At 71.8% G+C, this 49,344-nt stretch carries 49 protein-coding genes and 1 rRNA gene (1 of these 50 only partly in view); 20 read left to right on the forward strand and 30 right to left on the reverse strand.

Going from position 1 to position 49,344, the window contains the following annotated elements; all coding sequences use genetic code 11:
- Positions 1–1,263: the 3' portion of an FtsX-like permease family protein gene (locus tag ABZ873_RS09545; protein ID WP_360867771.1), read on the forward strand. The gene continues 1,107 nt to the left of window position 1, outside the view; only the last 1,263 of its 2,370 coding nucleotides appear in the window; its start codon lies beyond the left edge, outside the window; it ends in the stop codon at positions 1,261–1,263.
- Positions 1,264–1,311: 48 nt separating this feature from the next.
- Here the strand turns inward: ABZ873_RS09545 and ABZ873_RS09550 are convergent, their stop codons facing one another.
- A complete protein-coding gene (locus tag ABZ873_RS09550) occupies positions 1,312–2,259 on the reverse strand; it encodes a hydrogen peroxide-inducible genes activator (protein ID WP_360867774.1) in 948 nt (315 codons plus the stop codon).
- 134 nt (positions 2,260–2,393) lie between these two features.
- Between ABZ873_RS09550 and ABZ873_RS09555 the strand changes: the two genes are divergently transcribed.
- Both ABZ873_RS09555 and ABZ873_RS09560 read left to right on the forward strand, forming a co-directional pair.
- Positions 2,394–2,948 (forward strand): peroxiredoxin, encoded by a 555-nt coding sequence (locus ABZ873_RS09555; protein ID WP_360867776.1) that lies wholly within the window; start codon positions 2,394–2,396, stop codon positions 2,946–2,948.
- Positions 2,949–2,951: 3 nt separating this feature from the next.
- Positions 2,952–3,488: an alkyl hydroperoxide reductase gene (locus tag ABZ873_RS09560; protein WP_360867779.1), complete on the forward strand. Its 537-nt coding sequence runs from the start codon at positions 2,952–2,954 to the stop codon at positions 3,486–3,488.
- Positions 3,489–3,543: 55 nt separating this feature from the next.
- Here ABZ873_RS09560 and ABZ873_RS09565 read toward each other — a convergent pair whose 3' ends face one another.
- From ABZ873_RS09565 to ABZ873_RS09585, 5 genes are all read right to left on the reverse strand, one after another.
- Entirely contained in the window at positions 3,544–4,218 is a 675-nt protein-coding gene (locus ABZ873_RS09565) for a hypothetical protein (protein ID WP_360867782.1), read from the reverse strand.
- 42 nt (positions 4,219–4,260) lie between these two features.
- On the reverse strand, positions 4,261–5,628 hold the full coding sequence (locus tag ABZ873_RS09570) for an AI-2E family transporter (protein WP_360867785.1): 1,368 nt from the start codon (positions 5,626–5,628) through the stop codon (positions 4,261–4,263).
- 133 nt (positions 5,629–5,761) lie between these two features.
- On the reverse strand, positions 5,762–6,463 hold the full coding sequence (locus tag ABZ873_RS09575; RefSeq protein WP_360867788.1) for a transglycosylase SLT domain-containing protein: 702 nt from the start codon (positions 6,461–6,463) through the stop codon (positions 5,762–5,764).
- Positions 6,464–6,886: 423 nt separating this feature from the next.
- On the reverse strand, positions 6,887–8,203 hold the full coding sequence (locus tag ABZ873_RS09580) for a PhoH family protein (RefSeq protein ID WP_360867790.1): 1,317 nt from the start codon (positions 8,201–8,203) through the stop codon (positions 6,887–6,889).
- Between the two features lie 293 nt (positions 8,204–8,496).
- On the reverse strand, positions 8,497–9,258 hold the full coding sequence (locus ABZ873_RS09585; RefSeq protein WP_360867793.1) for an isoprenyl transferase: 762 nt from the start codon (positions 9,256–9,258) through the stop codon (positions 8,497–8,499).
- Between the two features lie 125 nt (positions 9,259–9,383).
- Between ABZ873_RS09585 and mgrA the strand changes: the two genes are divergently transcribed.
- Positions 9,384–10,421, forward strand: coding sequence for an L-glyceraldehyde 3-phosphate reductase (mgrA, locus tag ABZ873_RS09590; protein ID WP_360867796.1), 1,038 nt, complete (start codon positions 9,384–9,386; stop codon positions 10,419–10,421).
- Between the two features lie 142 nt (positions 10,422–10,563).
- On the opposite strand, the gene ABZ873_RS09595 is transcribed toward mgrA, so the two are convergent.
- Positions 10,564–11,301 carry an A24 family peptidase gene (locus ABZ873_RS09595; RefSeq protein ID WP_360867799.1) on the reverse strand — a complete coding sequence of 246 codons (738 nt, stop codon included), beginning with the start codon at positions 11,299–11,301 and terminating at the stop codon, positions 10,564–10,566.
- A gap of 35 nt (positions 11,302–11,336) precedes the next feature.
- Between ABZ873_RS09595 and ABZ873_RS09600 the strand changes: the two genes are divergently transcribed.
- From ABZ873_RS09600 to ABZ873_RS09610, 3 genes are all read left to right on the forward strand, one after another.
- On the forward strand, positions 11,337–11,759 hold the full coding sequence (locus ABZ873_RS09600) for a DUF192 domain-containing protein (protein ID WP_360867802.1): 423 nt from the start codon (positions 11,337–11,339) through the stop codon (positions 11,757–11,759).
- 59 nt (positions 11,760–11,818) lie between these two features.
- Positions 11,819–12,436, forward strand: coding sequence for an SMI1/KNR4 family protein (locus ABZ873_RS09605; RefSeq protein ID WP_360867804.1), 618 nt, complete (start codon positions 11,819–11,821; stop codon positions 12,434–12,436).
- A gap of 264 nt (positions 12,437–12,700) precedes the next feature.
- The gene (locus ABZ873_RS09610) at positions 12,701–13,987 is read left to right on the forward strand and encodes an extracellular solute-binding protein (protein WP_360867807.1); all 1,287 of its coding nucleotides are present in this window, start codon (positions 12,701–12,703) and stop codon (positions 13,985–13,987) included.
- Positions 13,988–14,158: 171 nt separating this feature from the next.
- On the opposite strand, the gene ABZ873_RS09615 is transcribed toward ABZ873_RS09610, so the two are convergent.
- The 4 genes from ABZ873_RS09615 to ABZ873_RS09630 form a co-directional block, all read right to left on the reverse strand.
- On the reverse strand, positions 14,159–14,794 hold the full coding sequence (locus tag ABZ873_RS09615) for a hypothetical protein (RefSeq protein ID WP_360867810.1): 636 nt from the start codon (positions 14,792–14,794) through the stop codon (positions 14,159–14,161).
- Positions 14,795–14,871: 77 nt separating this feature from the next.
- Entirely contained in the window at positions 14,872–15,201 is a 330-nt protein-coding gene (locus tag ABZ873_RS09620; protein ID WP_360867812.1) for a nuclear transport factor 2 family protein, read from the reverse strand.
- A gap of 110 nt (positions 15,202–15,311) precedes the next feature.
- The gene (locus ABZ873_RS09625; RefSeq protein WP_360867924.1) at positions 15,312–16,049 is read right to left on the reverse strand and encodes a polysaccharide deacetylase family protein; all 738 of its coding nucleotides are present in this window, start codon (positions 16,047–16,049) and stop codon (positions 15,312–15,314) included.
- Between the two features lie 367 nt (positions 16,050–16,416).
- Positions 16,417–18,021, reverse strand: a complete 1,605-nt coding sequence (locus ABZ873_RS09630) for an MDR family MFS transporter (RefSeq protein ID WP_360867815.1) — start codon at positions 18,019–18,021, stop codon at positions 16,417–16,419.
- Positions 18,022–18,143: 122 nt separating this feature from the next.
- On the opposite strand from ABZ873_RS09630, the gene ABZ873_RS09635 reads away from it, so the two are divergent.
- Positions 18,144–18,722 carry a helix-turn-helix domain-containing protein gene (locus ABZ873_RS09635; RefSeq protein ID WP_360867817.1) on the forward strand — a complete coding sequence of 193 codons (579 nt, stop codon included), beginning with the start codon at positions 18,144–18,146 and terminating at the stop codon, positions 18,720–18,722.
- 38 nt (positions 18,723–18,760) lie between these two features.
- Here the strand turns inward: ABZ873_RS09635 and ABZ873_RS09640 are convergent, their stop codons facing one another.
- From ABZ873_RS09640 to ABZ873_RS09700, 13 genes are all read right to left on the reverse strand, one after another.
- Positions 18,761–19,402: an OmpA family protein gene (locus ABZ873_RS09640; protein ID WP_360867819.1), complete on the reverse strand. Its 642-nt coding sequence runs from the start codon at positions 19,400–19,402 to the stop codon at positions 18,761–18,763.
- 4 nt (positions 19,403–19,406) lie between these two features.
- Positions 19,407–19,997 carry a hypothetical protein gene (locus ABZ873_RS09645; protein WP_360867821.1) on the reverse strand — a complete coding sequence of 197 codons (591 nt, stop codon included), beginning with the start codon at positions 19,995–19,997 and terminating at the stop codon, positions 19,407–19,409.
- A 30-nt stretch (positions 19,998–20,027) separates the two neighbouring features.
- Complete coding sequence (locus tag ABZ873_RS09650; protein ID WP_360867824.1) at positions 20,028–20,693, reverse strand: pilus assembly protein TadG-related protein; 666 nt, start codon at positions 20,691–20,693, stop codon at positions 20,028–20,030.
- A gap of 5 nt (positions 20,694–20,698) precedes the next feature.
- Positions 20,699–20,920, reverse strand: coding sequence for a hypothetical protein (locus ABZ873_RS09655; RefSeq protein ID WP_360867827.1), 222 nt, complete (start codon positions 20,918–20,920; stop codon positions 20,699–20,701).
- A gap of 110 nt (positions 20,921–21,030) precedes the next feature.
- Positions 21,031–21,759, reverse strand: coding sequence for a response regulator transcription factor (locus ABZ873_RS09660; protein ID WP_360867830.1), 729 nt, complete (start codon positions 21,757–21,759; stop codon positions 21,031–21,033).
- 26 nt (positions 21,760–21,785) lie between these two features.
- Positions 21,786–22,679 carry a DUF5936 domain-containing protein gene (locus ABZ873_RS09665; protein WP_360867833.1) on the reverse strand — a complete coding sequence of 298 codons (894 nt, stop codon included), beginning with the start codon at positions 22,677–22,679 and terminating at the stop codon, positions 21,786–21,788.
- 10 nt (positions 22,680–22,689) lie between these two features.
- Positions 22,690–23,628: a type II secretion system F family protein gene (locus ABZ873_RS09670; RefSeq protein ID WP_360867836.1), complete on the reverse strand. Its 939-nt coding sequence runs from the start codon at positions 23,626–23,628 to the stop codon at positions 22,690–22,692.
- Positions 23,625–24,971: a CpaF family protein gene (locus ABZ873_RS09675; protein ID WP_360867839.1), complete on the reverse strand. Its 1,347-nt coding sequence runs from the start codon at positions 24,969–24,971 to the stop codon at positions 23,625–23,627. Before ABZ873_RS09675 ends, ABZ873_RS09670 begins: the two co-directional genes overlap by 4 nt.
- Positions 24,968–25,417, reverse strand: coding sequence for a TadE/TadG family type IV pilus assembly protein (locus tag ABZ873_RS09680; protein WP_360867842.1), 450 nt, complete (start codon positions 25,415–25,417; stop codon positions 24,968–24,970). The genes ABZ873_RS09675 and ABZ873_RS09680 overlap by 4 nt, the downstream gene beginning before the upstream one ends.
- 1 nt (position 25,418) lies before the next feature.
- Entirely contained in the window at positions 25,419–25,742 is a 324-nt protein-coding gene (locus ABZ873_RS09685) for a TadE family protein (RefSeq protein ID WP_360867845.1), read from the reverse strand.
- Positions 25,743–25,793: 51 nt separating this feature from the next.
- Positions 25,794–27,056, reverse strand: a complete 1,263-nt coding sequence (locus tag ABZ873_RS09690) for an AAA family ATPase (RefSeq protein ID WP_360867848.1) — start codon at positions 27,054–27,056, stop codon at positions 25,794–25,796.
- A gap of 7 nt (positions 27,057–27,063) precedes the next feature.
- The gene (gene cpaB / locus ABZ873_RS09695; protein WP_360867851.1) at positions 27,064–27,765 is read right to left on the reverse strand and encodes a Flp pilus assembly protein CpaB; all 702 of its coding nucleotides are present in this window, start codon (positions 27,763–27,765) and stop codon (positions 27,064–27,066) included.
- A 48-nt stretch (positions 27,766–27,813) separates the two neighbouring features.
- Complete coding sequence (locus ABZ873_RS09700) at positions 27,814–28,695, reverse strand: hypothetical protein (protein WP_360867854.1); 882 nt, start codon at positions 28,693–28,695, stop codon at positions 27,814–27,816.
- A gap of 417 nt (positions 28,696–29,112) precedes the next feature.
- On the opposite strand from ABZ873_RS09700, the gene ABZ873_RS09705 reads away from it, so the two are divergent.
- Positions 29,113–30,804 (forward strand): glycoside hydrolase family 18 protein, encoded by a 1,692-nt coding sequence (locus ABZ873_RS09705; protein WP_360867857.1) that lies wholly within the window; start codon positions 29,113–29,115, stop codon positions 30,802–30,804.
- Positions 30,805–30,930: 126 nt separating this feature from the next.
- Entirely contained in the window at positions 30,931–32,262 is a 1,332-nt protein-coding gene (locus tag ABZ873_RS09710) for a M14 family metallopeptidase (protein WP_360867860.1), read from the forward strand.
- Positions 32,263–32,317: 55 nt separating this feature from the next.
- On the opposite strand, the gene ABZ873_RS09715 is transcribed toward ABZ873_RS09710, so the two are convergent.
- A complete protein-coding gene (locus ABZ873_RS09715) occupies positions 32,318–32,728 on the reverse strand; it encodes a RidA family protein (protein WP_360867864.1) in 411 nt (136 codons plus the stop codon).
- Positions 32,725–33,477 (reverse strand): IclR family transcriptional regulator, encoded by a 753-nt coding sequence (locus ABZ873_RS09720; RefSeq protein ID WP_360867867.1) that lies wholly within the window; start codon positions 33,475–33,477, stop codon positions 32,725–32,727. Before ABZ873_RS09720 ends, ABZ873_RS09715 begins: the two co-directional genes overlap by 4 nt.
- A 138-nt stretch (positions 33,478–33,615) precedes the next feature.
- Here ABZ873_RS09720 and ABZ873_RS09725 point away from each other — a divergent pair, with 138 nt between their 5' ends.
- Genes ABZ873_RS09725 through ABZ873_RS09735 form a run of 3 tightly spaced genes read left to right on the forward strand, consistent with a single transcriptional unit; the run spans position 33,616 to position 37,529 of the window.
- A complete protein-coding gene (locus ABZ873_RS09725) occupies positions 33,616–34,899 on the forward strand; it encodes an amino acid deaminase (protein ID WP_360867869.1) in 1,284 nt (427 codons plus the stop codon).
- 10 nt (positions 34,900–34,909) lie between these two features.
- Complete coding sequence (locus ABZ873_RS09730; protein ID WP_360867872.1) at positions 34,910–36,490, forward strand: D-aminoacylase; 1,581 nt, start codon at positions 34,910–34,912, stop codon at positions 36,488–36,490.
- Positions 36,491–36,536: 46 nt separating this feature from the next.
- Positions 36,537–37,529: a YdcF family protein gene (locus ABZ873_RS09735; protein ID WP_360867927.1), complete on the forward strand. Its 993-nt coding sequence runs from the start codon at positions 36,537–36,539 to the stop codon at positions 37,527–37,529.
- Between the two features lie 75 nt (positions 37,530–37,604).
- On the opposite strand, the gene ABZ873_RS09740 is transcribed toward ABZ873_RS09735, so the two are convergent.
- Entirely contained in the window at positions 37,605–38,960 is a 1,356-nt protein-coding gene (locus ABZ873_RS09740; RefSeq protein WP_360867875.1) for a carbohydrate-binding protein, read from the reverse strand.
- Between the two features lie 170 nt (positions 38,961–39,130).
- Here ABZ873_RS09740 and ABZ873_RS09745 point away from each other — a divergent pair, with 170 nt between their 5' ends.
- Positions 39,131–39,316, forward strand: a complete 186-nt coding sequence (locus tag ABZ873_RS09745) for a hypothetical protein (protein ID WP_360867878.1) — start codon at positions 39,131–39,133, stop codon at positions 39,314–39,316.
- Positions 39,317–39,639: 323 nt separating this feature from the next.
- Here ABZ873_RS09745 and ABZ873_RS09750 read toward each other — a convergent pair whose 3' ends face one another.
- The gene (locus ABZ873_RS09750; protein WP_360867881.1) at positions 39,640–40,791 is read right to left on the reverse strand and encodes an alpha/beta hydrolase; all 1,152 of its coding nucleotides are present in this window, start codon (positions 40,789–40,791) and stop codon (positions 39,640–39,642) included.
- A gap of 349 nt (positions 40,792–41,140) precedes the next feature.
- Between ABZ873_RS09750 and ABZ873_RS09755 the strand changes: the two genes are divergently transcribed.
- From ABZ873_RS09755 to ABZ873_RS09780, 6 genes are all read left to right on the forward strand, one after another.
- Positions 41,141–41,449 (forward strand): hypothetical protein, encoded by a 309-nt coding sequence (locus ABZ873_RS09755; protein WP_008742356.1) that lies wholly within the window; start codon positions 41,141–41,143, stop codon positions 41,447–41,449.
- A 112-nt stretch (positions 41,450–41,561) separates the two neighbouring features.
- Positions 41,562–42,392, forward strand: coding sequence for a hypothetical protein (locus ABZ873_RS09760; protein ID WP_360867885.1), 831 nt, complete (start codon positions 41,562–41,564; stop codon positions 42,390–42,392).
- Positions 42,382–43,710 carry a hypothetical protein gene (locus ABZ873_RS09765; protein ID WP_360867888.1) on the forward strand — a complete coding sequence of 443 codons (1,329 nt, stop codon included), beginning with the start codon at positions 42,382–42,384 and terminating at the stop codon, positions 43,708–43,710. The genes ABZ873_RS09760 and ABZ873_RS09765 overlap by 11 nt, the downstream gene beginning before the upstream one ends.
- A complete protein-coding gene (locus tag ABZ873_RS09770) occupies positions 43,707–45,269 on the forward strand; it encodes an SCO6880 family protein (RefSeq protein ID WP_360867891.1) in 1,563 nt (520 codons plus the stop codon). The genes ABZ873_RS09765 and ABZ873_RS09770 overlap by 4 nt, the downstream gene beginning before the upstream one ends.
- A gap of 19 nt (positions 45,270–45,288) precedes the next feature.
- Entirely contained in the window at positions 45,289–46,698 is a 1,410-nt protein-coding gene (locus ABZ873_RS09775) for an ATP-binding protein (protein ID WP_360867894.1), read from the forward strand.
- 1 nt (position 46,699) lies between these two features.
- Entirely contained in the window at positions 46,700–48,445 is a 1,746-nt protein-coding gene (locus tag ABZ873_RS09780; RefSeq protein ID WP_360867897.1) for a type VI secretion protein, read from the forward strand.
- Here ABZ873_RS09780 and ABZ873_RS09785 read toward each other — a convergent pair.
- Both ABZ873_RS09785 and rrf read right to left on the reverse strand, forming a co-directional pair.
- Positions 48,442–49,011 carry a GNAT family N-acetyltransferase gene (locus ABZ873_RS09785; RefSeq protein WP_360867900.1) on the reverse strand — a complete coding sequence of 190 codons (570 nt, stop codon included), beginning with the start codon at positions 49,009–49,011 and terminating at the stop codon, positions 48,442–48,444. The two genes, ABZ873_RS09780 and ABZ873_RS09785, sit on opposite strands and share 4 nt — an antisense overlap.
- Before the next feature lie 76 nt (positions 49,012–49,087).
- Positions 49,088–49,204: ribosomal RNA gene (gene rrf, locus ABZ873_RS09790) — 5S ribosomal RNA — on the reverse strand.
- Positions 49,205–49,344: the final 140 nt, after the last annotated feature.

Raw genomic sequence — 49,344 nt, forward strand, 5'->3', positions numbered from 1 at the left:
GTCGGCGCGGGCGTGGTGCTGCTGCTGGCCGGGGTCACCGTGCTGCTGCCCTGGCTGCTGGAGCGCTGCGTCTCCCGGATGTCCGCCGGCCCGGTCTCCTGGCAGCTGGCCGTGCGCCGGCTCCAGGTGGACAGCGGCGGCGCGGCGCGGCTGGCCAGCGGCATCGCCGTGGCCGTCGCCGGGGCCATCGCCCTGCAGATGCTCTTCGCCGCTGTCGAGGGGAACTACACGCGCTCGACCGGCGAGGACCCGAGCCGGGCCGCCGTCGCGGTCCTGGTGCGCGAGGGCTCGGAGGCGGGCATGGACGGCCTCGCGCAGCGGATCGCCGCCGTGCCGGGCGTCACCCGCGCGGTCCCGCTGACCTCCATGGTGGCGTCCCGCCAGGTGCCCGCGGAGGACGAGACGGTCCAGGTGACCGTCGGCACCTGCGACGCGCTCCGCGAGGTCGCCACGCTCGACTCCTGCGCGGAGGGCGACGCCTTCGTCCTCACCGGCCCCGTCGCGAAGGGCGGCTACGACGGCACGGCCGCGCCCGGCGACGAGCTGTTCCTCGGCGGCATCCGGCAGTTCGCCTCCGAGCTGCCGGAACCTGCCGGGCGGACCGAGCGGGCCGCCCCGGTGAAGTGGACGGTCCCGGCGGGCGCCCGTACGGTCCCCAGCCGCAAGGACCCCTCCGGGGAGGTGCGCGGCGGGCTGCTGGTGACCCCGTCGGCCGCGCCGAAGGCGACCGATGGGTTCCCGAACGCGCGGATCTTCGTACAGGTCGACGAATCCGGGCCGGACGCCCTGGACCGGGCGCGGAACGCCGTCTTCGCGACGGACCCGTTCCTGACGGCCATGACGCTGCGGGAGCGCACCCAGTCCGCCGGGTTCTCCTCGGTCCGCACCGGGCTGTTCTTCGGCGCGGCCGCCGTGCTGGTGCTGATCGGCGCGAGCCTGCTGGTCTCCCAGCTGGAGCAGCTGCGCGAGCGCCGCAAGCTGCTGTCCGCGCTGGTGGCCTTCGGGACCAAGCGCTCCACGCTCTGCCTGTCGGTGCTGTGGCAGACGGCCGTGCCGGTCGCGCTGGGCCTGGTGCTGGCGGCCGCGATGGGCACCGCCCTGGGCTCGGTCCTGATGGCGATGGCCGCGACGCAGGTGCGGATCGACTGGGCCCCGGTGCTCGGGATGACGGCCGTCGGGGCGGGCGTGGTCGGCGTGGTGACCCTGCTCGGCCTGCCACCGCTGCTGCGGATGATGCGCCCGGACGGCCTGCGTACGGAGTGACGCCGGCCGGCCCCGGTCCCGTACGCCCGTTCCCCGCCCGCCCCGCCGCTAGTCGGTGGGCCAGACGGGGAGCGGGCGTACGGCTTCGCGCAGGGCCGCCGCGATCGTGCGGAACTCGTCCTGGCGGGCGGTGCCGGTGCGCATGGCCAGGGCGATCCGCCGGGAGGGGGCGGGCTCGGCGAAGTACCCGGTGGACAGGTACTCGTTGCGCGCGGTCTCCAGCCGCAGCGCGGTCCGCGGCAGCAGGGTCACGCCCAGCCCCCCGGCGACGAGCTGGACGAGGGTGGACAGCCCGGCGGCGGTGGTGGTGACGTCCGCGCCCGTCGTACGCCCCGCCTCCCGGCAGATGTCGAGGGCCTGGTCGCGCAGGCAGTGGCCCTCGTCGAGCAGCAGCAGTTGCAGGTCCCGCAGTTCGTCCAGGGGGATGTCCCGGCGCCCGGCCAGCTCGTGTTCCCGGGGGGCGAGCAGGACGAAGTCCTCGTCGAAGAGCGGCAGTTCCGTCACCCCGGGGACCCCGAGCGGCACCGCCAGCAGGAGCAGGTCCAGGCGGCCCGCGGCCAGCCCCTCCAGCAGCGAGGCGGTCTGCTCCTCGTGCACCTGGAGGTCCATGCGCGGGTAGCGCCGGTGGAACAGCCCGAGCACGGTGGGCAGCAGGTAGGGGGCCACCGTGGGGATCACCCCGAGCCGCAGCACCCCGGTGAAGGGGGCGCGTACCGCCTCGGCCTCCTCCAGCAGCCCGCCGACGGCGTCCAGCACCACCTGGGCGCGGGCCGCGATCCGCTCGCCCGCCGGGGAGAGCAGCACCTTGCGGGTGGTGCGCTCCAGCAGCTGCACGCCCAATGCCTCCTCCAGCGCGGAGACGGCCCCCGAGAGCGCGGGCTGGCTCATGCCGATGGCCGCCGCGGCGTCCCGGAAGTGCAGATGCTCGGCGACGGCCGCGAAGGCGCGCAGCTGCGCCAGCGTCGGCTGTTTCGCTCCTCTATTACCGACAGCCACTGATAGGTACCTCCGATCACCCATCTCCAGACTAGCTATTTCCGCAATCAATGCAGGCTGTGTCAGCATGTGAGACACGTCCAACCCGTCGGAAAGCCCCTGAAAGGTCGCTTTCCCTTCCGCAAGGAGAGCGCGTGCTCACTGTTGGTGACAAGTTCCCGGCCTTCGACCTGACCGCCTGCGTTTCGCTGGAGGCCGGTTCCGAGTTCGCGCAGATCGACCACAAGACCTACGAGGGCAAGTGGAAGGTCGTCTTCGCGTGGCCGCTCGACTTCACCTTCGTGTGCCCGACCGAGATCGCCGCCTTCGGCAAGCTGAACGACGAGTTCGCCGACCGCGACGCCCAGGTCCTCGGCTTCTCCCTCGACTCCGAGTACGTGCACCACGCCTGGCGCAAGGACCACGCCGACCTGCGTGACCTGCCCTTCCCGATGATGTCCGACCTCAAGCGCGAGCTCTCCGCCGAGCTGGGCATCCTCGGCGAGGACGGCCTGCCGATGCGCGCCGTCTTCATCGTGGACCCGAACAACGAGATCCAGTTCTCGATGGTGACCGCCGGTTCCGTGGGCCGTAACCCCAAGGAGGTCCTGCGGGTCCTCGACGCCCTGCAGACCGACGAGCTGTGCCCCTGCAACTGGAACAAGGGCGAGGCCACCATCGACGCCGGCGCACTGCTGGCCGGTGAGTGACGCATGTCCCTCGACTCCCTCAAGTCGGCCGTCCCGGACTTCGCCAAGGACCTGAAGCTGAACCTCGGTTCGGTCATCGGCAACAGCGACCTGCCGCAGCAGCAGCTGTGGGGCACCGTCCTGTCCTGCGCGATCGCCGCCCGCTCCCCGCTCGTCCTGCGTGAGCTGGAGCCCGAGGCGAAGGCGAACCTCTCCCCGGAGGCGTACACCGCCGCCAAGTCCGCCGCCGCGGTCATGGCGATGAACAACGTCTTCTACCGCACCCGGCACCTGCTCTCCGACCCGGAGTACGGCACGCTGCGCGCGGGCCTGCGGATGAACGTCATCGGCAACCCCGGTGTGGAGAAGGTCGACTTCGAGCTGTGGTCCCTCGCGGTCTCCGCGATCAACGGCTGCGGCCAGTGCCTGGACTCGCACGAGCAGGTCCTGCGCAAGGCGGGCGTGGACCGCGAGGTGATCCAGGAAGCCTTCAAGATCGCTTCGGTGATCCAGGCCGTCGCGGTCACCCTCGACGCCGAGGCCGCCCTCGCCGGCGAGTAGCACCACCCGTACGGAGCCCTGGGCCCCGCGACCGGAAACGGCCGCGGGGCCCGCTTCATGTCCTGAGCTCCGCCATCAGCCGGCGGGTGTCCTCGATCAGCGCGGCGCGGAGCGCGGCGGGGTCCGCGGAGGGCACGCCGTCCGCGTTGCGGAAACCGAACGCCTGCACGGTGAACACCGCCCCGCCGTCCAGCACCTTGAGCACGGCCTGCTCCCCCTCACCGATCGAGAGGAACAGGGCCCGCTCGCCCAGCCCCGTGACCGGCTCGGCCTGCTCGGCGCCGGTGGCGAGTCCCTGCCCGAGCAGCGGTACGTCGAACTCGGCCGCGGGATCGGTCCTGCGGTGCAGGTCGGCCTGCGCCTGCACGACGAGGGTGGAGACGCTCTCCCCGCTCCGGAGCCGGCACAGCGCCCCGTCCACGGCCCGGTGGGAGCTCTCCTGGTTCTCGGGCCGGTGCCGGTGCAGGTCCCCCGCGATCTTCCCCAGCTCCTCGGCCCGGAAGTCCTGGCAGAGGTTCCGCGTCGTCCGGTACGGGACCGGCGGCGCGGCCAGTCGCTCGCCGAAGGCGTACAGCCCGAGGGCCCAGAGGGCCGAGACCGCCAGCGCCGTCGCCAGTACCCACACCCACGGCGGCCGGGCGGCGCCCCGCGGCCGCTCGGGCTCGTTCCGCACCACCTCGGCCGGTCCGGCCGGCCCCCACTCCCCGTCGAGCTCGGGTTCCCCGATCACATGCGCCCCCCTGTCCCCGCCGGGCCCCCTGCCCGGACTTCTCTACGGCTCCCGGTCCGGCGCCTGGCTCAGCGGCGTCGAGCCGTGCGGAGCCGGGCCGATCATCCCGGCGCCGAGGTGCTGCTGGTCGCGCGAGTACGCCCGCAGGTAGCCCACCACCGTGTTGGTGACGGCCACCAGCGGTACGGCCACCACCGCGCCGCCGATACCCGCGACCATCCCGCCCGCGGCCACCGCCAGCACCACCGCGAGCGGGTGCACCCGTACCGCCCGGCCGAGGATGAACGGCTGGAGCACGTGCCCCTCGATCTGCTGCACCGCCAGCACCACCAGCAGGGTCATCAGGGCGGTGAACACCCCCTGGGTCACCAGCGCCACGACCACGGCCAGGGCGCCCGAGATGACCGCGCCGACCAGCGGGATGAAGGCGAACAGGAAGATGAAGACGGCCAGCGGCACCGCCATCGGCACGTCCAGGAAGTAGAGCCCGAGGCCGATGAAGATGGCGTCGATCAGGGCGACGATGACCGTGCCCCGGACGTACGCGGTCAGCGTGCGCCAGGCGCGCGGACCGGCGCCGGCGACTCCGGCGCGGGCGGCGGCCGGGACCAGGCCGAGCGCCCAGTTCCAGATGCGCTTGCCGTCGTAGAGCAGGAAGAGCGTGGAGAACATCGCGAGCAGCATGCCCGTCAGGATCTCCACGAGGACCGTCACGCCCTGGAGTCCGGCGGAGGTGATCTGCTCGGTGTTGGTGCCGATGGTCTCGCTGAGGTTCTTCGCGATGTCGTTGATCTGCTTCTCGGTCACATGGAACGGACTGTCCAGCGCCCAGAGTTTGAGCTCGTTGATGCCGTCGCGGACCCGGTCGGAGAGGTCGTCCAGGTTGTCCATGACCTGCCAGACCACGAACCAGCCGACGAGCCCGATGACGACGAAGCCGAGGACGGCCGTGACGGCCGTGGCCAGACCGCGCGGCAGGCCGAGCCGCCGCAGCCGGACGACGAAGGGCTGGAGCATCGCGGTGACGAGCATCGCGGCGGCGAAGGCGAGGACGACCAGGCGGACTTCGCTGATCACCTTCATCAGCACCCAGAGCATCCCGGCGAGCAGCAGAAGCCGCCAGCTGGCCTCGGCGGCGACGCGCATCCCCCACGGGACCACGCTCGCCGGATCGGGCCGCACCGGTACCGCCGGCGCGGGGACCCGCGGGGGCCCCTGCGGCGGCATGGGGACCGTCTGCGCGTCCTCCGCCTCCTCGGGGGCCCGCGGGGCCCCTCCGGACGTGCCGCGGCGCGGCGGCAGGTCGCCGCTGGTCCCGGCCTCCACCTCGGCGCGCCGCTCGTTGAGCCGCGCCTCCACAGCGCTCAGTCTGCTGCCCAGCCGGCCGAGCCAGCCTTCCCGCTTCGTCATCTCTGCTTCCTTCCCCCGTTCCCCCGTTCTACCGGGCACCCCGAAGACCGTACACGCGGGAAGCCCCGCACCGTCGAACGGTGCGGGGCTTCCCGGAGCCTGCCTGGGGCGCCGCGCGGGGCGGCGGGGCCCGTCAGTACCAGCCGTTGGCCTGGTGGAAGGTCCACGCGGCGCAGGGGCTGCCGTAGCGGTCCTCCATGTAGTTCAGACCCCACTTGATCTGCGTGGCGGGGTTGGTGCGCCAGTCGGCACCGGCCGAGGCCATCTTCGAGCCGGGCAGGGCCTGGACCAGGCCGTAGGCGCCCGAGGACTTGTTGACGGCCATGTAGTTCCAGGTGGATTCCTGGTTGATGATCTTCGAGAAGCACTGGAACTGGCCGGCCGGGACCATCTGCTGGGCCATGGCCTTGACCTGGGCGACCGTGTACGACGCCTGGAGCGGGAAGTCGCCGGAGTCGCGGGCGGACCGGCTGGCGGCCTGCTCCTTCTCCTCGCGCTCCTTCTTCGCCTTCGCCTCGGCCTCGGCCTTCTCCTTCTCGGCCTCCGCCTTCTTGGACTTGGCGTCCTCGGCGGCCTGGACGCGGGCGGCCTCCTCGGCCGAGCGCTTGGCGTCGGTCTCGGCGGCGTGGGTGATCGCGTCGGCCTGCTGCGTCAGGGACGCGCTCTGCACCTGCGCCTGGTCGCCGACCGGGATGTCGGCGAGGAGCGTCGCGCCGGAGGCGGTCGTTTCGAGATCGTTCGTGGGGTCGCCGGTGGCAACGCCCACGACTGCGCCGACGGTGGTGACCGCGGTGGCCGAAGCCACTGCGAACCCCCGGACCGAGATCCGGCTCACACGGTGTCCTTCCAGCAGCGTCCGCAGTGACCGCGCGGGCGCAAAAGTGCCCTCGACTCTGGCCTCCGTGGTTCTACGGTCACTGGAGGCGCGGGCCCGTGGGCAACTCCCCTGCGGGGGCTGCCACGTGAAACTCCGGGCGGCATACGGCCATCGGCTGTGGAGTTGTGGTGCTGCGCGTACCTCACGGGAGATACAACTGTGCCGTATGCGGGGCCTGACGGAAACCAGACTCTGCCGGACCCGGACGCCGCAAGGCAATTCTCCGTTGCGTGGGAAAGGTCACACCTGCCCCGATGCCGCCGATTCGGCGAAAGGGCTGTGCAGCGAGGCGCCGCCCGGCTAGGCTCTGGGGCCTTTGCCGGACGGCGCCAACTCGCCTTCCCGCTCTGCGTTGTGTGGCCGCTTACGCCGCCCGCGCGGTCAGAGGGTCTCCAGCATCTCCGTGACCAGTGCGGCGATCGGGGAGCGCTCGGAACGCGTCAGCGTGATGTGCGCGAAGAGCGGATGCCCCTTCAGCTTCTCGACCACGGCGACCACTCCGTCGTACCGGCCGACCCGGAGGTTGTCCCGCTGGGCGACGTCGTGGGTGAGGACCACCCGCGAGTTCGCCCCGATCCGGGACAGCACCGTCAGCAGGACGTTCCGCTCCAGCGACTGCGCCTCGTCCACGATCACGAAGGCGTCGTGCAGCGAGCGGCCGCGGATGTGCGTGAGCGGCAGGACCTCCAGCATCCCGCGGTTCAGCACCTCCTCGATGACCTCGCGCCCGGCCACCGCCGAGAGGGTGTCGAAGACCGCCTGCGCCCACGGGCTCATCTTCTCCGAGGCGTCCCCGGGCAGATAGCCGAGGTCCTGGCCGCCCACCGCGTACAGCGGCCGGAAGACCATGACCTTCTGATGCTGCCTCCGCTCCAGTACCGCCTCCAGGCCCGCGCAGAGCGCCAGCGCCGACTTGCCGGTGCCCGCCCGGCCGCCCATCGAGATGATCCCGATCTCGGGGTCGAGCAGCAGGTCCAGCGCGATCCGCTGCTCGGCGCTGCGGCCGTGCAGGCCGAACGCCTCGCGGTCGCCCCGTACGAGCCGGACGTTGCCGTCCGCCGTGACCCGGCCGAGCGCCTTGCCGCGCTCGGACTGCAGGACCAGCCCGGTGTGCACGGGCAGTTCGGCGGCCTCCGGGACGTACAGCCGCTCCTCCGAGTAGAGGAGGTCCACCTGCTCCCCGGAGAGGGCGATCTCGCTCATGCCGGTCCAGCCGGCATCGGTGATCGCCAGCTCGGCGCGGTACTCCTCCGCGATCAGGCCCACGGAGGACGCCTTGATGCGCAGCGGGAGATCCTTCGAGACCACCGTGACGTCGTAGCCCTCGGCCTGGAGGTTGCGGGCGACGGCGAGGATCCGCGAGTCGTTGTCCCCCAGTCGGAAGCCGGCGGGCAGGACGCCCGGGTCGGAGTGGTTGAGCTCGACGCGCAGGGTGCCGCCCAGATCGCCCAGCGGGATGGGGGCGTCGAGGCGGCCGTTGCGAACCCGGAAGTCGTCGAGCAGGCGCAGGGCCTGGCGGGCGAAGTAGCCGAGTTCGGGATGGTGCCGCTTGGCCTCCAGCTCGGTGATCACCACGATCGGGAGCACGACCTCGTGCTCGTCGAAGCGGGTGATCGCGTTGGGGTCTGCCAGCAGGACGCTGGTGTCGAGGACGTAGGTCCGCCTGTCGGACAGGCGGCGCTTTGTGCTGGTCACCACGGAAGGACGTACCCCCTCGGAAGAGGTCGGGCCATGAAGACCGGACCGGTCATCGGCACCCATGCCAGGGCCGATTTCCGGCCCTCCACTGCGTCCGTGCGAACCGCACGTGCGTCCTGGTGCAAAGGGCCTCCCGGGCGGACGGCCCCATGCCGTCCGCTGAGACTCGACACCCGTGGACCGGGCATCGACCTGAAAGGGATATTCCCCGATCAGGCCAGGACATGCCATGGCATATGACGGACGCTCGGTGAACCCGTGGTGAAGGCTTCGCGGGGGTTACGCGGAGGAGGTCAGGTGCCGTAGCGCCGGTGGCGGGCGGCGTAGTCGCGCAGCGCCCGCAGGAAGTCGACCTTGCGGAAGGCCGGCCAGAAGACCTCGCAGAAGTAGTACTCCGAATGCGCGCTCTGCCAGAGCATGAATCCGGACAGCCGCTGCTCACCGCTGGTGCGGATCACCAGGTCGGGGTCGGGCTGGCCGCGCGTGTAGAGGTGCTCCGCGATGTGGTCGATGTCCAGGATCTCGGCCAGCTCCTCGAAGGAGGTGCCCTTGCGCGCGTGCTCCAGGAGCAGCGAGCGGACCGCGTCGGCGATCTCCTGGCGGCCGCCGTAGCCGACGGCGACGTTGACGAGTATCCCGTCGACGTCATGGGTGGCCTGCTCGGCCTCCTTGAGGACCGTCTGCGTGCCGGTGGGGAGGATGTCCAGGTTGCCCACGTGGTGGACACGCCAGCGGCCGTCGGCGGCGAGGCCGCGCACGGTGTTCTCGATGATGTTGAGCAGGGGGCGCAGCTCGACCTCGGGGCGGTCCAGGTTGTCCGTGGAGAGCATCCACAGGGTGACGACCTCGACGTCCGTCTCGGTGCACCAGCCGAGCATCTCGGAGATCTTGTCGGCTCCGGCCTGGTGGCCCTGCTCGGTCGTCCCGCCGGACGCCTTGGCCCAGCGGCGGTTGCCGTCCAGGATCACACCGATGTGCTTGGGCGCCGCGTCGTGGTCGATGCGGCCCTCCACCCGGCGTGCATAGAGCCTGTACACCAGGTCGCGCAGCTTCACGATCTTCCAGCCCCTCCGTGCCTTGCCCCCGTGCGAAATGCGGTCCCCCGAGTGCGCCACATTACTGCGCGCCGGGATCGGGTACCCAACTCGGTCTGTCACAACTCCGTGATAGGGAGGACAACGTGACTGATACCAATCCCTATCGGGCGGAGCCCGCGCGCTACGACTCCATGGAGTACCGGCGCACCGGCCACAGCGGCCTCAAGCTCCCCGCCATCTCCCTCGGCCTCTGGCACAACTTCGGCGACGACCGTTCCCTGGAATCCCAGCGGGCGATCCTGCGCCGCGCCTTCGACCTCGGGATCACCCACTTCGACCTCGCGAACAACTACGGGCCGCCGCCCGGATCGGCCGAGCTGAACTTCGGCAAGATCTTCGCGCAGGACTTCGCGTCCTACCGCGAGGAGCTGGTCCTCTCCACCAAGGCCGGCTATCTGATGCACCCCGGGCCGTACGGCGAATGGGGCAGCCGCAAGTATCTGCTCGGCTCGCTCGACGCCTCGCTGAAGCGGATGGGTGTGGACTACGTCGACATCTTCTACTCGCACCGCTTCGACCCGCAGACCCCGCTGGAGGAGACCATGGGCGCGCTGGCGTCCGCGGTCCAGCAGGGCAAGGCGCTGTACGTGGGCCTCTCCTCCTACACCGCGGAGCAGACGGCCGAGGCGGTGCGCATCCTGCGCTCGCTGGGCGTGCGCCCGCTGATCCACCAGCCCTCGTACTCCATGATCAACCGCTGGACGGAGGAGGACGGCCTGCTGGACGGTCTGGAGGACGCCGGCATGGGCTGCATCTCCTTCGCGCCGCTCGCGCAGGGCCTGCTGACCGACAAGTACCTCCAGGGGATCCCGGCGGACTCGCGCGCCGCCCAGGGCAAGTCCCTCGACCCGGACCTGCTCTCGGACGACGTGCTGCGCCGGCTGACCGGGCTGAACGAGATCGCCTCCCGGCGCGGCCAGTCCCTGGCCCAGCTGGCACTCACGTGGGTGCTGCGCGACGAGCGGATGACCTCGGCCCTGATCGGCGCGTCGAGCGTCCGGCAGCTGGAGCAGAATGTGGCCGCCCTGGCCGGAGCGCCGCTGTCCGAGGCCGAGTTGAAGGAGATCGACTCCTTCGCCGTCTCCACGCCCGGCACCAACATCTGGGCCCAGCGCGGCTGACCTGCGGGTTTGCCCGGCAGCCGGCCCGAGGGGCGGGACAAAAGAAAACGGGCCGGTCCGTGGGGGGGATACGGACCGGCCCGAGGGGGGGGTTCCACCATAACCCTTCGTAAAGCATGCTGCGTGCATCGGCGCGCCACGATTACGCTCCGAAACCACCCAGCAGCACTCCGGTGAGTGCCCCGGCCGCCATGAAGGGGCCGAAGGCGAAGCCCTGGCCGCGGGTCGCGGACCGGCGCGGGAGCTGCGTGAGGCCGTAGAGGGAGCCGTAGAGGAAGCCCAGGAAGGCTCCCGTCGCCCATACCCCCCACCCGTACCACCCAAGAGCGACCCCCAGGGAGAGCGCCAGCTTGACGTCCCCGAGGCCCATGCCGTCGGGGTTGATCAGGTGCAGGACGAGGTACGCCGCTCCGAGCGCTCCCCCGCCGAGCAGCGCGAGCCGCCAGGACCCGGCCGCGCCCGGCACCAGCGCCGCCGCGCCGAGCAGGACGGCGGCGGCCGCGGCCAGCGGCAGGGTCAGCACGTCCGGCAGCCGGTGCACGGCCCGGTCCACGAGGGCGAGCAGCACCAGCAGCGGCGCCAGCCCCGCGTACGCCGCCACCTCCGGGCGGGCCCCGACCCCGGCCCCCAGCAGGGCGCAGACGGCGGCGGTGAGGACGGCCGGGAGCACGGCCCGCCGCCCGTACCCGTGCGCGGGCGGATCCGCGCGGGGCGGCCGGCAGCGGGCCGGGCCGAGCCAGCCGCGCAGTGGGTGCCCGCGCGGGCAGTGCGCCCGCCAGGGATCACCGGGCTCCACGGAGAGCCGGTACGCGGCGCGCGGCAGCAGCAGCCCGGCGGCCGCCCCGTACCCGGCGGCGAGAACGATCACGAGCAGACCCATCCGGCGACCGTAGGCCGTCCCCTAGGGTGGCCGCCATGGCCCCCTGGCATGACGGCCCCGCGGTACTGCGGACCGGCGCGGCCCCCGGAGACCTCCCGCGGGGGGTCCCGCAGGAGATCCCGCCGGAAATCCCGCTGGAGATCCCGCTGGAGATCGCCGCCTCGTACCGCGCGCGGACGCGCGGGCTGCTCGGGCGGGACGGTATCGACGGCGCGATGCTGCTGACCCCGGCCGCGAGCGTGCACACCTTCCGGATGCGGTTCGCGATCGACGTGGCGTATCTGGACCGGCGGCTGCGGGTGCTCGCGGTGGTCACGATGCCGCCCGGCCGCCTCGGCCTGCCGCGCCTGCGCGCCCGGCACGTCCTGGAGGCGGCGGCCGGGTCCATGGCCGGGTGGGGGCTGCGGCCCGGGGCGGTGGTGGAGGTGCACCCCGGCGGGCGTCTCACGCGCGGCTAGGAGTTGCCGGGTCCCGGCAGTAGGTTGGGGCGGCTGAGCTGGGGCAACTGGGGAGCGGCATGACGGAGAACGCGCGGGTCAAGGCGCTGGAGATGATCATGCCGGCGACCCATGGCGCCGACGAGGACATCGACTGGCCGGCCGCCGAGGCGGCCTGGGGGACCAGGTTCCCGGCGGACTTCATCGCCTTCATGGGCCGCTTCGGGGCGGGCTCCATCAACGGCGAGGCCAGCATCCTGCTGCCGCTGCCCAAGCCCGGGCTCCAGTGGGACCCGGCCGAGATGGCGGAGGAGACCGAGAACGCCCGCCAGGCGTGGGTGGCGGAGGGCGGCCGGGCCGCCTTCGACGTGGACCCCGAGGCGATCATCGCCTGGGGGGTCACCGGCGGCTCGGACATCCTGTGCTGGCTCACCTCCGACCCGGACCCGGACCGGTGGCCGGTGCTGGTGTGCGGCCGGCACACCGCCGACTCCTTCGCGGTGTACCCGTACGGCATGGCGGAGTTCCTGCACCGGCTCTGCTCCGACGAGTTCGACGTGAGCCCGGTCAGCATCACCTTCTGGGACGGCGGGCACCTCAGCTTCGTGCACTGGCGCAAGGCGCAGCGCCGCTGGCAGGAGGGCCGCAATCCGGAGACGGGCGAGCCCGACCCCTACGCCGGGGAATTCGCCGACTGATCCCCCGCACCTCCCGCGAAGCCCGTTCCGTGACCGGAGCGGGCTTTTTGCATGTCTACGCGCGTCCGTTTTCTCAGACGTATATCGGAAAGCACGATCCGGAATAGCGGCGCTTGGAGTATTGCCCACAAGTGGTGCCCCCGTGGAACGAATCCACCCACCCTCGGGAGAGAATTCCGGCCAACGGGTCTCCGAGGGACACCTCGGCCCGGTTCAACCCATAAGTAACAACGGGATCCAAAAGAATTTCAGGGGAATACACCCGTGCGACGAAATATCTTCGGCGCGACCTCCACCACGGTCGTGCTCGGTCTGCTGATACCGCTGGCCGGATGTGGCGGCTCCGGCAAGAGCGCAGGTGGTGACGGAGTCCTGCGGCTGGTCGCCGCGGAGTACGGCGACGGCGCCGCCAACAGTTCCAGGCCCTACTGGGAGAAGGTGACGGCCGATTTCACCGAACAGAACCCGGGAATCACGGTCGAGGTCACCCTGCTGCCGTGGGCCGACATCGACCGCGAGGTCTCCCGTATGGTCAAGTCCGGCAAGGCGCCGGACATGGCCCTCATGGGCTCCTACTCGGACTTCGCGGCCCGCGGCGAGCTCTATCCGGCGGACGAGCTGCTGTCCGTCAACGCGGAGGCGAATTTCCTCCAGCCGCTCGCCGACGCCGGTTCCGTCGGCAGCACCCTCTACGGTCTGCCTTTTGTGGCGAGCAGCCGCCTGCTCTTCTACAACAAGGCCCTCTTCGACAAGGCCGGAGTCAAGTCCCCGCCCACGACCTGGTCCGAGCTCAAGGCCACCTCGAAGGCGCTCAAGGACAAGGGGGTGAAGTACCCCTTCGCCCTGCCCCTGGGCCCCGAGGAGGCACACGCCGAGGCGATGATCTGGGAGCTGAGCAACGGCGGCGGCTACGCCGACAGCAGCGGCAACTACAACCTGGCCTCCGAGCAGAACGTGGAGACCTGGCAGTGGGTCAAGGACAACATGGTCGGCCCCGGCTACACCGGCCCCACCCCGCCCGCCCGGACCAACCGCGCGGACGCCTTCGCGGCCTTCCTCCAGGGCGAGGTGGGCATGCTCAACGGCTATCCCTCGCTGGCCCACGAGGCCCGCGCCAAGGGCATCGACGTCGGCACCGTCTCGATGCCCGTCGCGGACGGCCTCGGCACCGGGGAGATCCCGCCGGCCGTCGGCGTGGCCGACTGGATGATGGCCTTCCGGCAGAACGGCAGGCGGACCGAGATCGGCAGGTTCCTGGACTTCCTGTACCAGGACAAGAACCTGTCGGAGTTCGCCGGCCGCTACCACCTGCTGCCGTCGACCGTCACCGCCTCGCGCACCCCGGCCGGCGGCGGGCTGGACAAGAACGACCAGCAGTTCCTGAACGCGCTGCGCGGCGCCCAGCTCTACCCGGTCAACGACCCGTCCTGGGTGACGGTCAGCGACACCATCAAGCGCAACATCGGGCGCGCCGTCGAACCGTCCGGCGACCCCAAGGCCGTCCTGGAGGACATCGCCGCGCAGGCGGCGCAGGCCGCCAGGAAGCACTGAATCCCCCGCACGACACGGGACCTCCGACCCGGGCCGCAGACCATCCTGTGCGGCACCATGGCCTACGGCACTTGATCCAAGGCCGCGGCCCCGTCGCCCGCCGAGCACTCACGAGGTGCGCGGGGCGACCGGCCCCCACCGACCCTGCTGGTGGCCGTACGACTGGCCCTACTACTGGCCGCGCTGCTGACCGTGCTGCGCCGAGAAGGCCGTACGGTACTGGCCGCAGTCGGCGTTCCAGGGCAGGCTGCCGGTGAGCGTGCCGTAGCCGGAGCGGGTGACCGACCACTCCACCGTGTAGTCCCCGCTGTCGCAGGCGATCCGCCGGTCCCCGGCGATCTTCTCCCGCCCGGTCGCGGGCTTGCCGGTCAGCTCCCGGTGGACCTTCGCCACCTCGGCGCCGTCCCGGCCGCCCTTGCGCAGGACGGCGTGCACGACGATCGGGTGCTCGCCCTCCTTGACCGTCAGCGCCTTCTTCACCACCGTCGAGTCCGACACCGACCAGGCGAACTCGTAGGAGGGCTGCCAGCGCAGCGTCTCCGGGTCGCCGGTCTTGCGCTCGACGTCCGGTGCGGCCGGGTGGCCGGGGCGGCTGACCTTCTCGTACTGGACCCCGGGGTGGAAGCGGAACTGCGCTTCCAGCTTGTGCATCTCGTCCTGGGTCCACATCGACTTCATGGTCTTCTCGCCGCCGGCCGGGTCCTGGAGGTAGGACCCCTCGGCGGCCGTGGCCTGCTGGACGAGGACCGGGGCGAGGGCCGCGGCGGCCGTGACGAGGGCGAGAGCGGCGGTGCGGGTGCGCTTCATGCCCGGACCAACGGGGGCCCGCGGCGCGCCGGAACGACACCGCGCGCCCTTTCACCCGTACGGGAGCCCCGGACCGCTCACGCCTGACCGGTCTCGAAGCGGCTGATCCTGCCGCCGCCCGGGGCGATGGTGAAGCGCCAGGCGGTGCGCATCTCGCCCCAGGTGTCGTTGCGGTAGTCCACGACGAGGGCGCGGCCGCCGTCGGACTCGGACTGGACGTCCATGTGGCCGCGGGAGTCGAAGATCTCCCGGTCGATCCAGTCGTGGAGGTCGCGGTCGGAGCCGTCGTCGGACATGGTCGCGTCGGCGGTCAGCAGCGCCAGGAAGGCGTCCCGGTCGTGCGCGTTGACGGCGGCGACGAGGGCGCCGACGACGGGGTCGGACAGTTTGCCGGGGGCGATGGCCACGGGAGCCTCCTGGTCGGGCGTACGTTCGTGCCCGACCAGGGAACTACGCGGGCGGCCCGGTGTCGTCGACCCTCACCCGTTCGCGCGGCGGACGGCGTGTCCGGGGCGGCTCAGGGGGTGTCGGAGGCGGTGCGGACGGGGAAGCCCGTCGGCCGGCCCTGCTCCTCCAGCCAGTCGAGCACCTGGTCCAGGGCCTCGACCGTCTGGGAGCGGTTGCCGCCGCCGTCGTGGAAGAGGACGGTCGGGCCGTTGCCCAGCTCGCGCTTGACGGCCGCGACGATGGCCGCCGTACCCGGCTTCTCGAAGTCCTTGGTGTCCACGTTCCAGCCGAGGGGGCGCATGCCGTGCGCGGCGGCGATGCGCCGGCTGTCGGGGGTGAAGGCGCCGCCGGGGGCGCGGTAGTACTCGACCTTCGCCCCCTCGCCGGCGGCGTCCTCGATGAGCTTCTTCGCGTCGAGGATCTGCTGTTCCTGGTAGGCGACGGGCTTCTTGTCCATGGCCGTGTCATGGCTCATGGTGTGGTCGCAGAGCCGGTGGCCCGCCGCGACCACCTTCCGGACCAGGCCGGGGTGGGCCTTCGCGTGCGGGCCGACCATGCAGAAGGTGGCCTTGACGCCGTGCTCCTCCAGCACGTCGAGGACCTGGGGGGTCCAGCGCGGGTCGGGGCCGTCGTCGATGGTGATGTTCACCGCGTCCGCGCCGCTCTCCGACGCGTGGGCTATGCCCTCGGGTATGCCCTGGGGCCGCGCGCCCGGCCGGCCGTCGTCGGGGGCGTGCGGCCCCGAGACGTTCTGGTCGGTGGAGGCCCTGCCCGGCTCCACGAAAACGGCCACCCCCCACACGGTCATCGCCACGACGGCGGCCGAGGCCACGACGGCCGCTCCCGCCCGGATTCCCTTCCTCTTCCCGCGTGTCGGGACTCCCATGAACCGTCCACTCCCCATCCGCATTGCGAGTGTTCCTGTGGATCAGGACGATCGCGGGCGCCGCGGAGTTCCAGCCAAATGCCCCTTAAAATCTTCGTAATGGGATTCTTGGGGCCGAAGGGACCGAAGGGACTTTTGTCCCGGGAGGCCAGGACCTAAGTCCTGATGCGGGGTCCTCCGAACCCCCAACTCGGCTCAGCAAGCGCTGCTCTGACGTGTCGTCACGGAAAAGGCCCGGCCCCGGCGGACCGAATCGGTCTGCCGGGGCCGGGCCTTGGCGAAGGGCGTGTCAGTGCGCCACGGACTGCTGCGCGGCCGGGGCCGGAGCCTTCTCGGTGCCCGGCGCGCCGTCCGGGCCCTCCCCGGGGGCGGGGACCGCGCCCCGGAGCGGGACCTCCTTGACGAACCAGGCCGCCACGAATCCCAGTACGGCCACGCTCGCGCCGAGCAGGAACGCGGAGTGCGTGCCGGCGGCCACCGCGTGCTGGTACGCCTCGCGGACGACCTCCGGCAGCTTCGCCAGGCTCGCCGCGTCCAGCTGGGCGGAGCCCGCGGCTCCGGCGGCCTCCGGGCCCAGGCGCTCGGCCATGGTGTCGGTGACCCGGGTGGTGAAGAGCGAGCCCATCAGGGCCACGCCGAAGGAGCCGCCGAGGGTGCGGAAGAGGGTGGCCGAGGAGGAGGCGACGCCCATGTCCTTCATGTCGACGCTGTTCTGCGCGACGAGCATGGTGATCTGCATCAGGAAGCCGAGGCCGGCGCCGAGGACCGCCATGTAGAGGCCGGAGACCAGGCGGGTGGTGCCGGTGTCCATGGTGGCGAGCAGGAACATGCCGACGACCATCAGGCCGCCGCCGACGATCGGGAAGATCTTGTACTTGCCGCTGCTGGTGGTGACGCGTCCGGCGACGAGCGAGACGGCCATCATCGAGAGCAGCATGGGCAGGAGCAGCAGGCCCGAGTTGGTGGCGGAGGCGCCCTGCACGGACTGCTGGAACAGCGGGAGGTAGAGCACGCCGCCGAACATCGCGAAGCCGACCAGGAAGCCGATCACGGACATCAGGGTGAAGTTGCGGCTGCGGAAGATGTGCAGCGGCATGACCGGCTCGGCCGCGCGGGTCTCGGCGTAGAGGAAGGCGGCGGTCGAGAGCACGCCGACCGCGATCAGGCCGATGATCTCGGCGGAGCCCCAGGCGTACTCGGTACCGCCCCAGGTGGTGACGAGCACGGTGGAGGTGATGGCCACGGTGAGCAGGGCCGCGCCGAGGTAGTCGATCCTGGGGCGGCGGCGCTCGGGGTGCCGGGGCAGGTGCAGGACGGCGGTCACCATGGCGAGGGCGACGGCGCCGAGGGGCAGGTTGATGTAGAAGGACCAGCGCCAGCCCATGTGGTCGGTGATGGTGCCGCCGACGAGCGGGCCGCCGATCATGGCGAGGGCCATCACGCCGGCCATCATGCCCTGGTACTTGCCGCGCTCGCGGGGCGGGATGAGGTCACCGATGATCGCCATGACGCCGACCATCAGACCGCCGGCGCCGAGGCCCTGGATCGCGCGGAAGCCGATGAGCTGGCCCATGTCCTGGGCCATGCCGCTGAGCGCGGAGCCGATCAGGAAGATGACGATCGAGGTGAGGAAGGAGCCCTTCCGGCCGTACATGTCGCCGATCTTCCCCCAGATGGGGGTGGAGGCGGCGGTGGCCAGGGTGTAGGCGGTGACCACCCAGGACAGGTGCTCCAGGCCGCCGAGTTCACCGACGATGGTGGGCATCGCCGTGCCGATGATCATGTTGTCGAGCATCGCCAGCAGCATCGCGATCATGAGCGCCATGAGGACGACCCGCACGCTGCGTGGCTTCACCTCCGGCGAGGTACCCGCAGGCTTGACTGTGTCCACCATGTCCTGTCCACTCCCCTGGTACGGCTTCCGTACCGGCACTTACTTGCCGCCCGGCTAGTTCACTACACTGGGACGGTAGACCCGTAACTTGCCGGGCGTCAAGTAAGTATCCGAGGAGAGTCATGTCCAGCAGCAGTCCGCAGCGACGCCGGGGCGACACGCGCCAGCGCATCCAGGACGTCGCACTGGAGCTCTTCGTCGAGCAGGGGTACGAGAAGACGTCACTGCGCGAGATCGCGGAGCGGCTGGAGGTCACGAAGGCGGCGCTCTACTACCACTTCAAGACCAAGGAAGACATCATCATCAGCCTCTTCGAGGACGTGACGCGTCCCATCGACGAGCTGATCAAGTGGGCCGAGCAGCAGCCGCGCACGCTGGAGACCAAGCGGGAGGTGCTGCGCCGGTACAGCGAGGCGATGGCCGCGGGCGCCGCCCTGTACCGCTTCATGCAGGAGAACCAGGCGACGACGCGTGAGCTGAGCATCGGCGAGACCGTGAAGAAGCGGCTGTTCCGCCTGGTGGAGCTGCTGCGCACGGAGGAGGGCCCGCTGACCGACCAGGTCCGCTGCGTGAGCGCGCTGTTCACGCTGCACGCCGGGATGATGTTCCTCCAGCATGTGGAGGGCGACCCGGAGGAGACCCGGCTGGCCGCCCTGGAGGTCGCGACGGACCTGATCAGGCAGGCGCACGAGGAGGCGTGAGGCGGCGTGAGGCGGCGTGAGGCGGCCTCGGGGGCGGGTCAGGAGCCGCGCGGGAAGGTGATCTCGACGCGGCGGTTCTTCTTGCGGCCCTCCTCGGTGCTGTTGTCGGCGATCGGGTAGTCCTCGCTGTAGCCGCGTACGTCGAACACGACGCCCGGGTTCGTCACCGTCTTGGCGAGCTCCGTGTGCACGGCGTCGGCCCGCTTCTTGGACAGCTCCTTGCCGTGCTCGTAGCTGCCCTGGTCGTCGGTGAAGCCGAAGACGCGGATGCGGGTGGCCTTGGACTGGTTGATCTCGTTGCCGATGGCCTGGATGCGGGCGGCGGCCTGCGCGTTGAAGACGGCGCTGTCCTCGGGGAAGAGCACCTCGGACTGGAGCGCCATCATGACGGTCTGATTGGTCTCCTGCCGGCGCTGCTCCCCGCCGATGTCCTCGACGACCTCGACGAGGTCGAGCACCTTGGGGGGCGCGAGGGTGCCGCCCTGCGGGAGCTTGAGGCGGGGGGAGTCCTGCTTGACGGCGACGGGGGCGGCGGCGGACGCCTCCGTGCCGGGCGGGACGGAGGGCGGGACATCGTCGGCGTACGCGACGGAGGCCCCGCCGAACTGGACACCGGCCATGACGAGACCGGCTACGGCCACGGCGGCGGCTGTGGTGGTGGTGCGATGGCTTGTGGTCATGGCGTCACCCGGAGATTTTGATGGGGGTCGCGGCGAAGGTGGGGAGGCCGAAGACGACCTCGGTGGTGGTGGTCGGGGGGGCGGGGAACTGGGCGAAGAAGGGGACGGATTCGCCGGCCTTGATCACCGTCAGCCCCGTGGTGCAGGCACACCTGCCCTCCGTGTCCCTCAGGACGTAATAGCGCTTCTTGCCCGCGTTGTCGACGACGGTGGCACCGGCCACCGACGCCGGACTGGCCGACTTCTCGTCGCCGCGCCAGGTCGCGGTCTGCGCGAACGGCGTGGAACCCGTGTTCTTGATCTGGCCGTTCACCGTGAGGTACCCGTCCTCGTCGCGCGTGGCCGAGTTGATCTCCATCACGATGCCGGACGGCCCCTGCGAGGTCCCGATCACCTCGGTGGGCTTCGCGTTGCCGCCGGACGGCGCCGGAGCCTTCGGGGACGCGCCGCCCTGGCTCTGCGAGGCGGCCGGCTTCTGCGACTCCTTGGCCTTGTCGTCGCCTCCGCCACCGCACCCGGCCAGTGCGAGGGCCAGGACCGCCGCAAGCCCGACGGCCGCTCCCCCGCGGACCTTCGCCATCTGCCGCATGCTCATGTACGACGCTTCCTTGTCTCTCATTCGCTGTCAGTCGGCCAGTCGCACGCTGAAGAGCTTCCTCGCCAGCTTGGTCAACGAGCCCGGTCTCTTGGGGTCAAGAGTGAGTACGTCACCACCCTTGCACCGGATCCCGATGGACGCAGGCATTCCCGTTTCCGGGGAGGGCGAAGCTGAGGGAGAGGACGGATACGAGGGCGAGGGAGAGGGCGAAGCAGACGGACTCGGCGTCGGGCTGGGCATCGACTGCAGCGTGCACCGCGGTTCGATCACGGCCGTCGCGCGGGCGTTCGCATGCACCCCCTCCGTGCCGGGGATCACCGAGTTCCCGACGGTGCCGTTCGTGACCACGGACACCCGGAACTCGGGAAGTGCCTCCTCGCAGGTCGCCTGAGCGTCGTTCATGGACGCGAAAGCGAGCCCCTTCCCGCACGCCCCCGACGTGTTCAGGCGGTCCCCGCGGAGGATGTCCTCCCAGTCGCCCCGGGCGAGACCGAGCAGGTCCACCCCCTCGAACACGCTGTCCCGCGCCTCCTGGGCGGCCGCCAACGCGGCGGCGTCGGCCGCCCCTTGCGCGTCGCTGCGCTTCGCACCGCCCATGCCGATGACCAGGAAGGCGAAAGCGGCGAAGAGCAGACCCGTCAGCACCACCACGTAGACGGGGAAAGCCTGCCCTTGATCCCGTGACCGGCTCACGCCCGTCAGTTCGCCGTGATGTCCGCCAATGCCTGGGTGATGGCGTTCGCGATGGACCCCGCCAGTCCCGACCCCACGATCGCGCCGATGATCAGGACGATGATCACGATGATGCCCAGGTACTCGAAGACCGTCTGGCCCTCGTCCCCGCCGCCCCGTCGGCCCCGCGTCCCGCTCGCGCGGTTCCTGAGTTCCGTGATCGACTTGAGCAGATTGAGATTCCGCATCGGGGTCCCCTCCAGGGCCGGCGCCGTTGTCGATTCGCGGACGGTACGGCGAGAGGCCAGCAGGCGCAAAGGGTCCCGGGGCCCAAATACGGACCCACTGCGCACTCCGTCTAGCCATGACCCGTCACCCCTGGACGGGCGGTTCCCAGCCATCGCGCCATCGCCTCGCCGCGCGTCGCGCTCCGCAGCTTCGCGAAGATGCGGTTGATGTGGTTCTTGACCGTCTTCTCACTGATGAAGCAGGTGGCCGCGATCTGCTGGTTGCTCATCCCGGCCGCGATGAGGTCCATGACCTCCTCCTCACGCGAACTCAGCCCGAATTCCGTGCGGTTGAGACGGTGATGCTCAGACGACTGTGCCATATTCCCTTGCGGCTGCGAAGAGGCCCGCAGTTCCGCGAGCACCGCGCTCGCCGCCGTCGGGCTGAAGTGCGCCCGGCCGAGCCGGACGTCGCGCACCGCCGCGAGCAGGTGTTCCGGCGTGAATTCGCCATGGATGAGGTACCCGCCCGCACCCAGCAGCAGGGCCTCCCGGACGATCTCCGCCTCCTGGCTGTACGTCAGCATCAGTACGGGCGCCAGCCGCACCAGGTGGGGCAGCGCCGAGATGCCGTCCACGCCCCGCATGCGCACCTCCAGCAGGACCACGTCCGGGGCGTGCAGCCGGGTCAGGTGCAGGGCCTCGCCGCCGTCCGCGGCGGCCGCGACCACCTCGATGTCCGGGGCCGCGCCCAGTAACGCGGCCAGGCCCGCCCGGACCACCGGGTTGCCGTCGGCGACCAGGACGCGCAGGACGTGCGGGACGGGCGAGACGTGCGGAACGTGCGGAACGGGCGCCACGGGCGGGCGGTGTACGGGAGGCCGCATCATCCGCCCCCGAACAGCGCGCGGAAGTCCACGTCCGCCCCGTACACGAACCCGCCGATCAGCAGGATCATCGTGCCGGGCAGCATGAACATCGTGACGGCGAGCGTCGCGCGCGGGACGGCCCGCGCGGCGCGGCGGCGGGCGTTCTGGGCGTCCGTACGGCGCATGTCCTCCGCGATGGCTATCAGCGTCTCCACGATCGGGGAGCCCAGTTCCTCGCCCTGCTGGAGGGCGGTGACGAACTGGGCGACCTGCTCGCTGTCGTTGCGGCGGCGCAGCTCGTCGAACGCCTGGCGGCGGCTGACGCCCATGGCCATCTGCTGGAGGGTGATGCGGATTTCGTCCGACCACGGGCCCTGGTACTTGTCCGCCACCCGCTCCAGCGCCGGCCGGAAGCCGAGCCCCGCGCTCACCACCACGGCGAGCACGTCGAGGAAGTCCGGCAGGGTCCGCTCGATGTGGTCGCGGCGGATCCGGATCGCCGACCAGAGGCCGGCCTCGATCCAGAAGAGGCCGAAGGCCACCATGAGCAGCGCCAGGATCAGCTGGCCGTTGATCAGCATGGCGAAGGCGCCGAGCCCGCCGAGGAGGCCGTAGACGGCGCGGCGGGCCGCGTAGCGGTCGATGGTGAGGCCGGAGGGGTTGCCGGCGGTGTCGATCTGGCGGCGTTTGCGCGCCACCCGCTCGGGGCCCATCAGCCGCAGCACCAGCGGGGCGTAGCGGATGCCCGCGCGGTCGACGACGGAGCCGACGGCGGTGGTGCGGGTGGCGCCGACTTCCAGGGCGAGGGCCAGGTCGCTGGGGAGTTTCACGTCGGCGCGGTAGAGGCGGATGCCGTGGAAGGCGCCGAGGACCGCGAGGGCCACGGCCAGCGCCAGGAGCAGGGCGGTCATGGCATCCCCCTCAGACGTCGATCTTGGACAGGCGGCGGATGAGGACGAAGCCGACCGCGAAGAGCCCGAGGGCGACGAGGACGGCGCTCTGCCCGAAGACGGAGCCGGTCATCCGGTCCAGGGCCCCCGGCATCAGGGTGTCCACGAGCAGCAGCGAGCCGACGCCCATCACGGGCACCAGATAGGCCGTCACCGTGACCTGGGAGAGCTGGGTGCGGATCTCGCGCCGGGTCTCCTTGCGCTGCTCCAGCGTCACCGTCAGGTTGCGCAGGCTCTCCACGATGGCGCCGCCCGCGCGCGCGGACAGCACCAGGGTGGAGACGAGGACGACCAGCTCGCGGGAGGGGAGGCGGTCCGCGATCTCGCCCAGGGCCTCCTCGATGGAGTGGCCGACGGCGAGCCGGTCGGCGACCCGGGCCAGCTCCTCCCCGGCGGGCGCGTCCAGTTCCTCGGCCGCGATCCCGATGGCGGTCCGCAGGGCCAGTCCCGCCTGGGTGGCGTTGGCGAGGATGCGGGCGAGGTCGGGGAGCTGGTTGACGAAGCGTTCGGTGCGGCGGGCGCGCTGCCAGTTGAGGAAGGCGTTGGCCGCCCACAGGCCGATCAGCCCGGCCACCGGTCCGAAGAAGGGGGCGAGGAAGGAGGCGGCGACCATCCACAGTCCGGCGACGGTCGCGCACATGGCCACGAAGAACTCGCCCACGGTGAGGTCCAGCCCGGTCACGGCCAGCTTGATCTCGATACGCCGGCCCAGCGCGGTCGGGCGCAGTCTGCGGTCGACCGCGCGGAAGCGGCGTACGCGGCCGGGTGGTTCGGGGATCCCGCTCGCGGAGAGCCGTTCGATGAGGGCGGCCCGCTGGGCGCGCCCGGCGGCGTAGGCGTGCAGGCCGAGGACGCCGAGCGCGCAGGCGAGCAGCGTGATGCCGAGGGTGAGGAGGATGAGTGGGTTCACAGGGCGGTCCGGGTGATGCGGGCGGTGAGCGGGTCCTCCGGCGGGGCGACGCCGAACGCCTGCGGGACGGGCTGGTTGCTCATGTGGAGGCGTTCGGCGATGCGGCGCGGCAGCGGGTGGTACGCGAAGTGGCCGTACACGCGGCCGTCGGCGGCCATGGGCTGGGCCACGAACCGGCAGACGGTGGTGATCCGGAAGGGTTCGCGGCCGTGCGAGTCGAGGACGGAGATCTCGGTGATGCGGCGGGAGCCGTCACCGAAGCGGGTGAGCTGGACGAGGACGTTGACGGCGCTGTTGATCTGGTCCTGGAGGGCTTCGAAGGGGATCTCGACCTCGGACATGGAGGCGAGGGTCTGCAGGCGCATCAGCGCGTCGGCGGAGCTGTTGGCGTGGACGGTGGCCAGGGAGCCGTCGTGGCCGGTGGACATGGCCTGGAGCATGTCCAGGGTCTCGCCGCCGCGGACCTCGCCGACGATGATGCGGTCGGGGCGCATGCGCAGGGAGTTGCGTACGAGGTCGCGGATGGTGATGCGGCCCTTGCCCTCCACGTTCGGCGGGCGGGATTCCAGGCGGATGACGTGGGTCTGCTGGAGCTGGAGCTCGGCGGAGTCCTCGATGGTGATGATGCGCTCGCCCTCGGGGATCAGGCCGGAGAGCGCGTTGAGGAGGGTGGTCTTGCCGGTGCCGGTGGCCCCGGAGACGATCACGTTGAGCTTGGCGGCCACCAGCCCGGAGAGCAGCAGGAGCATCTGCTCGTCGAGGGAGCCGAGGGCGATCATCTCGTGCAGGGTGAAGGCCCGGGGGAAGCGCCGGATGGTGAGGGTGGCGCCGGTCAGGGAGAGCGGCGGGATGATCACGTTGACACGCTCACCGCTGGGCAGGCGCGCGTCGACCATCGGATTGGCCTCGTCCACACGGCGGTTGACGGTGGAGACGATGCGCTCGATGGTCTGCATCAGCTGCTCGTGGGAGGCGAAGCGCAGCGGGAGCTGTTCGACGCGTCCGCCCCGCTCGACGAAGATCTGGTCGGGGCCGTTGACCATGATCTCGGAGATGGAGGCGTCCTCCAGGAGCGGTTCGAGCACGCCGAGCCCCAGGGCCTCGTCGACGACGCGGCGGATGAGCTGGGCGCGCTCGGCGGTGGAGAGCACCGGGCCCTCGCGGCTGATGATGTGCCCGAGTACGCGTTCCAGGCGCGCGCGGCGTTCGGCCGGCGCGAGCGCGGACATCTCGGCGAGGTCGATCTCCTCCAGCAGCTTGGCGCGGTAGGAGGAGACCAGCCGGCCGTCCTCGCGGGGGCTGTGGCGGTCGTCGGGGGTGCTGACCCGGGAACGCAGGCTCATGGTCGGGGTCCCTCGGGGTCGTCGTCGGGCATGGTGGCGCTGCGGGTGGCCGGGGTGTCGCCGAGGCCGGGCACGAGGGAGCGGATGGACAGGGTCACGGTGGCCGTCACCGCGCCGCCGGAGGTGCTGAGGTCGATCTCGGCGCCGGCCCGCAGGTTCTCCTTGATGGCGGCGCGGCCGGCCGCCTCCCCGGCGCCGGGCTCGCGGGCCTCGACGCGGGCGGCCGTGCGGGCGGCGGTCTCCGCCTGCTGGACGACGTACCCGGCCCAGCCGAGCTGGATGCCGCCCAGGGCGACGAGGAGCAGGAAGGGGAGGAAGCCCAGGTATTCCAGGGCCGCCTGGCCCCGGTCGCGGTCGCGGGGGTCGCGCGGGGCGTGGCGCCGGTGGCGCGGGGCCCGGTCCGGTAAGGCCCGGAGGTGGACGCGGAGGTGAACGCGGCGGTCCATGTCAGTCCTCCTCTTCCTTCGGGGAGCCGGCCTCGCCCTCGATGGGTACGCCGATCCCCAGGCCGGGGTACAGGACCGGGAGGTTCAGCCGGACCCGGGCGGTGACGATCCCGCCGCTCTCGGAGCAGGTGACGGCCATGTCCCAGGCGCTGCCGACGTGCGCCCCGGCCGCCTCCTGGCAGGAGCGGCCCACGGCTCCGGCGCGGGCGCCCTCGTCCGCCGCGTTGCCCGCCAGGGAGAAGGCGTAGCCGATGAGGACGCACTCCCACACCGCCGCCACCAGGAGCAGGATCAGCGGCACCGTGCCGACGAACTCGATCGCCACCTGGCCCCGGTCCCGGGCCCGGGCGCGCGCCCCTCTCCGCGGCGGCACGGGTCAGCTCTCCCGGCCGCGGCGCAGGCGGGAGACGGGGCCCGCCGCGCGCAGGGTGAGGGCGCCGCCGGGAGCGGGCCCGGCGGGGTCGGGGACGGCCAGCAGGCCGAGTTCCCCGGCGAGGGTCCACAGGGCCTGCTTGACGGTGGAGCGGTTGTCGAGGTCCTGGACGCGGCCCGCGTCCACGACGGCCTGGAGTTCCTTGAAGGCGGCGGGGACCGGGGTGCGGGTGGCGCGGGTCCGGGTGATCTTCTCGATCAGGGCGGGCTGGATCTCGGTGTGCTTGCTCCAGCGGTTGACGACCATCACCGTGTCCTCCGGTTTGCGTACCTGGAGCCGTTCCCACATGCGGACCATGCGCTTGGCGGCGCGGACCGCGACCACGTCGGGGGTGGTGACGAGGACGGCCGTGTCGGCCGCCTCGACGGCGGTGGCGTTGGCGCCGGTGACCTGGGTCCCGCAGTCGACGACGACGAGTTCGTAGCGGGCGCGCAGAGCGGCGATCACCTGCCGGGTCGCCCGTTCGTCCACCTCCTCGCCGCGTTCGCCCTCGGCGGGGGCCAGCAGCAGGGCGAGGCCGCTCGCGTCCTCGTAGACGGCGTCCTGGAGGACCCGGGAGGAGATGTCCTGGATCCCGGCGAGGTCGGCGACGGAGCGGCGGAACTGCACGTCGAGGTAGGAGCCGACGTCGCCCGCCTGGAGGTCGAGGTCGACCAGGGCGGTGCGCCGGCCGGAGGCGGTGGCGGCCAGGGCGAACTGCACGGCGGTGAAGGTGGTGCCCACCCCGCCCTTGGCCCCGGTGACGGTGACCACCTGTCCGCCGGGGCCGGCGGGCGTGTCGGCCCCGGCCCCGCCGAGGTGGCGGCGGACCCCGGCGGACCACTGCGCGGCGGCCTGGACGCGGGCGGCGAGTTCGTCGTAGGCGAGCGGGAGGCCGATCAGGCCGCGGGCGCCGGAGTCCATCGCGGCGGCGAAGACGCCCGGCCCGGCGTCGGAGGAGAGCAGGACCACGCCCACCGCGGGGAAGCGCAGGGCGACTTCCCGGACGAGTTCGAGGGCGGGCGCCGGCCCGATCCGCTCGTGGACGAGGACCACCTCGGGCAGTTCGTCCACGGAGCCGGCGGCGAGCCGGGCCAGGGTGTCCAGCAGGGCGGTGGAGTCGTGCACCGCGGGGGCCGGCTCGGCCGACGGGAGCTGGCCGAGGAGGGCGGAGAGGGAGCGGGCTGCGTCCGGGTCGCCGCAGGCGGGGAGGATTCGGGTGGTCATCCGGGCCTCACTTGTCCCCGTCGAGGGTGTACGTACGGTCGCCCGGGGCGGGCGCGGAGTCGGTGCCGGGGGCGACGAGGGCCAGCCGGACGTGCTCCGCGAAGGACTCGGCGTACGCGACGCGCTGGGTGTCCTTGGTGGCGAGGGCGAAGGTGATCGGGACGGCCTCGGCCGGGCCCTTCTTCTCGCTGTTCTTGTCGAGCGGGGTGAGCTTGCCGACGTTCAGGACGCGGGCGTTGGCCACGATGATCACCGACCGGGCGGGGTCGCCCTCCTTGGCGCCCTTGAAGGTGGCGAGGATGTTGACCCGGGCGCCGGAGGTGATCTTGCCGGCCACGCCGGTGGCCGCGTCGATCATGATCGCGATCTCCTGCTCGCCGGGCTGGAGCTGCGGCCGGTCGGCCACCATGTCCGCCTGGAGCAGCGAGCCCTTCCTGAGGGTGGTGAGCGCGATCTTGTCCTTGAGCACGCCGAGGTCGGTGACGGCGGTGTCCGACAGCCACCGCTTCGGGATCCTGACCTCCTCGAACTGGCCCGCGCCCAGGGGGCTGTACGGCGCTATGTCGCCCTTGGCCCGGTAGGCGACGACCTCGGAGCCCACCTTGGAGTTGACGTCACCGATCACCACGAGGACCCCGGTGAAGGCCCCCAGTGCGCACAGGACCGACAGGAGCAGCAGGATGACGCCGCGGCGCTGGCGTGAGTTCATGGGCCTTACCTACCTCGCCGTTCTTCATTCAATCGTGCGTTCGAGTGATCAGGGCCCGGTGCGGGCGGTGTGCGCCGGGGGCGGGGCGGTGAGCGGTGCGGCGCAGAAGCCGCAGCGGTCGCCGATGAGTTCGAGGCCGCACCAGCGGCACTCCTCCCGGCGCACCGAGGCGACGAGCTGGTAGAGCACGGACAGGTCCGGGATGCCCGCGGCGAACTCGACGAGCTTGGGGGTGCCCCACCAGCCCGGTGAGGCGGCCGGCAGCGGGTTCTCCAGTACGCCCTGCACCTGCCAGGCGGGCGCGAGTTCGGCCGTGACCCAGTCGGACCCGAGCTGGCCGCGGGCGAACGTGAGCTGGGTGGCGAAGCCGGGGGCGGCCGGGACGGCGCGCGGACCGCCGTGGGCCCCGCCGGAGGAGCCCAGCTTGGCCAGATGCGGCTTCGGGTGGGCGAGTACGGCGAACTGCGCGCCCGGCGACCAGGACCGGGCGTGCGCGCCGAGCCCGACGGGGACCCGGACCCGGTCGAGCCGGGCCACGGAGCCGAGCAGGGCGCCGGCGTGGACGTAGTGGGAGAGCAGCCGGGCGGCGGAGGCGATCACGCCGGGGCTGAAATCGCAGACGCTGAGCTGGCGCAGCTGACGGGCCAGCAGCGCGAGTCCGAGCGGCGGCAGATCGATGGGGAGCAGCGCCATCCGGTCGGTTTCGAGGATGGCCCGGACGGTGTGCAGCCGCTGGACGACCGGGCGCGGGAGCCACGGCGGTACGAGGGCCACGAGATGGCCGTGGCGCTCCAGCAGGGCGGCGGTCCCGGCGAGGGCCTCGTCCAGGCCGAGCTGGTCGGGCGGGTGCAGCAGGGCGGCCCCGGGTGTGTGCCGGTCGGGGGCCGGGAGCACCAGATCGGCGCTGGTGACGGCAATGGCGGTCGGCATGTGAATTCCCCCGTTCCTGCACGTTCACCCCGTACGCCCCGAGGTCCGCGCGCCCGGCTGGCACTCGGCCGACGCTCGGCCGGCATCCCGGCCGGGACCCCGGCGGGGATCCGTCGGCCGATGTGCGCGCAGGCGCGATCGCGGACGACCGGCGCCCTTCCCCCTTGCCTCAGCACCATATCCGCGTGACCCCTGGCTGGTCAGGGGCTTGGTGATTCCCGTGCGTGATCCCGTTGTCACAGGTAGCCGGAAACCCGGACATCCGGGATCGCCCCCCGGGCTGTTTCAAGCCACTTCGCGAAGAGTCTTGACAGCGGGATTGGTCTGGACCAACTTGAACGGCGCATGCCATGCGCCGTCACCTCCCCACGCGGTACGGCCCGTCGCCCACCTCACCCCTCCCCCCACGGAGCCCACGTGAACCGCATACGCGCCCTCTCCCTGCCGCTCGCCGCGACCCTCGCCGCGGGCGCCCTGACGGCCCTCACCGCCGGTGCCGCACAGGCCGCGGACGTCAACGTCGCCCGGAACGGCGGCTTCGAGTCCGGCCTCACCCACTGGTCCTGCACCGGCGGAAGCGGCGCCTCCGTCTCCTCGCCCGTGCACTCCGGCGCGGCCGCGCTCAAGGCCACCCCGGCGGGCGCGGACAACGCCCGCTGCAGCCAGACCGTCACGGTCAAGCCGAACTCCACGTACACCCTGAGCACCCAGGTCCAGGGCAGCTACGTCTACCTCGGCGCGAGCGGCACGGGCACCCAGGACGTCTCCACCTGGACCCCCGGGACCGGCGCCGGCTGGCAGAAGCTGTCCACCACCTTCTCCACCGGCCCCTCCACCACCCAGGTCACCGTGTACACGCACGGCTGGTACGGCCAGCCGTCCTACTTCGTGGACGAGTTCAGCGTCTTCGGCCCGGACGGCGGCGGGGGCACCGACCCCGGCCCCTCCCTGCCGGGCGCGCCCGCCGGGGCCGCCGTTTCCGGTCAGAGCGCGAACGGCCTCACCCTCGCGTGGAACGCCGTCGGCGGGGCCGCCGGCTACCACGTCTACCAGGACGGCGTCCGCGTCCAGACCGTGTCCGGGACCTCCACGCCCGTCACCGGGCTCGCGCCCGCCACCTCGTACTCCTTCCAGGTGAGCGCGTACAACGCGGCGGGCGAGGGGCCGAAGTCGGCGCCGGTCACCGGCACCACCACCGGCGGCGGCAACCCGGGCAACCCGGCCGTGCCCAAGCACGCGCTGACCGGCTACTGGCAGAACTTCAACAACGGCGCCACCGTCCAGAAGATCTCCGACGTCTCCGCGCAGTACGACATCATCGCCGTCTCCTTCGCCGACGCCACCACCACGCCCGGGGCCATCACCTTCAACCTGGATTCGGCGGGCCTCGGCGGCTACACCGTCGCCCAGTTCAAGGCGGACATCGCCGCGAAGAAGGCGGCCGGGAAGTCGGTCATCCTCTCCGTCGGCGGCGAGAAGGGCACCATCACCGTCAACGACTCCGCGTCGGCCGCCAACCTGGCGAACTCGGCCTGGGCGCTGATGCAGGAGTACGGCTTCACCGGCATCGACATCGACCTGGAGAACGGCCTCAACCCGACCTACATGACGCAGGCGCTGCGCGCCCTGTCGGCGAAGGCGGGCCCCTCGCTCGTCATCACGATGGCCCCGCAGACCATCGACATGCAGTCCCCGCAGGGCGGCTACTTCAAGACGGCGCTCAACATCAAGGACATCCTCACCGTCGTCAACATGCAGTACTACAACAGCGGCTCGATGAACGGCTGCGACGGCAAGGTCTACTCCCAGGGCTCGGTGGACTTCCTCACCGCGCTGGCCTGCATCCAGCTGGAGGGCGGACTCGACGCCTCGCAGGTGGGCATCGGGGTCCCGGCCTCCCCCAGCGGGGCGGGCAGCGGCTATGTCTCCCCGACCGTGGTCAACAACGCCCTGGACTGCCTGGCCCGGGGAACGAACTGCGGTTCCTTCAAGCCGTCGAAGACCTACCCGGGGCTGCGCGGCGCGATGACCTGGTCGACGAACTGGGACGCCAAGGCGGGTAACACCTGGTCGAACTCGGTGGGTCCCAAGGTCCACGGGCTCCCGTAGGCGGTACGTGTGGGGGTGGCCGGAACCGGTTCGGCCGGCACCTCAGGTCCTTGACCGGGACATGCCATCAGAGGACGCTGAGCGCGTCCGCACGGCTACCCCCACACTCCCGACCCAGGAGAACGCATGCGGCTCCACACCCGCCGGAGGGCCGCCCTGACCGCGGCCCTGCTGGCGCTCGCGCTGGGCGCACCCGCCTACGGCATGAGCGCGACGGCTGCCCCTCCGCCCACCCCCTCGACCGCGACCCAGGACGAGGCCGTCGTCCAGTACCGGATCCACGGCCCCTCCACCGTCGCCGACCGCACCGCCCTGCTCCAGACGGGCGTCTCCATCGACGAGGTGGACGAGCACACGGTCGTCGTCAGCGCCGACACCCTCCAGGCGAAGAAGCTCAGGGCGCTCGGCTACAAGCTGACCCCGCTGCCCGGACCCCCGGACCGCTCCCTGCCCGGTATGGCCGCGAGCCCGATGGACTTCCCCTCGGCCGACGCGAAGTACCACAACTACGCCGAGGCCACGGCGGAGATCAACCAGCTCGTGGCGCAGTACCCCGCCATCGCGAGCAAGCGCGTGATCGGGAAGTCGTACCAGGGCCGGGACCTCCTCGCCATCAAGATCAGCGACAACGTGGCGACGGACGAGTCCGAGCCCGAGGTGCTCTTCACCGCCCACCAGCACGCCCGCGAGCACCTGACCGTCGAGATGGCGCTGTACCTGCTCAAGGAGTTCACCTCCAAGTACGGCAGCGACTCCCGCGTCACCAACGCCGTCAACGGCCGCGAGATCTGGATCGTGCCGGACCTCAACCCGGACGGCGGCGAGTACGACATCGCCACCGGCTCCTACCGCTCCTGGCGCAAGAACCGGCAGCCGAACTCAGGCTCCTCCTACGTCGGCACCGACGAGAACCGGAACTGGGGCTACAAGTGGGGCTGCTGCGGCGGCTCCAGCAGCAGCAAGAGCTCCGAGACCTACCGGGGCGCGGCCGCCGAGTCGGCACCCGAGGTGAAGGTGGTCTCCGACTTCGTGCGCAGCCGGGTCATCGGCGGAAAGCAGCAGATCAAGGCCGCGATCGACTTCCACACCTACAGCGAACTGGTGCTGTGGCCCTTCGGCTACACCTACAACGACACCGCCCCGGGCCTGACCGCCGACGACCTCGCCGTCTACAAGAAGATCGGCACCGGCATGGCGTCGAGCAACGGCTACACCCCGGAGCAGTCGAGCGACCTCTACATCACCGACGGCACCATCGACGACTGGCTGTGGGGCAACCAGAAGATCTTCGCCTACACCTTCGAGATGTACCCGGAGAGCGGCAACGGCGGCTTCTACCCGCCGGACGAGGTGATCGACCGCGAGACCGCGCGCAACAAGGACGCGGTGCTCCAGCTGCTGGAGAACGCGGACTGCATGTACCGCTCCATCGGCAAGGAGGCGCAGTACTGCTCCTAGCCCGCACGTGGACGGGGCGCCCCTGCCGCAGGGGCGCCCCGTCCGTGCGCGCGGCTCAGCCCAGGACGGCGAGGGCGTCGATCTCGATCAGCAGCCCGGCGGGCAGGCCCACGTAGACGGTGGTGCGCGCGGCGGGCGCCTGCGTCAGGCCCTGCTCGTCGAAGTACGCGTTGTACAGCTCGTTCATCTCGGCGAAGTGGGCGGTGTCGGTGAGGTAGACGCGGATCATCATCACGTCGTCCCAGCCCGCCCCGCCCGCCTCCAGGACGGCCCGGACGTTCTCCAGCGTCTGGAGGGTCTGCTCGCGCAGGGTCGGCCCCGCCGGGACCGGCGGCCGGCCCTCGACCTGCGGCAGGAAGCCGACCTGGCCGGCGACCTGGAGGATGTTCCCCTTCCGCACGCCGTGCGAGAACCTCGCCGGCGGCACGGTGTGGGTGGCGGGGGTGATGGCGGTCTTCTCGGTCACGCTCTCTCCTGTACTCCCGAATAGTCCTGACTGATGGCTTCGGCGGTGCGCAGCACCTGCGGCAGCAGGCCGAGCAGCCCGTCGGCCGGTACGACCACCCCGGGCGCGGAGACCGACAGCGCGGCCACGACCCGCCCGTCCGGGCCGCGCACGGGCGCGCCCAGGCAGTTGACGGACTCCTCGTGCCCGCCGAAGTCGGCGGCCCAGCCCTGTTCCCGTACGAGGTCCAGCTCGCGCAGGAACGCGGCGGCGTCCGGGGTGGAGCGGGCGGTGTAGCGCGGGTACTCGATCCGGTGGGCCAGCGCCCGGCGCTCGGCCTCGGGGAGGTCGGCGAGGATCAGCTTGGCCACGGCGGCGACCGTGAGGGCCACGGGCCTGCCGATGCGGGAGTACATGCGGACCGGGTAGCGGCTGTCGACCTTGTCCACGTAGACCACCTCGTCGTCCTGGTGGAGCGCGAGGTGGACGGTGTGCCCGGTGGCCCGGTTCAGCTCCAGCAGATGGGGGTGCGCGACCTCGCGGACGTCCAGGTTCTCGATGGCCTCGGCGGCGAGGGCGAAGAGCCGGGCGCCGAGCCGGTAGCGGCCGTCGGGGCGGCGGTAGACGAAGCCGTGCTCGTGCAGGGTGCGCAGCAGGCGCAGGGCGGTGCTCTTGTGCACGCCGAGCGCGTCCGCGACCTCGCCGAGCCCGGCGGGGCCCCCGGCGAGCAGCGGCAGGATGCCGAGCGCCCTCTCGACCGACTGGCTCATCCGCTTCCTCCCGTGCCCGCGGGGCCCGGCCCCCGCGGCGGGGCCGCGCGTTGACCCGCCGTCACCGGGGATGTTAGACAGCATGCAGCGGTACACGCAACGACCGTTGCACCCCACGCAACCCCGGGAGGCACCCGCATGGCCAGCGCCAGCGACCCCGTCAAGGACCTCGCCGACGAGCCCGTCGACCACCGGTTCAAGGGACTGCCCCCGGACGCGCGGGGCCTCACCGTCGGGCAGCTCGCCGCGCAGCGCCGGGACCTGTTCAGGGGCGGGTTCACCACCCCCGTCCTCACCCTCGACGCGGAAGCGCTGGAGCACAACCTCACCGCACTCGGCGCGTACGCCGCCCGCCACGGCCTCGCCTTCGCCCCGCACGGCAAGACCTGCATGGCCCCGCAGCTCTTCCGCCGCCAGCTGGAGCACGGCGCCTGGGGCATCACCGCCGCCGTCCCGCACCAGGCCCGCGTCTACCGCGCCTTCGGCATCTCCCGGATCTTCCTCGCCAACGAGCTGGTCGACCCGGCCGCCCTGCACTGGGTCGCCGCCGAGCTCACCGCCGACCCCGGCTTCCGCTTCGTCTGCTACGTCGACTCCGTACGCGGCGTCCAGCTCATGGACCGCGCCCTGCGGGGCCGCACCACGCGCCCGGTGGACGTCGTCGTCGAACTCGGCGCCGGCGAGGGGGCCCGTACCGGCGCCCGTACCGAGGAGGAGTGCCGGGCCGTCGCCGACGCGGTCGCCGCCACCGGCACCCTGCGGCTGGTCGGCACGGCCGGCTACGAGGCCGAGGTGCCCGGGGCCGGTCCGGAGAGCGTCGCCGCCTATCTGCGCCGGCTGACCGCCCTCGCCGTCGAGTTCGACCGGGACGGACGGTACGCGGCCGGCCTCGACGAGATCGTCGTCAGCGCCGGCGGCTCCGCCTGGTTCGACTCCGTCGCCGATGTCTTCGCCGAGCTGCCCGAGCTGTCCCGGCCGGTCCTGAAACTGCTGCGCTCCGGCGCGTACGTCTCCCACGACCACGGCTGGTACACCCGGCTGACCCCCTTCAACCGGCACCCCGGCGAGGGCGGGCTGCGCCCCGCCTTCCGGCTGTGGACCCAGGTGGTCTCCCGCCCCTCCGCCACCCAGGGCTTCGTCAACGCGGGCAAGCGCGACATCGCCTACGACCTCGGGCTGCCCGAGGCCGAACTGGTCCGCGACGGCCTCACCGGCGAGGAGCGGCCCGCCACCGGCGTGCGCGTGGTGAAGCTGTCCGACCAGCACGCCTGGCTGGAGACCGACACCGCCGAGGACGTGCGGGTGGGCGACTGGGTGGCGCTCGGCATGTCCCACCCGTGCACGATCTTCGAGAAGTGGCCGCTGATCCCCGTGGTGGAGGCCGACGGCACCGTCACCGACTACGTCCGCACCTTCTTCTAGGCCCGCCGCCGTGGACCTGGTCATCCGGGGCGCCCGTGTCGTCGACGGCACGGGCGGCCCCTCGTACACCGCGGACGTCGGCGTCCACGAGGGCCGGATCGCCGCCCTCGGCCGGCTGTCCGGGGGCCGCCGGACCCTGGACGCGCACGGCCTGGCCCTCGCCCCCGGCTTCGTCGACATGCACGCCCACAGCGACCTCGCCCTGCTGCGCGACCCGGACCACAGCGCGAAGGCCGCCCAGGGCGTGACCCTCGAAGTCCTCGGCCAGGACGGCCTCTCCTACGCCCCCGTCGACGACCGCACCCTCGCCGGGGTCCGGACCGCCATCGCCGGCTGGAACGGCCCCGGTGACGACATCGACTTCGACTGGCGCACCGTCGGCGGCTACCTCGACCGGCTCGACCGCGGCTTCGGCGGCGAGGGCATCGCCGTCAACGCCGCCTACCTCGTCCCGCAGGGCACCGTACGCGCCCATGTCATCGGCTGGGACGACCGCCCGGCCACCCCGGACGAGCTGGACCGCATGCGGCGGCTCGTCGCCGACGGCCTCGCCGAGGGCGCCTTCGGCATGTCCTCCGGCCTCACCTACACCCCCGGCATGTACGCCTCCGGCTCCGAACTCACCGAGCTGTGCCGGGTCGTCGCCCGCTACGGCGGCTACTACTGCCCCCACCACCGCAGTTACGGCCGCGGCGCGCTCGCCGCCTACGCCGAGATGACCGCCCTGGCCCGGGAGGCCGGCTGCGCCCTGCACCTCGCGCACGCCACCATGAACTTCGGCGAGAACGCGGGCCGGGCCGGGGAACTCCTCGCCCTGCTCGACGCGGCCCTGGCCGAGGGCGCCGACATCACCCTCGACAGCTACCCGTACACCCCCGGCTGCACCACCCTCGCCGCCCTGCTGCCCAGCTGGGCCCACGAGGGCGGCCCGGACGCCCTCCTGGCCCGCCTCCGCGACGACGGCCACGCCGGGCGGATCCGCCACGCGCTGGAGAGCGAGGGCTCCGACGGCTGCCACGGCGTGCCCGTCGACTGGTCCACCGTCGAGATCTCCGGCGTCACCGACCCCGCGTACGCCCCGTACGTGGGCCGGCGCCTCGACGGCTGGGACACCGCCCGCCGGCTGCTGCTCGGCGACCGGCTCGCGCCGACGGTGCTCCAGCACGTCGGCCACGAGGAGAACGTCCGGGCGATCATGCGCCACCGCGTCCACACCGGCGGCTCCGACGGCATCCTCCAGGGCGCGAAACCGCACCCGCGCGCCTACGGCACCTTCCCGCACTACCTCGGCCACTACGTCCGCGAGCTGGGACTGCTCAGCCTGGAGGAGTGCGTCGCGCACCTGTCCGGCCGGCCCGCGGCGCGGCTGCGGCTGCCCGACCGGGGGCTGGTCCGCGTGGGCCACCGCGCCGACCTGGTGCTCTTCGACCCCGCCACGGTCGCGGCCGGAGCCACCTACGAGCGGCCGCGCACCCTGCCCGCGGGGATCCCGTACGTCCTGATCGACGGCCGCTTCGTCATCCGCGACGGCCGCCGCACGCCGGTGCTGGCCGGGCGGGCGGTGCGCCGGACCGGGGCGCCGGGACGGTAGATCAGCCGCCTACGATGGCGCCACGGTCGCCTTCGCCCTCGCCGCCCTGCTCTTCCTCGCGTTCTGCGTCAACGTCCGGCGGGACCGGCGCCGTTTCAGCAACGCCGTCCTCCTCGGGCTGACCTTCCTGACCGCCTTCTCCGCCCTCTTCCTCCAGGTGTCCAAGCTGCCCGGCTGGGCCACCGTCACCGTCGTCGTGCTCACCTTCGCCTCGCCCGCCTTCGGCGTGCTGGCGCTCGGCGTCCTGCTCGTCCGCAACGGCCTGACGATGATCCGCAAGGAGGGGCTGCGCCCGGCCACCATGCTGTCGCTGCTGGCGGGCATCGCCGTCTTCGCTCTGATCGGCCTGCTGGTCCTGGTCGTCGTATCGGAGTCCTTGGTCCTCGGCGGCATCGCCGGGACCCTCACCGTGGTCGCCGGCTACATCTCCTTCGTCTTCTTCTGCTTCCTCGGCTACGCCTTCCTCTACGGCCGGATCAAGGTCCGCGGGGACGTCGGCCATGTGGTCATGCTGGGCTCGGGCCTGGTCGGCGGCGACCGGGTGCCGCCGCTGCTGGCCTCCCGGCTGCGCAAGGGACAGCAGATCTACGAGCGCCAGCTGGCCCGCGGCAGCCGCCCGCCGCTGCTGCTCGTCTCGGGCGGCAAGGGCACCGACGAGAAGGTGTCCGAGGCCCGCGCGATGGCGGACTGGCTGATCGCGGAGGGTGTACCGGCCGAGCACGTGGTGCTGGAGGAGCAGTCCACGACCACCGAGGAGAACCTGCGGTTCAGCCGGGCGATCATGGAGGAGCACTACGCGGCCTACCGGTGCGTGATCGTCACCAACAACTTCCACGCCTTCCGGGCGGCGATGCTGGCACGCAAGACCGGGGTGAACGGGCAGGTCGTGGGCTCGCCGACGGCGAAGTACTACTGGCCGAGCGCCACGATCCGGGAGTTCGTCGCGGTGTTCTGGGAGCACCGCGCGGTGAACCTGTCGATCTGCGGCCTGCTGACGGTCTTCGGCACGCTGGGCACGCTGGCGGCGGTCCTGGTCTGAGAAGGTGCCGTGACTCCCCCCTTGGCAGCCACGGCACCGGTCGCGGTCTCGTCCGTCCTTCTGCTTCCCGCTTCCTCAGACGCGCTGCCAGAGGGCGGGGACGTTCGGCGGCTCCCAGCCGGCCTGGGCCTGGTGGCCCTGGAGGCAGCGGTAGGTCCCGCCGCCGTAGGTGACGGTGGCGCCGGCCGCGTAGACCGTGCCCGCCTTCCAGGTGCCGCCCGGCTCGGGGTCACCGGGGCCGGGGCCGGGGCCCGGGTCGGATCCGGTGACCTTGAGGGTGAGCCCGTAGGCCGACAGGATCGGGTTCAGCGGCTGGAAGAAGGTGGTGCCGCCGCTGGAGCAGTTGCCGGAACCGCCCGAGGTCACGCCCTGGGCCTGGCTCCCGGAGATGTAGGAGCCGCCGGAGTCGCCGGGCTCGGCGCAGACCGTCGTACGGGTCACGCCGGAGATGGTGCCCTCGGGGTAGGTGACGCTGGTGTTGTGCTGCTGGATCGTGCCGCAGTGCCAGCCGGTGGTGGAGCCGGAGCGGCAGACCGAGGCCCCGACCGGCTGCAGGACCGAGCCCGTGACCTGCACGTTCGCGCCGCCGCTGCCCTTCACGTACGGGGTGGCGGTCCAGTTGGTGTTCGCGGCGACCCAGGCCATGTCGTTGCCGGGGAAGACGGACGCCTGGAAGGAGCCCTGGGCGACCTGGTTGAAGCCGGTGGTGGTGGTCCCGGCGCGGCCGCAGTGCCCGGCGGTGGCGAAGCCGTTCACGGTCCCCTTGGTCACGGGGAAGCCGACGGAGCAGCGGCCGCTGCCGTTCATGTAGTACGCGTCCCCGCCGCGCAGGTCGTACAGCGGGCGCGGGGCCTCGGCCGTGCGGACCACCGTGACGAGCGCGGGGTCGGTGCCGGTGGCGGCGAGCAGCCGGGCCGCGGCCCCCGCCTCGGTCTCCTCGACGACGAGGGTGTTGGCCCGCGCGTCCACGTACCGTACGGGCGTCCGCGGGCCCGCGGCCCGGTCCAGGACGGCCTTGGCGGAGTCCAGGTCGGCGAGGGCCCGTACGACGATCCGCGCGTCGGCCCCGGCGGCCCGTATCGCGGCGGTGTCGGCGGCCCGGGTGGTGGCCACGGTGAGGGTGCCGGCGTCGGCCCCGTCCACCCAGGCCCCGGCGAAGGCCGCACCGAGCCGGTCCCGCAGGCGGGCGGCGGTGGCCCCGGCCTCGGCCTCGTGCACCAGCCGCGCCTTGGCCTGCGTGGGGGTCAGGCCGAGGTCGCGCTGCAGGGCGGCGAGCAGCTCGGGCGGCGCGTCGGCGGTCCGCAGGGCGGTGGCGGCGGAGGGGGCGGTGGGTCCGGGGACGGGCTCGGCGGTGGCGCCGCCCGACCCGGCGAACAGCAGCCCGGCGGCGGCCAGGGCGGTACACGCCGCGCGGGCGTGTCGCTTGAGCATGGGGGATCTCCTCGGTTTCCGGTGGGGGGTCTGCGGAAACCGTAGAAATCCGAACGACGTTGTGGGAGCTGCCGGTTGGCCCCTCCCCCGGTGTTATGGCCCCGGCCGAGGTGCGTTCATGGGGCGGGGGCCGGACGATGGGGCCAGGGGAAAACCGTAGGAGGTACGCGATGGTCAGTGAACCCGACGAACAGCCCACCCGGTCGGACCGCCTCTTCACCGGCGGCGAACGACCGTACGACCCCGAAGACCTGGTCATGGCCACGGGCCAGGACCCGACACCGGAGCGTGTCGAAAAGGCCCGCAAGATGATCGAAAAAGAAGGCCCCCAGGTAATCGAACGCTACCTGCCCTGACTACCCCCCTCCGCACGCCACGGGGCCGGGGCCACAAAAACCCCGGCCCCACCGCCCAATCCATCCCACCGCCTAATCCAGGCCGCCGGGCCAATTCCAGCCCCGCCGGCGTTTGAGGCGCGGGGGCAAGGGGCGGAGCCCCAACCAAGCCCCGCCGGGCCAACTCCAGCCCCGCCGGCGATTGAGGCGCGGGGGCAAGGGGCGGAGCCCCAACCAAGCCCCGCCGGCGATTGAGGCGCGGGGGCTCGGGGGCAGCGCCCCCGCAACGGCGCCGCACCCGGCAACACACCCCCGGCACCCCCACCGGCCCCGGCCCCGGCCCCCTACACCCGCCCCAAAAAACCCCGCAAAGCGGAAAAATACCCCCCAGGATCCCCCACCCGCACGGAGTGCCCAGCCCCCAGCTCAACCAACCGCACGCCCGCCCTCCGCACCGCCATCTCCCGCGCCAGCCCCGCCGACAACACCCCGCTCCGCTCCCCCCGCACCAGCAACGTCGGCCGCGCCACCCGCAGCCAGTCCCCCCAGTGATCCCCGTTCAGCCGCCGCTGGGACTCCACCATGTCCTCGACCTCGAAGGCCGTCCCCCACCCCTCCACCCGCTCCCGCACCGCCCCCTCCAGATACGGCGCCGCACTCCCCACCCCCGCCAGGAACTCCTCCCGCGTCGCCGCCCGCACCGGCCACTCCCGCGCGAACGACAGATCCCCGTCCACCACCGCCCCGATGTCCTCGACCACCACCGCCCGCACCAGCTCCGGCCTCCACGCGGCCAGCTGATACGCGTTCACCCCGCCCAGCGAATGCCCGAGCACCACCGCCGGCCCCAGCCCGATGTGCTCCAGCAGGGCCGCCGCGTCCTCCACGTACCCCATCCGGGTGTACTCCGTAGCCCGGTCGGAGTCCCCGTGCCCCCGCTGGTCCAGGGCGATCACCCGCCACGCCGGCCCCACCTCCCGCGCGAGCCGTTCGAAGTCCGCCCCCTGCCCGAAGTGCCCGTGCAGCGCGAGCAGCGGAGCCCCCGGCCCCCCGAAATCCGTATAGGCCAGCCTCCGCCCGTCCGCCGTCACCATCACCCCCGGCAGCGGCCCGAGCGTGTCGATGACCCGCCGGCGCAGCAGCTGGTACTCCTCCCACCGCCGCCGCAACCGCCCGCCCGGCCGCTTCACGACCCGCCCCGGCGTCACCGTCTCCCCCCGCCGGAACTGCTCCCGCGTGAGGTCCACCCGTATCCCCCCGGGCAGCAGGTTCCACCAGTGGTAGCCCTCCTGACGGCCCCCGTGGAACACCTCGCCCAGCACCAGGTCCCCGCCCACCAGGTCCTGCACGAGCAGCGCCGTGATGTCGCACTGCCCCCACGCCGGATTCTCGGCGGACCAGGGCACCCGGCTGATGTCGGCGGGCTCGCACGTGTCGGCGGACCATCCCGCCCTGATGGCCGCCTCAAGATCCGCGAGAGTCCAGGGATTCGTCATCCCTCCACCCTGCCGGACCCCACTGACAACGCCCGGGCAGTCCCACGCCCACCCATCACCACCGAACCACTGCTCCGAACGGCGGCCCCACGCCTCACTCCTCGCACACGGGGACGACAATCACCGCCCCGCGTCACCCCCCGTGGTACACAGGGTGACCGCATGTTTCTCTCGCGTACGCACCGACCCGGCCCAGGTCAGAGCGCACAGACGGGTCGCCGGCCGCGAAGTCGGGTAAAGAGAGCCGACAAGTCGACGACGGCGGCGGTTTCATCAGCGAAGATAGTGCGAGACCCCTGCCGTCGGGCAGCGGGCATCCGGAACTACCCGTACAGGGGCGGTGAGTTACATGATCCTGGCAGCCGAAAAGGGCGACATCACCACCATCATCGGCGGAATCGCCCCCAACTGGGGGCCGTTCGGCAGTCTCGGCAACGAAGCGAAGGTCATGATCGAAGTGGTCATGGCCGTGGCGATCCTCCTGTGCCTCGGCATCGCCATCTGGGGCGCCGCCAAGCAGCGCATCGGCGCGACCGCCCTGCGCGACACGTTCAGCGCGGAACAGGGCAAGGGCCTGATCGTGGCCGGCCTCACGGGCGTCTTCATCATCGGCTCCCTGGGCACGCTCTTCACGATCGTCTACGGCATGGCCGTCTGACCGGCCCAACCGGACCGACCAGCGGTGGCCCGCACCTGATGAGGACTCACCACACCGCGTCCACGCGGTAACCAGCGCTACCGTCGTAGGACGCGGAGGGGGCGGAAACGGAATGAGCAACGACGACCAGTACGGCGGCGCCGGCCACGGCGAGGTCGGCGGCACGGGCCAGACCCGCACCCGCCTCCCCGAAGCCCCCACCGACCCGTACGGCCCCACCCGCCGCGCCCCCCGCACCTCCCGCAGCCTGGTCACGGTCGTCGGCGTGGTGGTCCTCCTCATGGCCGCCATCGCCTTCGCCAACCAGTCCCAGGACACCCCGGACGCCAAACCCACCAACACCACCCCCGCCACCTCCTCCACAACGGCCACGGGCACGGCCCCGGTGACGGACAGAGCAGCCGGCATCCCAAGAGGCTTCGCCCACAACGAACAGGGAGCCCAGTCCGCGGCCACCAACTACGCGGTGGCCCTCGGCTCCGACGCCATGTTCAGGAAGGACTCTCGGCACGCCCTCGTCGACGGCATCTACGCTCCCGACGTGGCCGCGCGCATGAAGGGCCCTCAGGACGCGGCGTACTCGCCCGAGTTCCTGGGGAAGCTGGGCCTCGACGCGAACGGCGCCCCTCCGCAGGGCAGCACCTTCGTCACCCGTACCGTCCCGATCGGCACCCGCGTCGACAGCTACACCCCGGCCGCCGCCAAGGTCTCCGTCTGGTACACCGGCCTCATCGGCATGTCCGGCACCAAGTCCACCGACCCGGTGCGGACCCTCTGGAAGACCTGGACCTTCGAGCTGAGCTGGGTCGGCGAGGACTGGAAGGTCGTCGACGACACCCAGCAGGACGGCCCCGCACCGGTTCCCGGCGATGTCCCCGTGTCGACGTCCGACGACATGAGCAAGGCCATCAAGGAGTTCGGAGGATTCACCTATGCCCGCTAGCCTGCGGCTCCCCGCCCGGCTGGGCGTGGTCGCCTCCGTCCACACCGCCCTCGCCGCCCTGGCCACCCACGCCTACGCGGCCCCCACACCGAGCCCCACAGCGACGCCGTCCCCCTCGGCCCCCGCCGCGAACGAGGACTGCGATCTGCTGATCGGCTCGGCCAAGGACTACTGCCTCAAGGGCGACGGCGCAGCAACCGGCGGCAGCACCGGCAGAGGACTCGACTCCACCGGCACGGACGCCCTCAACCCCCTCGCCTCCCTCGCCCGCGGCTGCGCCGACGCCGCCGCCTGGATCGTCACCAAGCTCAGCGAAGCCGTCAACGGCAGCGCAAACGTCGACTTCACCAACGCCACCTTCCTCAAGCAGTACGCCGTCGTCTTCGCCGCCTCCACCATCCTCACGCTCGTCCTCTGGCTCTTCGCCGTAGCCAAACGAGCCGTCCGCGGCGTCCCCCTCACCACCGCCCTCTCCGAAGCCATCGGCTTCCTCTGGCTCACCGTCCTCGCCTCCGCCTTCACCCCCCTGATCCTCTACACCGTCGTCTCCGCCACCGACGGCGTCACCGAGGTCATCGCCTCCGCCACCGGCGGCCAGACCGACGTCTTCTTCGGCTCCTTCACCGAAGCCCTCAAGAAGGGCGACGACATCGGCGGCGGCCCGATCATGCTGATCGTCGTCGCCCTCGTCACCGTCCTCGCCGCCGGCATCCTCTTCCTCGAACTCTTCATCCGGGCCGCCCTCCTCTACGTGGGCGCCCTCCTCGGCGTCGTCGTCTACGCCGGCCTCGTCGACCGCAACCTCTGGGGCCACGTCCGCCGCTGGGCCGGCATCATGATCGCCGTCATCCTCGTGAAGCCGGTCATCGTCATCGTCCTCGGCCTCGCCGGCGCCCTGACCGGCGAAAAGGGCCCCAACGCCTTCTCCGCCGTCGTCACCGGCCTCTCCATCATCCTGCTGGCGATCTTCGCCTCCGCGATGATCTACCGCTTCGTCCCCGGCTTCGGCGACGAGATCGCCGCCGCCCGCTCCAACCGCAGCAAGGCCACCGACGGCGCCCAGGCCGCCGCCGTCATCAGCTCCCCCGCCTCCCTCGTCTCCCAGGGCATCAAGACCCACAGCAGCCGCGGCGCCCACCGCGGAGGCGACAGCGGCGCAGGCGCGGCACCCCGCCCCGCCAACCCCCTCTCCGGAGGCGTGGCCGCCCACAGCAGCCGGCCCACCTCCGGCGGCGGCACCGGCGCCGGCACCCTCCCCGCCGCACCCGCGCCCCGTACGGGCTCCAGCACGAGGAACACAGGAGGTGACGGGCGTTGACGACCCAGTCCCACCAGCTGCACCCGGTCGCGCCCCGCCGCACGTATCTCATCGGCCGCGCCCGGCCGAACGCGATCGTCGGCAAGAACCGCGAGACCGGCGAGATCGCCCTGATCATCGTCGGGGCCTTCCTCGGCATGATGAGCGGACTGCTCGTCCCCGGCCTCACCCTGCGCATCGTCGCCCTCGTCGGCTTCCCCGTGCTCGCGCTCTCCGCCGTGTACGTCCCGTACAAGGGCCGCACCTTCTACCGCTGGTTCGAGATCAACCGCAGCTACAAGCGCACCCTGCGCCGCGGCACCACCTACCGCTCCGGCGCCGTCGAAGCCGGCATCCGCGCCGCCGACGGCCGCGAGGTCGAGATCGGCCCGCCCCCCGGCATCGGCCGCATCAACTGGCTCGCCGCCCCCTTCGGCCCCGACGAGATCGCCGTACTCCTCCACGCCGACCGCCGCACCGTCACCGCCGCCATCGAGATCGAGGGCCCCGGCGTCGGCCTGCGCGACAGCGAGGACCAGGAAGCCCTCGTCGACCGCTTCGGCACCCTCCTCAAGCACGTCGCCAACGGCGACGGCTTCGTCACCCGCCTCCAGATGCTCGCCCGCACCCTCCCCGCCGACCCCGACGCCCACGCCAAGGACGTCGCCCAGCGCGGTGACACCCGGGCCCCCGTCTGGCTGCGCGACTCCTACGACCAGCTCCAGTCGATGGTGTCCACCTCCTCCGAGCAGCACCGCGCCTACCTCGTCGCCTGCATGCACTACACCCGCGACCTGGCCGCCGAAGCCGTCACCATCGCCCGCGCCTCCACCACCCGCAAGGGCCGCAAGCTCGACCGCGACTCCGGCCTCGCCATCGTCATGGCCCGCGAGCTCACCGACATCTGCGCCCGCCTCGCCGAGGCCGACATCCGCGTACGCCAGCCCCTCGGCCAGGGCCGCCTCGCCTCCCTCGTGCACTCCATGTACGACCCGGACCACCCCATCGACCACATCCAGGCCATGACCAAGCGCAACGCCTGGCCCGCCGAGCTCGACGCCGTCGAACCGACCTTCCTCCAGGCCAAGACCCGCGAGTCCTCCACCCGCGCCCCCTGGTGCCACGCCACCGCCTGGGTCAAGGAATGGCCCATGACCCCCGTCGGCGTGAACTTCCTCGCCCCCCTCCTCGTCCACACCCCCGACGTCATCCGCACCGTCGCCGTCACCATGGACCTGGAACCGACCGAGGTCGCCATCGAGCGCATGCTCACCGAGAAGACCAACGACGAGGCCGACGCCTCCCGCGCCGCCAAGATGAACCGCACCGTCGACCCCCGCGACATCGCCGCCCACGGCCGGCTCGACCAGAGGGGTGAAGATCTCGCCAGCGGCGCTGCCGGAGTCAACCTGGTCGGGTACATCACGGTGTCCTCGCGTTCACCGGAGGCCCTCGCCCGCGACAAGCGCACCATCCGCGCCTCCGCCGGCAAGTCCTACCTGAAGCTGGAGTGGTGCGACCGCGAGCACCACCGCGCCTTCGTCAACACCCTGCCGTTCGCCACCGGCATCCGACGCTAGCTGGAGGGAAAAGCCGCCCATGCGAGATCCCATGACAGCGCTGACGGACGCCTTCACCAGCTTCCTCTTCGGCAAAGTCGAAACCACGCGCCTGCCCGTACGCACCTCCACCGGGCAGGCGCAGGCCGTCTACCTGCCCACCGCCGCCCCCGGCCTCGGCGACTCCGGCGTCATCATCGGCCGCGAGGTCTACAGCGGCAAGGGCTACATCTACGACCCCTTCCAGCTGTACGGCCAGCAGCTCCCGGCCCCCCACTGGCTCGTCCTCGGCGAATCCGGCAACGGCAAGTCGGCCCTGGAGAAGACCTACGTCCTGCGCCAGCTCCGCTTCAAGGACCGCCAGGTCGTCGTCCTCGACGCCCAGGGCGAGGACGGCGTCGGCGAATGGAACCTCATCGCCCAGGAGCTGGGGATAACCCCCATCCGCCTGGACCCCATCGCCGCCAACGACTCCGGGATCCGCCTCAACCCGCTCGACCCGGCCATCACCACGACCGGGCAGCTCGCCCTGCTCCGCACCATCATCGAGGTGGCCATGGGCCACGGCCTCGACGAACGGGCCGGCTTCGCCCTCAAGGTCGCCCACGCCTACGTGGTGCACACCATCACCACCCGCCAGCCGGTCCTCACCGACATCGTGGAGCAACTGCGCCATCCCGAGGCCGAATCCTCCCTCGCCATGAATGTCGACATAGACGATGTCCGGGCCTGGGGCCTCGACGTGGCACTCGTCCTCGACCGCCTCGTCGACGGCGACCTCCGCGGCATGTTCGACGGCCCCACGACCGTCGGCATCGACCTCGACGCCCCCCTGATCGTCTTCGACCTCTCCCACATCGACCGCAACTCCATCGCCATGCCCATCCTCATGGCGATCGTCGGAGTCTGGCTGGAACACACCTGGATCCGCCCCGACCGCAAGAAGCGCATCTTCCTGGTCGAGGAAGCCTGGCACATCATCAACAGCCCCTTCGTGGCCCAGCTCTTCCAGCGCCTCCTGAAGTTCGGCCGCCGCCTCGGCCTGTCCTTCGTCGCCGTCGTCCACCACCTCTCCGACGTCGTCGACGGCGCCGCCGCCCGCGAAGCCGCGGCCATCCTCAAGATGGCCTCCACCCGCACCATCTACGCCCAGAAAGCCGACGAGGCCCGCGCCACCGGCCGCGTCCTGGGCCTCCCCCGCTGGGCGGTGGAGATCATCCCCACCCTCACCCCCGGCATCGCGGTCTGGGACGTCAACGGCAACGTCCAGGTCGTCAAACACCTCATCACCGAAGCCGAGCGCCCCCTCGTCTTCACCGACCGCGCCATGACCGAGTCCTCCACCCCCAGCCGCCTCCCCGACGACCTCCTGGCCGCCGAACTGGAAGCGGAGGAACGCGCCCTGTCCATCGAACGCCGCCGCGGCACCGGCAGCACCACGGTGGCCTGACATGCACGAAGCACGACGTACGGAACCCCCCGCGCGCGGCGGCGGAATCCCGGACGGCCTGCTGGTCGCCCTCCTCGCCTTCCTCCTCGGCCTGGCCGTCCTCGTCTGGACGGCCACCGGCCTCTCAGCCCTCTTCTCCCACGGCACCTGGCCCGACACGGTCACCTTCACCCGCACCCCGACGGCCGTCCGCGCCCTGATAACAGAACCTCACGACATCCCCGCGGCCTGGCCGGACACCCCCGCCCCAGCCCTCCCCGGCTGGGGCCTCTTCTGGGGCCTCTTCATCGGCCAACTCCTCACCCTCTTCGTCCTGACCATCTTCACCATCAACGCAGTAGCCAGAACCAAATCCCGCCGCGCCCTCCAAAAGGCGGGCCTCCTACCCCCCACCCCGGCCCCGCCGACACCCATTCCAGCCCCACCCATTTCAGCCCCGCCGGCGCTTGAGGCGCGGGGGCCCGGGGGCCGCGCCCCCGCAACGACGCCGCACCCAGCCACCCTCCCAGCAGCACCCAATCCAGCCCCGCCCACTCCAGCCCCGCCGGCGCTTGAGGCGCAGGGGCCCGGGGGCCGCGCCCCCGCAACGACGCCGCACCCGGCAACCATCCCAGCCCCACCCCCAGCCCCGCCGGCGTTTGAGGCGCGGGAGCTCGGGGGCAGCGCCCCCGCAACGGCGCAGCACCCAGCCACCCTCCCTGCACCCCCACTCCCAGCCTCGCCGGCGCTTGAGGCGCGGGGGCTCGGGGGCAGCACCCCCGCAACGACGCCGCACCCGGCAACGCACCCAGCCCCCTCGGCCATCACGCCCCGGGCCGCGGGGCCCAAAACCCCCACCGCCCTCACCTACGCCACCCCCACCACCCGCCTCCACACCGCCACCCACCACCTCACCCCCACCCAAACCCCCGGCCCAGCCCTGATCATCACCTCCTCCCCCACCCTCTACGCCGAGACAAGGGCCGCCCGCGCCAAACTGGGCCCCGTCCTCCTCTACGACCCCTCGCACCTGTGCGAAGACACCCCCCGCCTGCACTGGAACCCCACAGAGGGCTGCACAGACCGCACCACCGCCGCCACCCGCGCCACCGCCCTCCTGGCCCCGGTCCGCCCCCAGGCCCGCATGGACGCCCCCGTCGCGGACACCGCCGAAACGCTCCTGCGCAGCTGGCTGCAAGCCGCCGCCCTCGACGACCGCCCCTTCAAGCACCTCCACCGCTGGGCCCAGGGCAACTCCGCCCAGGACCCCGTCCGCATCCTCCGCACCCACCCCCAGGCCACCGCCGGAGCGGCCGGCGAGCTGGAGAGCGCCCTCACCGCCCACCCCGAACGCCGCGAGCTCGCCCAGCACCTGACGGCCCGTGCCCTCGCCTGCCTGACCTCGGTCCACATCCGCGAGGCATGCACCCCGAACCGAACAGATTCGCTGACCCTGGCTTCATTCCTCGCCGAAGGGGGCAGCCTCTACGTAGTGGGTGAACCCCTGGAAGACCCCCGCACCCACCCGGGTGCCATGCCGCTCCTGACGGCACTGGCCTCACACGTGGTCGAGCACGGCCGCCGCATGGCCGCACGGTCATCCCACGGTCGGCTCGACCCACCACTGTCCCTGGTGCTGGAGGACGTGGCCGCGGTGGCCCCGTTCCCCCAGCTCCCGGACGTCCTGGCCGAGAACGTCCTCCCGGTCCTGGCCCTGTGCCGCAGCCGCGAACAGGCCCGCTCCCGCTGGCCCGAAGCCGGCTTCTAACCCCCGGCCGGCCGCGCCATCACATACTCCACCTCCAAAGCCCCGCCACCCCCAGGCTTCGGCACGACCACCCCACTCACCTCGAACCCATACCGCCGGTAGAACGCCCCGGCCCGCGCATTCCCCTCATGCACAAACAGCCGTACGCGCTCCAGCCCGGGCTCCTCCACCCCCCAGGCCCACTCCAGCGCGGCGTCGAACAGCGCCTCGGCCAGCCCCCTGCCCCGCCACGCGGCCCGCACGAACACCCCCACCACATGCCCCTGCGCCCGCTCGACCTCCAGCCCGAACAAGTCGGTGGTCCCGGCCTCCTCCACCAGCACGGTCACCGCCCCGTCCCACTCGCCACCGGGCCCCACGGCGACGAACTGCCGAGCGGCCCGCCCGTGCGAGGCGCCCTGAGCCCGCGCCTGCCAGAACTCGTCAGGGTGCCCCTGCGCCTGCTCCACCGTCTCCAGAAAAGCCACGGGCGCCGCGGGATCCTCCAGCCCGGCGAGCCTCAGCTCCCGGACCTTCTCCCACTCCTCGGCACGTACGGCTCGTATCACATGCTGCAGTTGCTCCATGAGCCCAGAGCCTAAACGCAGAAAAGCCCCGCACCGGACCCTGAAAGGGCTGGTGCGGGGCTTTCCCACAATGATTGTTCGGCGGCGTCCTACTCTCCCACAGGGTCCCCCCTGCAGTACCATCGGCGCTGAAAGGCTTAGCTTCCGGGTTCGGAATGTAACCGGGCGTTTCCCTAACGCTATGACCACCGAAACACTATGAAATTTGAACGCTGGTGTTTTCACAGCTGTTCGTTATTTCAGAACTAACACAGTGGACGCGAGCAACTGAGGACAAGCCCTCGGCCTATTAGTACCAGTCAGCTCCACCCGTTACCGGGCTTCCACATCTGG

Origin of the sequence: Streptomyces sp. NPDC047014, from assembly GCF_040644195.1 — a bacterium.
In the GTDB taxonomy this organism is placed as follows: Bacteria; Actinomycetota; Actinomycetes; order Streptomycetales; family Streptomycetaceae; genus Streptomyces.

Excerpts from the sequence above, each read along its gene's own strand:
- ABZ873_RS09600 (WP_360867802.1), top strand. The coding sequence starts at position 11,337 with ATGGCCCCCTGGCATGACGGCCCCGCGGTACTGCGGACCGGCGCGGCC.
- ABZ873_RS09560 (WP_360867779.1), top strand. The coding sequence starts at position 2,952 with ATGTCCCTCGACTCCCTCAAGTCGGCCGTCCCGGACTTCGCCAAGGAC.
- ABZ873_RS09690 (WP_360867848.1), bottom strand. The coding sequence starts at position 27,056 with ATGACCACCCGAATCCTCCCCGCCTGCGGCGACCCGGACGCAGCCCGC.
- ABZ873_RS09780 (WP_360867897.1), top strand. The coding sequence starts at position 46,700 with ATGCACGAAGCACGACGTACGGAACCCCCCGCGCGCGGCGGCGGAATC.
- ABZ873_RS09665 (WP_360867833.1), bottom strand. The coding sequence starts at position 22,679 with ATGACCGCCCTGCTCCTGGCGCTGGCCGTGGCCCTCGCGGTCCTCGGC.
- ABZ873_RS09760 (WP_360867885.1), top strand. The coding sequence starts at position 41,562 with ATGAGCAACGACGACCAGTACGGCGGCGCCGGCCACGGCGAGGTCGGC.
- ABZ873_RS09630 (WP_360867815.1), bottom strand. The coding sequence starts at position 18,021 with ATGGTGGACACAGTCAAGCCTGCGGGTACCTCGCCGGAGGTGAAGCCA.
- ABZ873_RS09775 (WP_360867894.1), top strand. The coding sequence starts at position 45,289 with ATGCGAGATCCCATGACAGCGCTGACGGACGCCTTCACCAGCTTCCTC.
- ABZ873_RS09755 (WP_008742356.1), top strand. The coding sequence starts at position 41,141 with ATGATCCTGGCAGCCGAAAAGGGCGACATCACCACCATCATCGGCGGA.
- ABZ873_RS09640 (WP_360867819.1), bottom strand. The coding sequence starts at position 19,402 with ATGACCACAAGCCATCGCACCACCACCACAGCCGCCGCCGTGGCCGTA.
- cpaB (WP_360867851.1), bottom strand. The coding sequence starts at position 27,765 with ATGAACTCACGCCAGCGCCGCGGCGTCATCCTGCTGCTCCTGTCGGTC.
- ABZ873_RS09605 (WP_360867804.1), top strand. The coding sequence starts at position 11,819 with ATGACGGAGAACGCGCGGGTCAAGGCGCTGGAGATGATCATGCCGGCG.
- ABZ873_RS09615 (WP_360867810.1), bottom strand. The coding sequence starts at position 14,794 with ATGAAGCGCACCCGCACCGCCGCTCTCGCCCTCGTCACGGCCGCCGCG.
- ABZ873_RS09680 (WP_360867842.1), bottom strand. The coding sequence starts at position 25,417 with ATGGACCGCCGCGTTCACCTCCGCGTCCACCTCCGGGCCTTACCGGAC.
- ABZ873_RS09625 (WP_360867924.1), bottom strand. The coding sequence starts at position 16,049 with ATGACCGTGTGGGGGGTGGCCGTTTTCGTGGAGCCGGGCAGGGCCTCC.
- ABZ873_RS09745 (WP_360867878.1), top strand. The coding sequence starts at position 39,131 with ATGGTCAGTGAACCCGACGAACAGCCCACCCGGTCGGACCGCCTCTTC.
- ABZ873_RS09645 (WP_360867821.1), bottom strand. The coding sequence starts at position 19,997 with ATGAGCATGCGGCAGATGGCGAAGGTCCGCGGGGGAGCGGCCGTCGGG.
- ABZ873_RS09785 (WP_360867900.1), bottom strand. The coding sequence starts at position 49,011 with ATGGAGCAACTGCAGCATGTGATACGAGCCGTACGTGCCGAGGAGTGG.
- ABZ873_RS09595 (WP_360867799.1), bottom strand. The coding sequence starts at position 11,301 with ATGGGTCTGCTCGTGATCGTTCTCGCCGCCGGGTACGGGGCGGCCGCC.
- ABZ873_RS09740 (WP_360867875.1), bottom strand. The coding sequence starts at position 38,960 with ATGCTCAAGCGACACGCCCGCGCGGCGTGTACCGCCCTGGCCGCCGCC.
- ABZ873_RS09750 (WP_360867881.1), bottom strand. The coding sequence starts at position 40,791 with ATGACGAATCCCTGGACTCTCGCGGATCTTGAGGCGGCCATCAGGGCG.
- ABZ873_RS09710 (WP_360867860.1), top strand. The coding sequence starts at position 30,931 with ATGCGGCTCCACACCCGCCGGAGGGCCGCCCTGACCGCGGCCCTGCTG.
- ABZ873_RS09635 (WP_360867817.1), top strand. The coding sequence starts at position 18,144 with ATGTCCAGCAGCAGTCCGCAGCGACGCCGGGGCGACACGCGCCAGCGC.
- ABZ873_RS09655 (WP_360867827.1), bottom strand. The coding sequence starts at position 20,920 with ATGCGGAATCTCAATCTGCTCAAGTCGATCACGGAACTCAGGAACCGC.
- ABZ873_RS09765 (WP_360867888.1), top strand. The coding sequence starts at position 42,382 with ATGCCCGCTAGCCTGCGGCTCCCCGCCCGGCTGGGCGTGGTCGCCTCC.
- ABZ873_RS09720 (WP_360867867.1), bottom strand. The coding sequence starts at position 33,477 with ATGAGCCAGTCGGTCGAGAGGGCGCTCGGCATCCTGCCGCTGCTCGCC.
- ABZ873_RS09570 (WP_360867785.1), bottom strand. The coding sequence starts at position 5,628 with ATGACGAAGCGGGAAGGCTGGCTCGGCCGGCTGGGCAGCAGACTGAGC.
- ABZ873_RS09700 (WP_360867854.1), bottom strand. The coding sequence starts at position 28,695 with ATGCCGACCGCCATTGCCGTCACCAGCGCCGATCTGGTGCTCCCGGCC.
- ABZ873_RS09675 (WP_360867839.1), bottom strand. The coding sequence starts at position 24,971 with ATGAGCCTGCGTTCCCGGGTCAGCACCCCCGACGACCGCCACAGCCCC.
- ABZ873_RS09725 (WP_360867869.1), top strand. The coding sequence starts at position 33,616 with ATGGCCAGCGCCAGCGACCCCGTCAAGGACCTCGCCGACGAGCCCGTC.